The following is a 57,671-nucleotide window of genomic DNA, read 5'->3' as shown; positions in this document are numbered from 1 at the left end:
TTCGTTGAAAAGAGAATCGTTGAGGGCTTTGTACAACTGAAAATGGCGGATGGCCGAGAGGTAACTGCCCCGCGCCGAATCGACCCGGAACAGCATCCGGTGAATATCCCGCAGCGCCGACAGGGGTTCTTTCTGGGGCAGCGTGGTCAGGGCTTTCGTCAGGTAATCCCCCGCCTCTTTGTAGCGCTGCTGTCGGAGGTAGAAGGCCCCCAGTTCCTGCCTGACGCGCAGGGACCCTTCGAAGTCGAGCCTATTTTTTTCGTACCAGTACAGGGCTTCCAGATAAGACCGCTCGGCCAGCCGGTCGTTTTTCAAGGCTTCGTAACAGTAAGCCAGGTTCTGGGCCACGCAGCCTTTCTGGATAATGGTATTCGTCGGAATGTCCTGAATCAGCTGCTGGATGAACCGGAGCGCTTCGGTGGGTCTGCGCCGGGCAATCAGGTCTTTGGCAATGATGCCGGCGGCGTGGTAGAGCGCAAAGTTCGGCAGCCGCTCCCGGTGCCAGGCGGCGTACGATTTCCGGACCCATTCCATCCGCTGCGGGTGATTCCCGGCCGCTTCGTAGACCTGCGCCAGATCCCCGTAGAAAGCGGCGGCCGAGGCCGTATCCGCGGTTTTGTGCATGCTGTCGATGCACAGCAGCGCGTACTTCAAGCCCCCGTTCAGATCGCCTTTTACGCGGCAGATGGACGACAGCAGGTTGTAAGTGTAGTGCACGTTGGGATAGCCGATGGCTTTGTACCGCTTCAGAACGGCGAGCAGTTCCGTTTCGGCCAGGGCTAGTTTTCCTTCGTAAAAATGCGTCACCGCAATGTCTTTCAGGGCATGGATTTCGTCGGCCGGTTTGTGGAGGGATTGGTAAAGGGCGGCGGCCCGGCGAAAGTGGCCGATCACCTGCGCGGAGTCCGGGGCGTAGTTTCGCAGCCAGACGGCGAACCGGACGCGCGCAATGGCTTCGCCCTCCCGGTCGCCCGAACGCTGGCAGCGCCGGATCAGGTCCGCAAACCGGGCGCGCCCGCTGGCTCTTTGGCCGCCTTCCAGATCGGCCGCGATCAGCAAACTCTCCGTCTCGTGCCGACGGGTCCGCAAGCCCAGTGAGTCGCTGAGCTGTCTGGCCCGGCGAAAGTAGGTCCGGCTGCTGTCCAGATCCGCTTTTGACTCCCCCGGTTTGTAGAGGTGAAACCGGCCCAGTTCGAGCAAAATAGCAATCCGGTGGTCGTCGGGGCGGCTTTTGGGCAACTCGGCGAGCAGGCTGTTCACCCGCGGCCGGTTGATGCTCTGCCCGCTCGCGGCCAGCCCGCACAGCAGCCCCGCAACCAGCAGGGCCGTCCGTCCGAAAGCGAAAAAAAGCATCCGCAGGGCGGGCCGTCTGGCCGGACCCGGCTGCCTGGTGTTGGGGTTTATGGGGCGCATCCGGCAATCAGAACAGGTGAGCAGGCCTGCCAATCAGGACATGACCCCACAAATATACGCCGATCCCGGCCAGGGTGCATCCGTCCGTCAGGATTCATACAGCCAGCGGGCCACCAGCCGCACGTACCGCGGCATAATCACAAACGTCATCAGGCCAACCAGAAGCAGACTGGTGACGAACGCCCGGACCAGCGGAACGGCCAGAAAAGGCAGAACGGTCAGAACCGGGCCGAGGAGCTTCGGAATCAGCATCGACAGGGGAAAAATGGCGGACAGGGTGATCAGAAACTGTTTATAAGCCGGAACGACCGGATGGCTGGGGGGCGTAAACCAGAATTCGAGCCCGGTCCGGATGTCGATCCGTTCGTCTTCGTTCAGCAGCGGCCGCACCTCGTCAAGGAGTCGTTTGCGCATGTCGGAGGCCAGCCAGTCGCGCAGGGAGGCTTCCGACTCAAAATGCAGCACAATGGTGTATTCGTCGCTCCGGCCGTGCGGTCGGATGACATTTACGCCCCGGTGCCCCGGTGCCGTCTGGGCCAGCGGAATGATTCTGCTTAACCAGTCTTCGTAAGCCCGGACGTTCTGCCGGTAAGGCCGCTGCACGATGATGGTCGTCACGGCACTGTTGGAATTGATCGAAATACCCGTTGCCATTGGATTGCGCCTCCTGGGCCCCTGTCTGGAGTTATGTCCGGAAACAAAACGTGTAGCCTGCACCCGCCGGGTCCGGAGGCCCATCCGTTCGGCACCGGACTCGGCGGGCAGTTTTTCAGGGGTTTACCCGGTGATTTAGCCAGTTGAGAATGTCGCCCATGACCCGTTCCCGGTCTGTATCGTTCAGCAAATCGTGATAATGGCCTTCGTACAGTTTCAGCGTTTTGTCGGCCGACGAAGCCTGTTCATAAAAATACCGGCTGCCGCTCGGTTTCGTGGCTTTGTCGGCCGTACCGTGCAGAATGAGCAGGGGCAGTTGGATGGCCGCCATTTCGGCCTTCAGTCGTTCGTCGGCAAGCGCCAGCTGCTGCACGGTTTTGGTAGGCTGCACTTCATCGGCGATCAGCGGGTCCTGATTCATGAAATTCACCACGGCCGGATCGCGGGAGAAATCTTCGTTTTTCAGCCGCAGCACGTGTGCGTGCGGAAAGAGGTGACTCAGCCCTTTCAACACCGCCACGGCAAAATCGGGGGCCGGAACCTGAAAAGCGAAACTTTCGCAAACAAACCCACTGAGCTTGTCCTGGTGCTCCAGCGCATAAACCGCCGACAAAACACCTCCCGCGCTATGGCCCAGCAGGAAGGTTGGCAGACCCGGATGGGCCGCCTGGGCCAGGTCCACCAGCTTGTCAAGCGCCTTCACAAACTGCCCGTAGTCGGCAATGTAATACCGTTCTCCGTCCGAGTTTCCCCGGCCCGGAAAGTCGATTCCGTACACTTCGTACTCCTGAGCCGTCAGCTGTTCGGCCGCCCATTGAAAATAGCCGCTATGCGAGTTGAATCCGTGCGCGAGAATCACAAGGGCGCGGGGCGCATGGGCGGCCTGCCAGTTTTTGTAGGACACCTTCAGCCCTTGTTCCGAAACGAACGAATGGGTCTGGGGTTGCGTAAGGGTCTGCATGGGATGTGTATGGGTTGGGTTCAACATTCAAACGAATTCCCTGATAGGCACCCGGTGGCCGTCCGCCCGGTCAGCGGACCCGCAGCACCGGCAGCGCCTTTTCGATTCGGTCCCGGGAGGCCGTGTACTGTTTAGGCAGTTTGAGGTGGGTGCCCAGTTCGGCCAGCGGCTCATCGACCGTGAAGCCCGGATGGTCGGTGGCGATCTCGAACAAAACGCCCCCCGGTTCGCGGAAGTAGAGCGAAAAAAAGTAGTCGCGGTCAATCTGGGGCGTGATCTGCAGCCCACGGGACAGGATTTTTTCCCGGAATTCCATCTGCACCCGGTCGTCGGCAACCCGGAAGGCGACGTGGTGATTGGTTCCGGCGGCGTTGCGGCCCAGCTGCCGGTCCGGCTCTTCGAGCAGGTCAACGATGGCGGCTTCGGCCACGCTGTCGGTTCGGAATCGGTAGCGGTTGCCCTCCTGCCCCTGGAGCCGATACCCGAAAATATCGGTCAGAATCGTCGCCGTAGCGTCTATTTTCTGCAATGTCAGCGTAATGCCGTGAAACCCGCGGGTGGCGATGTCCTGCCCGACCGCGCTGGTTACCCAGGCGCTCCGGCTGTCGGGCTGTTGCGGGACGATCAGGGTCAGGGCCAGCCCGTCGGGGTCCGTAAAAGGCAAGTACCGTTCCCCGAAGCGTTCGGCCGGTTCGCCCGTCGAGACGCCCGCCGCCCGGAACCGCTCGGCCCAGTTTTCGAGGCTGTCGGCCGGAACCGAATAGCCTATTTCGGTCGCCATGCCGACCCCGTTGCGGCCGGGGCCGATTCCTTCCCAGGGGAAGAACGTCAGGATGGTTCCGGGCGACCCCTGCTCGTTGCCATAGTAAAAATGGTAGGTCGTGGGGTCGTCGAAATTAACCGTCTTCTTGACCATGCGCAGCCCCAGAACCTGCGTGTAGAAATCGTAGTTACGCTGGGCGTTGTTGGCGATGGCCGTGATGTGGTGAAGGCCCAAAATGGAATCGTTCATGGGAAAAGAATGGAATTTGACCCGGAGTTTCGGTGGATGCCCGCATCCGGTGAATCCGCCGCGCGCCCGCCGAAACCCCCGGGTCAGCCTGGGAAATGTGTCCGTTTACGTTCCGGAAAGAGCCTTACGATTCCGACTGCACAAAGGCCAGCAGGTCGGCGTTGATCGTGGCGGCCTCCGTGGTTGGCATGCCGTGCGGAAAACCTGGGTACGTAATCAGACGGCCCTTCTGCAGGAGCTTTATGGCTTTGTGGGCGGTCGTCTGGATCGGCACGATCTGATCATCTTCGCCGTGCAGGACCAGAACCGGCACGTCGATGCTTTTGAGGTCTTCCGTAAAATCCGTTTCCGAAAACGCCTTGATACCGTAATAATGGGCATTGATGCCTCCCATCATTCCCTGACGCCACCAGTTGTCCCGAACGCCCTGCAGAGGCGTGGCGTCCGACCGGTTGTAGCCATAAAAAGGCAGGGTAAACTCGTGGAAATACTGCGGCCGCCGGGTCGCCGTGTTTTCCCGAATCTCATCGAACACCGCCATCGGCACCCCGTCGGGATTGGCCTCGGTTTGCACCATCAAAGGCGTGACGGCACTGATGAGCACCGCTTTGGCGACCCGCCCCTTTCCGTGTCTGGCCACGTACCGGGCCACGACCCCGCCGCCCGTGGAGTGGCCGATGTGAATGGCGTCTTTCAGGTTCAGAAACTCGACCAGTTCGGCGGCATCGGCGGCATAGGTGTCGATGTCGTGTCCGGAGGCCGATTGGGTGGACCGTCCGTGGCCCCGCCGGTCGTGGGCCACGACCCGATACCCGTGCGTCAGAAAAAACATCAGCTGGGCGTCCCAGTCATCGGAGGACAACGGCCATCCGTGGTGGAACACGACGGGCTGACCCGTTCCCCAGTCCTTGTAAAAAATTTCCGTACCGTCCTTTACTTTCAGCGTAGGCATGGTCTTTACCAGTTAGTGGTTGGTGAATTGCGAGAGGAGTAAAACGCTTCGATTGACGGAAACAAAGTTGGCAGGAGGCGATTTAGGAACCGCGGTATGATTCCCGGGAAATGCGGTACTTTCTGCGGTTCTTCCGTCCGGGCCGGGCAACGGAAGCCGCCCGAAGCCCGCCGGGGCCTCTTCTTCAAGCCGGACGACCCGGAGTCAACCACCGGGAAACCCGGACGCGTACCGGAATAACCCCGCTTTCCGGAAAATTGACCCGACGGACCAAACGTTTACGGCATCCCCCGAGTTTAGAGCTTATTGTCCGGGTTTTTGTACCCAACCGACCTGCCGTTTTCCAGAAACAGTGACGAACGGGTAAGCCCGACTTACCCCTAAAGCAGAGGCGAATGAAACGTAGAAAGTCCGGCACCCGGCAGGAGATTACGTCCGAAACCCGACGGGATTTTTTGAAACAATCGTCGCTGCTGACGGCCCTTGTCCTGACGCCCGCCCCCTTTGATGGAGCGGCAGCTTCGGGCGAAGATTCGGCAACCGCCCACCCGCCGCAGACGGTCACCCTGACCATCAATGGCCGGTCGCATTCGCAGCCGATCGAACCGCGGGTAACGCTGCTGGATCTGCTGCGCGAACAACTGGACCTGACGGGGACCAAGAAAGGCTGCGATTACGGGCAGTGCGGCGCCTGTACGGTTCATGTCAACGGCCAGCGCGTTCTGGCCTGCCTCACCCTGGCGGTGATGGCAAACGGCAAAGACATCCGGACGATTGAAGGACTTACCCGCGAAGGGGCCACCCCGGCAGGGGCTACCCCGGCTGGGGCCGACCCGGCCGCCACTGATCCGGCCGCGCGTCTGCATCCCGTCCAGGCCGCTTTCCTCGAACACGACGGTTTTCAGTGCGGGTACTGTACGCCCGGTCAGATCATGTCGGCGGTGGGCTGTCTTCGGGAAGGGCACGCCAACTCCAAAGCCGAAATAAGCGAATACATGAGCGGGAACATCTGCCGGTGCGGCGCCTACGCCAACATCGTGGAGGCCATTTGGGCGGTTAAACAGGGAGGGCAACGGGTATGATCAACTTCCAGTACGTACAGCCGACCACGCCCCAGGCCGCTATCGAAGCCCTGACGGCCACCCCAACGGCGCAGTTTATCGCGGGGGGCACCAACCTTGTCGATCTGATGAAACGCGAGGTGATGAACCCCGAAAAGCTGGTGGACCTCAACGCCCTGCCCTACCGGGCCATCGAAAAAGCCGGGTCCGGCCTCCGGATCGGCGCTCTGGCCCTGAACAGCGCCGTTGCCGACCATCCTCTCATCCGGCAATACCAGCCTCTGCTTTCGCAGGCCCTCAATGCCGGGGCCTCGGCGCAAATCCGCAACATGGCGACCGTCGGGGGCAACATGATGCAGCGCACCCGGTGCTATTATTTCTACGATCCGGCCATGCCCTGCAACAAGCGCGAACCCGGCTCGGGCTGCGGGGCCCTGAACGGCTTCAACCGCATTCACGCCATCTTCGGCACCCGCGATGGGCAGTCCGGTTCGCCGTCCTGCATCGCCGTGCATCCCAGCGACATGTGCGTAGCCCTGACGGCCCTTGACGCCACGGTTCAGGTGACCGGCCCGAAGGGAGACCGGACCATTCCGTTCCCCGACTTTCACCGCCTGCCGGGAAGCACTCCCCAGCGGGATACGAACCTGGAACGGGGCGAACTCATTGTGGCGGTGCAGATTCCGGAGAACCGGTTTGCCCGGAACGTGCATTACCTGAAAGTCCGCGACCGGAACTCCTACGCCTTTGCCCTGGTGTCGGTCGCCGCGGCCCTCGACCTCGACGGCCAAACCATTCGGGCGGCCCGGCTGGCGATGGGTGGAGTCGCCCACAAACCCTGGCGCCTGCTGGCAGCCGAACAGGCGCTCCAGGGCAAAACGGCCTCCGAAGCCACCTTTCAACAGGCCGCTGCGGTTGCCATGCGGGAGGCGAAGGCGTATGAGCACAATGCGTTCAAACTCAAAATGGCACCCGCGGCGATGGTTGAAGCCCTGAAGGTAGCGGCCGGTTTAGCTTAAGATATTCCCATGAACAAGAACGAACCCACTTTCCGCAAGGCCCGGATCGGTGATCCGCTGAGCCGGGTTGACGGACTTTTAAAGGTAACGGGGGGTGCCAGATACGCCGCAGAATACAACCTGACCGGCATCACCTACGGCGTCATGGTGACGAGCACCATTGCCCGGGGGCGCATCAAACGGATCGATACGCGGGCGGCCGAAAAAGCGCCGGGCGTGCTGGCCATTATGACCTATAAAAATGCGCCCAAAGTGCCGGGTTACCAGCAGCAGACCTCGCCGCAGGAAAAAAGGGTAGCCGGTCAGGAGCTGCGGGTTTTCCACGACGATCAGATTCATTTCAACAACCAGCCGGTTGCCCTGGCCATTGCCGACACCTTCGAACGGGCCACCTACGCGGCTTCGCTGGTCCGGGTGCAGTACCAGGAAGAGCCGCACCAGACCAACCTCAAAACCAACACCGCCCGGGGTTACAAACCCGAACGACCGGAGGACTACTCGCGGGGCGATGCTGCGGCGTTCGGCAGTGCCCCTGTACGGATCGAACAGGAATACCATACGCCCATCCACGTCCACAACCCGATGGAACCCCACGCCGCCACGGCCGTCTGGGAAGGCAGCGACCAGGTGACGGTCTACAACAAATCGCAGGGCGTGAAACTGGCGCAGAAAGACATCATGAAAGCCTTCAATCTGAAGGAAGAAAATGTACAGATTCATTCGCCCTTCGTGGGCGGGGCCTTTGGCAGTTCGTCCCGAATCTGGCCCCAGGAGATGGCCGCCATTCTGGGAGCCAAAAAGGTAGGCCGCCCCGTGAAGGTAGTGCTGAAGCGCGAGCAAACCTTCAACATGGTAGGCTACCGCCCGCAGTCGGTGCAGAAAGTAAGGCTGGGAGCTGCTTCGGATGGTTCCCTGCTGACGACCACCCACGAGGTGGCCGGACTCACCTCCCAATACGAACAGTTTACGGAGCGGACGCTGCACCCGACCAAGTCCCTGTACCGCTGCCCCAACCTCAACGCCGTGTACCGGCTGGTGTCCCTCGACGTCAGTACGCCCTGCTGGACGCGCGGCCCCGGCGAGACGAGCGGTTCGTTCGCGCTCGAATCGGCGATGGATGAGCTGGCCTACGCCCTGACGATGGACCCGATGAGGCTGCGGCTGCAAAACTACGCCGAAGTGGACCCGGAAAACGGCAAACAGTGGTCGAGTAATTTTCTGAAAGACTGTTACCAACAGGGCGCCGAACGGTTCGGCTGGAGCCGCCGCAACCCGACACCCCGTTCCATGCGGGCGGACGGCATGCTGGTCGGGCTGGGCATGAGTGCCGGTATTTACAAATCGGAGCGGACCACGGCTTCGGCCCGGGCCGTGCTTTCGGCGGACGGCACCCTGACAATTCAGACCGCCGCCGCCGATGTGGGGCCGGGCACTTACACCATCATGACCCAGATTGCGGCCGACGTCACCGGAATCGACGTGGATAAGATACGGTTCGAACTGGGCAACTCCCTGTTTCCCCCGGCACCGCCGCAATACGGCTCCCACACCACGGCTTCGGTAGGTTCTGCCGTGTACGAGGTGTGTCAGGCGTTAACGCAGCGGCTCCGGGAACTGGCCGTTCAAAAGGAAGGAAGCCCGCTGCACAACGCCCGGCCCGAGGATTTGCTCGTCGAAAATGCCGCCATCAAGCGCAAAGGTCGGGCGGAGAGCCTGTCGTACGGGGATATTCTCAAAGGCAATAACCTGCCGAAACTGGAAGTGAACAAAGAATTCAAGGCCGGGCCGGAGCAGCAGGCCGTCTCCCGCAAGTCGTTCTGCGCCAATTTTGTCGAGGTGCACGTCCATCCGGCGACCGGTATGGTGCGGGTAGCGAGGGTTGTTTCGGCGATTGATGCCGGTACGGTCATCAATCAGAAAACGGCCCGCAGCCAGGTGCTGGGTTCGGTGATGTGGGGCATCGGCATGGCCCTGATGGAAGAAGGCATTATCGATCACCGCTACGGCCGGTACGTCAACAAAGACCTGGCCGAGTACCACGTGCCGGTCTTTGCCGACACGCCCGACATCGACGTTATTTTCATCGGCAAAAGCGACCCGGTGATCAACCCGATGGGTGCCAAAGGACTGGGCGAAATCGGGATGGTCGGCTTTGCGGCGGCCATCGCCAACGCGGTTTACCATGCCACCGGCAAACGCATCCGGGAACTGCCGATTACCCCCGATAAGCTGATTGGCTAACGTTGCCGGCACTTTCGGATTACGCTCAATAACGTCTCATCCCCCTGTTCAACTCAACGTCGTACTCATTTTCGAAAACTCATGTGGATTCTTTTTTCATTGCTGGCGGCTTTAGCCTCCGCCCTGGTGGTTACTCTTTCCAAGGCCGGAATCAAGAACGTGGATTCCAACGTAGCCTTTGCGATTCAGGCGGTTCTGATCCTGCTGGTTTCCTGGGGAGTGGTTATTGGTCAGGGGCGCCTGGCGGACCTGGGCCGGATCGACCGGCGGGTCTGGCTGTACCTGATTCTGGCGGGCATCATCACCTGCGTTTCGTCGCTGCTTTCCTTTCGGGCTCTGAAGTTGGGCGATGCGGCCCGGGCCTCCTCGCTGGATAAGGTTTCCCTCGTTTTTTCCATTACGCTGGCCGTCTTTTTCCTGAAAGAAAAAATCAACTGGCAGGTGATTACGGGCGCGGCGCTGATGGCCATTGGGGCCGTCCTGATTGCCCTGGCCCGAAAATAAGGAAGTCGGCAAAAAACTGAACCGGCTCGCGGCCATGTCGCTTTTTGAAGACCGTCATCACAAACGGACAAAAAAAGACGCGGCCGCGAGCCGGTTCAGGGCGTTTTTGCGGAAGAGCGGAAAACGGCCGGGCCGTTACTGGTCGGTATTCATCGCCTTGACCTTGTTCAGATGCTGTTGCAGGGTGGGCAGCGTCTTGGAAGCGAAGGCTTTCAGTTCGGCATCTTCCTCCTCCTGGGCCGCTTCGCTAAACAGCTTGACGTCCTGCTCGTGGTCATCTTCCATGAGGTCAATGTATTTTTTGTCAAATTCGGCACCCGACAGGCTGGCCAGTTCATCGACGTGTTTCTGCTCGTCTTCGCCCAGGGTGGTCGGCAGGGTTATGTTTTTCCGGGCCGCCAGCGCTTTCAGTTCGTCATTGGCCTTCGTGTGGTCTTCGATCATCATCTGACCAAACGCCTTCACCTGCGGACTTTGCCCTTTCTCCTGGGCCATCTGCCCGAGAGTCACCTCCAACAGGCCACCCGCCGCGGCCTTGACCGCAAAATCATTGGTGTCGTCGGTCTGCCCGCTGCCGTTCTGTTCTTTCAGATCATTGGCATCATGGGCGTTTTCAACGCTGTCCTCGCTGTTTTTCTTGTTTTCGTTGCAGGACTGACTCAGCAGCATATTGCCCGCAATGGCCAGTAAAACCAGAATCTTTTTCATAACGTATGGTGTCGTTTTAAACCTGCCTTATACAACAAGTAGCCGGTGTCCATAGTTAAAGAAAAACCAGTTCAAAAGCGAAAAGCTCGGCAGCGGGCAGAATACCGCAGGAATTTGGACCGGGTTACATTCTGTCAGTCACACTTTTAACTCCGCAGACCTGCGGAAGTCAATCACTCAACGTTCGGATACAACCATGAATCAAGAAAATCAACTGAGCAGACGCCAGGCTATTGGCGGGCTGGGTAGCACCCTGGCGGCTACCGTTATTGCGACGCCGGTGCTGGCCGCTTCGCCCGGGCCGGTTTTTACTTCGGCCGCGCCGCCGCTTGTAGACCCCACGACCAAGTACCCAAAGCCGCCCTTTAATACACCCATGCAACCCTGGCCGGGACTGGCCAGCAAGATGGTGCCCCGTCCCGACCACGGCGAAAGCAGCTACAAGGGCTCGGGACGTTTGCAGGGCCGGAAAGCCCTGATTACCGGCGGCGATTCGGGAATGGGCCGGGCGGCAGCCATTGCCTACGCCCGCGAAGGGGCCGATGTGGCCATCAACTACCTCCCCGCCGAAGAACCTGACGCGAAAGAGGTCATCGAGCTGATCCGGAAAGAAGGCCGGAAAGCCGTGGCCATTCCCGGAGATATTCGTGAGGAAGCGTTCTGCAAGCGGCTGGTCGACGAAGCGGTCAAAGGGCTGGGCGGGCTGGACATTCTGGTCAGCAACGCGGCCCGGCAACAGACCCGGGAATCGATTCTGGACGTATCCTCGGAAGACTTCGATGCGACCATGAAAACCAACATCTACGCCCCGTTCTGGATCATCAAAGCGGCCCTGCCGCACATGCCTCCCGGCTCGGTCATTATCGGCACGACCTCCGAGCAGGCGTATGACCCATCGGGCAACCTGTATGATTACGCCCAGACCAAGGCCGCCACGACGAATTTTGTCAAATCCCTCGCCAAACAACTGGGTCCCAAAGGCATCCGGGTGAACGGGGTCGCCCCCGGCCCCATCTGGACGCCCTTGCAGCCCAGCGGCGGGGCCACGAAGGAGAAGCTCAAAACCTTCGGCGGAGACACCCCGATGGGACGGCCGGGGCAGCCGGTCGAACTGGCTTCCATCTACGTGCAGCTGGCCGCCAGTGACGGCAGTTACGCCACTGGTCAGGTCTACGGAGCTGCCGGTGGCGGTGGACAGCCCTGACGAAAAGCAGGGAATTCGGGCAAGTTCCGGATTCCCGCCCCGAAACGCCAACCGGTCCAACGGGTTCCCCTCCAGACGAAGGGAACCCGTTGGGCCGGCGCGTAAACGGCATAAACAGAACGCCCCTCCCCTTCACGCCCCGACCATTATCCTGAAAACGTCAGAAAACAATCCGCTGAGTAACGGCCGATTGCGGACATTTCCTGAAAAGATTGGCTAAGAATAAGCTTCGAAATACGCCTCCCGGGGGCGGTCCGGCACCCATCGTTCCAGCAGCGGAGCCACCACGGGAGTCAGCGGGGCCGCCAGAAGTACGCCCAGCAGGTTGAACAATACGTGCGCGTTGGCGAGTTGCCTCGACAGGGGCATGCCCCCCGATACCCAGCTGACCAGCTCGGTGAACGGATGAATCAGCAGCAGCCCCGCCAGAATCGACACCATGTTGAAAAGGAGGTGAAACAGCCCCGTCCGCAGGGCGGCCCGGCTGCGGCCTGCCGAAGCGACCACCGTATCGGCGCAGGTTCCCAGCTCCGCCCCCATCATCAGGGCGATGCCCGCTGGCAGCGTCAGCAGACCCTGGCCCGCCAGCACCACGGCCATGCCCACCGTCGCCGAGGAGGACTGCAACAGCACCGTTACCCCGGCCCCGGTCAGGGCGCCGCGCACCGGGTGGGACAAGCCTTTCATCCACTCGACCACCACGGGAAGATGTTTGAGCGGCTCGACGGCTTCTTCCATCAGGTACAGGCCCAGAAACAGCATCCCGAACGCCAGTAGCACCCCGCCCCACTGGGCTACCAGCGCCCGTTTAGTGGCCACCATCAGCCCAAAGCCCACGGCCATCGGCAGGCCCGCCCACTGCCCGATGTCGAAGGCGATCAACTGGCTGGAAAAGGTCGTGCCGATGTTGGCCCCCAACACGATTCCCAGCGCCTGGCGAAAGGTCAAAGCCCCGCTATTGACCAGCGCAATCGCCATGATGATGACCGCCGAGGAAGAATCCAGCAGCGTAGTCACGACGATTCCCGTCAGGATGCCCGTGAAGACATTGTGCGTAAAGCGCGCCAGTCCTTTGCGGAGCTTCTTCCCGGAGAGGGCTTTTAGGCCATCGGAGAGGTTGTTCAGGGCAAACAGAAAAAGGACCAGTCCGGCCAGCACTAACAGACCAATTTTGAGGGCATCCATGACCACCAGGCGTTTATTTACCGGAAGGTAGCGCGCGTCGGCCTGTCCCTCACCCCGCCGGTCATTATGTTTTTGTTAAACAAAGCAGTTGGAGCGCGTGGACTCGGAAGAATGTGGGGTAAATAGAAAGGGAGTTTGGGGGTTGGGGATGGGGTGAGGGGTTGGTTAAGTTGATTGAAGAAAAGTCAAAGAAGAAAAAATGGCCTTAAAGCGAGAAATTAAAAGAGTCTGCTCGTGTTGAAAGTCTACTGGAATATTAGAAAAAAAAGCATAAAGACAAGTTTACCTAAGACAAACCGCTTTCCTTTCATGGAAATGGGCTTTATTCTTTCCATCAAGGAAAGAAATTAATGTAAGCTGATAGCAATTTAAGCAAAGAATATTCATAGAACTGTTCAAGGCTTAAAAGACCAGTGCAACTTTTCAAAGCTAACAAACCGGCTTAGCTCTAAGGCGTAAACGTATATCAATAAGTAACCTTCTACAAATAGTAAGTTACATATAAATTTTTATAATCTAATTTAGATTCGTTCTTACGAATATAATTTTTTATAGTTTGAGATATATATGAAAAACGACTTAAGTGTTTATGTATAGTCGAATGATTAGTTAAATTTAACCATTCAATATTTATAGAATTTACATCGAACAAGCTTGGATTTATATAAAATTTCATGAAGTCTTCCAACTCCCCTAAGATATCAATATCAGATTCATCCAAGACAATCTCAAGTTTATACATCATTATTATTAACGTAAAAAACTCACTATAACTAAATCCATTATGTTTCTCATATTTTTCATATGAATTGTTCATTTTTTGAACATAGGAAAGGTACTCTTTAAAAAACATTTTATAATTAATAATATTTAAATGCGATGATTTTACATATATATTCTCATCAAAGTCACTTGATAGCTTATCTATTATTTTACCTCTAACTACATCTCTATATTCATCACAAACTATTTTCCATAAATTAATTATATAATCACCGTGAATATATACATTATTTGTATTTCCATCATGCACAATATGCATCATTCTTTCAAAATGAAGTTTATTTGATAGCCTATAAATACTTTGTTTATTATAATATATTTTACTTATTTCCATTACAAAGTCGCCAAGTGTTGCCTCATCTTTCTGAGTAAAAACATCAAATAACTTTTCAAAATAATTACCATCAATTATCATTTCGTACTTTATAAGTATCGCATAAAAATAGGTAAAATGTTTCCAATAAAAGAATTCAGATGTTTCTATTAGCTTAAGCAAGTTTTTTAATGTGATTTTTATTCTTTCCTGCTCAATGTTCGTTAAGCTAAGAAGGAAAAGCAAATTTTCGACAATTTTAAGATAATTGTCGTTAAATACTTTTTTTGCTATATGCGAATGAACTAAATTATTTTTGTCTAATCTTGAGGAATAAATATTTTCATTAAATAATGAAGTAGCATAATTGTTGATTAAATCTAACAAATAACTTACAGAATCTTCATCAAGCTTTATTTCTTCAATTGAATAAGTAATAAAAAATTCTTTGTAATCCTCTAAAGTAGCATAATGTACAAAATTGTGACAAAACCCATAATTCAATTGTGTATTATTATAAGGATAGTTATTTGAAAACTTATAGCAAATTAATAAGCCTTTCAAAGCTTTGTTTACACAATCCTTGTAATTACCAAAAGCATCATATACAATACAATTAATCGAATAAAAATTTGTTAAAGAAGTAAGATGAAACAATATCTGATTAAAGTAATCTGGCCCTGAGTAATATATTATACCTCTATTAAGTTTATCATAAGTCACAACTATTTTCTCATATAATTCATCAATACTATATTTACAATATTGCAAAACTTTTCCGTCCCTTATATATTTAATCAACTCTAAATGTTCTTCAGGCAAAAATCTAAGCTGATTCATTATTTGCTCAAGGTTGATTCTTTCACCTTTTTCCTGAATCAATTTAATTGTATCTTTTGGTATATTTTTATACTCTTTATATTCAATAAAATGTGTTAAAGTTTTAAAGCTGTATTTTGCTATGTAATAAATTATATAATTAGAGCTTTCCCACGCCTTTAATGCTAACTCTTCATATAGCAAACAAGATGCATAAATATTGCCAACTTTATAATTAGTATAAGCCAAAGTTAGGTCATTTACAATATTAGAAGTATCTGTTATATGATGGGCAGTTAAATTAATAAATAACGTATTAAATTTAAGCTTTTCATACAAGCACTTAAGGCAATCGCATTCTTTATCGATGCCTGTAAATAATTCTACAGGCTTATGCTCTTTTGACCTATTTCTAGCATCATGGCTTAAGTCAAGCTGATATATTCCACTTGAATTTAACTTTTCTATAATATAATTCAACTTGTCTTTTTTACTTGATGCTTCATAATTACTAAGCAATCCTATATACGTTTCTGTAAAAGAAGTAAATCCATGTTCATTGTGAGTATTATCGTTAAAAAAATCTACAATGAACGAGTTTCTTATCTTTAAGGAATATTGCGAATGAATATTATACCCTACTTGCTTTTTGACATTATTAAATGGAAAAATACTAGCAATAAAAAAATATGGCAATGATCTTAATTCATTGTATTTAAGTAATGACAGATACATTTGATCTAGCACTTCTTTCCTATTCAGTTTTTCTTCCTCTCTATCATAATATTTTATAAATTTTACCAATTTGTATAAATATAATCCTGGAATTTTCAAGGATATGTTGTCATCGATATATATATTTTTTTTAAAGTTTGCCCCTTTTATATAGCTATCTATTGCATCTTGATTATCTTCAAAACTAATTACAGTAATTCCTTTATTTTTCAAATACTCATGTTTATACTCTGAAAAGTGAGAATGTGTAAGCAGGAATGAATTTTGATAATCCTTCCCCAAGATATTTCTAACTTTGTGGAGTATAATTTTAAGGTTAGGATCTGAATATCCATAGCCAATAAACAAAACGACCTTTGTTGAGAATATTGACTTGATAAAAGCATCGAACAATGGGTGCTCATCCTGATACGATAAGTAATCGTCTTCTTTCAATACAAAATTATCATTATCAAGGTCTCCGTGAATTTTAACTAATAAATTGCTATTTTTTGAATACGGAAAATCTTTATCTTCTTTAATTATTGAGAAAGGTAAAGCTCTTTTTCTAATTACTTGTTCAAGAAAATTATCATAATTTGTAGTGATTACATGTTCAGGATTTAAGTCAAAAATTACATCATGAAGTTCGTTATATACGCCTCTTTTATGAAATAACAGGTTCCTAACCTTTTCAATGTATTCTTTATGACCTTTTTGATTATAATAAATTTGCGCTACTTGTAAAGGATCTGTTGTGTCATTGTCATCTATTCCAATACCATATTTTAATTGCTTAACTAATTCATTCCAACTCGGAAGGCCTGAATTCATTGAGACGCCAGCGCCTACAAATACAACTAGCTTCTTTGATTCAATTGCCTTTTGTATATTTTCTATATCTGATAAAAACTTTTCGCTCGTCATTTTATAGTAAATATTTAGAAGTAGAAGTATGGCAATATAATTATTTTTAGTTGTATCGTGTCAAAAGCGCAGTCCAAATGAGAGGCGTAAACGCAAAAAGCCCGTCTCCAACTTGGAAACGAGCTTTTTAGCAGAGGGAGAGGGATTCGAACCCCCGGACCTGTTACAGTCAACGGTTTTCAAGACCGCCGCATTCGACCGCTCTGCCATCCCTCTAGAGGCGACATCGCCGATTTGATGACACAAAGGTAGGGCGATTTTCCGGTCTTGTCAATAGCGGGCCCGCAAGATTTTTTTACAAAAAAGGCCATCTGCGCCGTTTTTACCGACAAATCAGCCACTTACCCGCAAAACTTAGCTCAAAAAAAACAGCCCGCCGGTAAAGCCAGCGGGCTGTAACGAATATTCTATCGACATCTCAATTGTCCGGCTATCAACGCTTCCTTCGCTCCGAACGAGCCAGACAATCAGGTCCCAAAGGTAAAAATTTTGCCCTATAAACCGGAAACAATTTATCATTAGGTCCGAAACACTTCTTCACTAATTTTATTCCCCACAAACCAACCCCCATCCATACCCATGTGGCAGGAAACCGATCACAAACTCGTGCGCCATTTCCAGTTCGCCGACTTCTCCGAAGCCTTCGCCTTCATGACCCGCGTGGCGCTGCTGGCCGAAAAAATGGACCACCACCCCTACTGGACCAACGTTTACAACAAAATCACCATCGAACTCACCACCCACGACGCCGGCAACACCGTTACCCAAAAAGACCGGGAACTGGCGGGAGCGATTGACAGAATTTTGAATGATTGAATGACTGAATGACTGATGGGCGGTCCGCCGCGGTGGTTGATCAGGCTTCGCTTGGGTGAGCCTATCGGAGCTATGCACCGTGGCACACCGCCTATCGGTCATTCAATCATTCGAAATTCTGTCAATCACTCCTTTCTGCCGTTCAATCAATCCCGGGCCGTTCAATCATTCTTGTGTAACCCACGGGTGGGACCTCCGGTTTGCAACTTGACTTTCCGAAGGTCGGGAAGCAGAAACCCTATCTCACACGTTATGAGTAAAATGTTTAGTACTTCGGCTGAGGCCCGGAAAACGGAACTTCGTCTGGAGCCGGTGGGCCGTCGCCTGTTTCTACGCATGGCCGGGGCCGCCGCCGCTACCACGTCGCTGATGGTGGCCGGCTGCAGCAAAGACTCCATCACGGAGGAAATTTCGGCCCGCGGTGGCGCCCGTATCGCCGCCGGGGTGGATTTGGGCTCCGGGGAAATCGGCATTCTCAACTATGCCTACGCCCTGGAACAACTGGAAGCCGCTTTTTACGACATGGTCGTCAACATGCCCTACGGCGGCATGAACGATGAGGAACGGATGATTCTGAAAGCCATCCGCGACCACGAGGTAGTGCACCGCGAATTCTTCAAAAAACTGCTCGGCGGATACGCTATCCCGGAGCTGGAAGTAGACTTCAGCGCGGTGAATTTCAAGGACCGCATCAGCGTCCTGACCACCGCCCGGACATTCGAGGATCTGGGTGTGGGTGCTTACAACGGGGCCGGCAAGTACCTGTCGCTGCCCAAAAACCTGGTTGCCGCCGGGAAAATCGTGTCGGTGGAAGCCCGCCATGCCGCGACCATCCGTTATCTGCTGGCTCCCAAAACGGGCCATTTTGCCGGATACGATGTCGTCAACGATGGAACGGGTCTCGATCTGGCGCTGGAGCCTACGGAGGTGCTGCCCAAAGCACAGGCATTCATCAAAACTCCCATCATGGCAAAAGATTTTCCAACGGCTTAACCACACTCCTCTATGTTACTCCAAAATTTATTTAAAGACCTCGAAGAGCTGGATCCCGAGGTGTACGAGCGTCTGAACTCCCGTCGCTCGATGTTCCGCCTGGGTGCCAAAGTAGCCGCAGCTGCCGTACCCGTGGCCCTGGGTTCCGCCCTTAATAAAGCCTATGCCCAAACCTCCGACGTCGCCAAGATTATCGACATTCTGAACTTCGCACTCCTGGCCGAGTATACCGACTCCACGTTCTACAACCTGGGGCTGGACGCCTGGAACGTCATCCCGGCGGAAGACCGGCTGGTGTGGGAAGAGCTGCGGAACAACGAAAACCACCACGTTTCGTTTGTCCGGAAAACCATCATCGCACTCGGCGGCCGACCCATCGAACGGCCGCAGTTCGACTACACGGCGAAAGGCAAATACCCGGACCCGTCCCGCAACTATGAAGTCTACAAAGCACTGGCCCAGGCATTTGAGGACACCGGCGTACGCGCCTACAAAGGACAGGCCCCCAACCTGATCGATAACGACGCGATTCTGCAGGCCGCCCTTCAGATTCACTCGGTGGAGGCCCGCCACGCGGCGGTTGTCCGGAAACTCCGGAACGTACCGCCCTGGATCGAGTTTGCCGATCCGGAAGGGTCCGAGCCGCTGGTGTACGTTGGCGAAGACAACAAGTTTCAGAACGACCCGGCCTTTATCATCAACGTAGCCGCCATCTCGGCTCCGTTCGGTGTCGGAGAAAAAGAAGCGACCGAGGCGTTCGACGAGCCGCTGAGCCGCGAGCAGGTGACGGCCATTATCGCCCCGTTCATCGTCAGTATGTAATTCAGACCACAGCAGCCAGCGGGCGGGAAGAATCTTCCCGCCCGCTTTTTTTGTCCCGTTCCCTCAGGAAGCAACCATCTTTATAAAAATTTAGTCGTCAAAAAATCCATAATCAAACCCTGCTCGTAGGTCTGTGTACTTTCCAACGGACGGGAAGGCTTAACTATCTAACACACCTTATGAGCAAATTTTTCAGTAATTCGGCTGGAGATGCCCGCAAGACCGAACTGCGGCTCGAACCGGTAGGCCGCCGCCTGTTTCTGCGCATGGCCGGAGCCGCCGCCGCTACTACTTCGCTGATGGTGGCCGGTTGCAGCAAGGATCCAATCACAGGAGATGACATGACCGCCCGCGGCGGTGCGCGTATAGCTGCCGGGGTCGACCTGGGATCGGGTGACGTAGGCATTCTGAACTACGCCTACGCCCTGGAGCAACTGGAAGCCGCTTTCTACGACATGGTCGTGAAAATGCCGTACAACGGCATCAACGCCGACGAGCGCCAGATTCTGAAAGACATTCGCGACCACGAAATTACGCACCGCGAATTCTTCAAACGCGCCCTGGGCAGCGCCGCCATCGGAGACCTGGAAGTGGATTTCAGCGCAGTCAACTTCAAGGACCGCAACAGCGTGCTGACCACGGCCCGGGCATTCGAAGACCTCGGTGTTTCGGCGTACAACGGGGCGGGTAAGTACCTGATGACGCCTGATTACCTGCTGCTGGCGGGCAAAATCGTGTCGGTGGAGGCACGCCACGCCTCGGTGATCCGCTCGCTGCTGGCTCCCAAAACGGGCCACTATGCCGGAGTAGATGTCGTGAACGGAGAAGGGCTCGAAAAATCCCGCGAGCCGAAAGACGTACTGGCCATCGCCAGCCCGTTTGTCAAAACGATGATTACCGGTCCCAATCTCCCCAACATGTAATCCCTCCACACGATGAAATTGCAAAACATTCTTTCCGATATCGAGCAGGTTGATCCTGAAGTATACGAGCGCCTGAATTCGCGCCGCGGCCTGCTGAACCTGGGCGGCAAACTGGCCGCCGCGGCCCTGCCGCTGGCTTTCGGGTCGTCGCTGAAAAAAGCGTATGCCCAGACGAGCACCAACAACAAGATCGTCGATGTCCTGAATTTCGCCCTGACGCTGGAGTACCTGGAAGCAGAATTCTACAACATCGGTATGGGTACACCGGGCCTGATTCCGGCGGAAGACCGGCTGATTTTCGCGGAAGTGCAGATGCACGAAAACGCCCACGTCGCATTCCTGCGCAAGGTGCTGCAGTCGCTGGGTGCCCGTCCGGTGGAAAAACCCCGGTTCGACTTTACGGCGAAAGGGACGTTCCCGACGGTGTTCAGCAGCTACACGACCTACAAACTGCTGGCGCAGGCGTTCGAAGATACGGGCGTACGGGCGTACAAGGGACAGGCCGGTAACCTCGTCGGTACGGGAGCGGTGCTGGAAGCGGCCCTCAACATCCACTCGGTGGAAGCCCGCCACGCGGCCTACATCCGTCGCCTGAACGGCAACAAAGGCTGGGTTACGTTTGCCGACAGCACCGGTCTGCCCGCCGCCATCTACGCGGGTGAAGACCAGCAGATCCAGAACGAGCGCCTCGGCCCCATCAACGCGCACTCCGGACCCGTTCTGTTCGGCATCGACACCATGGCCGTGACCGAATCCTTCGACGAGCCGCTGACCAAAGAGCAGGTACTGGCCATCGCCATGCCGTTTATTGTCGGCTAATCGGTTTATGGTTTAGAGTTTATGGTTTATGGTTTAGAGTTAGGGAAGCCGTCCGGGAACGCCTACCTTTGAACCATAAACTATAAACTTTAAACCATAAACTTCTTTAATGAAGCTTTACCTCGTTCCCACGCCGATCGGCAACCTGGAGGACATTACGCTGCGGGCGATCAACGTGCTGAAAAGCGTGGATGCCATTCTGGCGGAAGATACCCGTACCTCGGGAGTGCTGCTCCGGCACCTCGCCATCAGCAAGCCGCTTCACAGCTACCATATATTTAATGAGCACCAGACGGTGCAGCGGATCATCGCCCAGCTGAAGTCGGGCAAGACCATCGCCCTCATCTCCGACGCCGGTACGCCGGCCATCTCCGACCCCGGTTTTCTGCTCGTCCGCGAGTGCATCAAGGCCGACGTTCCGGTGGAATGCCTGCCCGGTGCCACGGCCTTTGTTCCGGCGCTGGTGGCTTCCGGCCTGCCCGCCGACCGTTTTACCTTCGAAGGATTTCTGCCCCACAAAAAAGGCCGCCAGACCCGCCTTACCGAGCTTTCCGGCGAAGAACGGACGATGATTTTCTACGAATCGCCCCACCGCCTGCTCAAAACCCTCGAACAGTTCAGCCAGACCTTCGGCCCCGACCGACCGGCGAGCGTCAGCCGGGAACTGACAAAACTGTACGAAGAAACCGTACGGGGAACTCTGCAGGAAATAATTGCGTATTTTGCCGAAAAAGCGATCAAAGGTGAACTTGTTATCTGTGTTCAGGGAAAATAACGGGCAGTGGTCAGTGAACAGCAGTCGGCGGAGAATGCGCTGGCTGACGGCCCTGTTCATTCTTCATTCTTCATTTTTCATTCTTCATTCGGCCAAAGCCCAGACCCTCTCACCCCAGACCCAGGTGAGCCTCATTACCGTGGGGCCGGGCGACGACGACATTTCGTCGGCCTTCGGGCATACCGAAATCCGGATTTTTGATCCGGCCCTCGGCTTCGACCAGAACTACAGCTACGGCGGTTTCGATTACGATGCCGATTCGTTCGTGCTGAAATTTTTGCGGGGAACGCTGCCGTACACGCTTTCCGTCCACAATCTTTATCAGGTAACCGCCTATTACCAGCGCGTGAACCGGAGCATGACCGAGCAGGTGCTGAATTTGTCGCAGAGCCAGAAACAACAGCTTTTCGACGCACTGGCGAAGAATTACCTGCCCGAAAACCGGCTCTACCGCTATAAATTTTATCACGACAACTGCTCGACCCGTCCGCGCGACATGATCGTGCAGGCCGCGGGCGACAGCATCCGGTTCGACCCCACGGCCCTCGACTCCACGCGTTCGTTCCGTGCCTGGATGAACGACTACCTCGGCGACTGGCACTGGGCCCGCTTCGGAATGAACATGGCCGTCGGTCGCCCGGCCGACGAACGCAACAGTGCCTGGGTGGCCATGTGGCTGCCGCAGAACGTTTTCATCCAGTTTCAGAAGGCCACGATTTTGCAGCCCAACGGGCAGCGGCTGCCGCTGGTGAGCGAAAACCGCCCGCTGGTGGTGGCGCAGCCCGAGCAGCCTGGTATTCTGTCCACGATCCTTTCCCCGTTCATCGTCTTTACGGCCGCGTTCCTGCTGGTCGTGCTCCTGACCCGGCGCCAGCGGCGGCTGGGCCAGCGCGGTACGCGGTTTGACCGGTTCTTTTTCGGCTTTCTGGGCTTCTGGGGCTGGTTTCTGTTCCTGCTCTGGGTGGCTACCGACCACGGCGTAACGGCCTGGAATCCGGCCCTGCTGCTGATGATGCCGCTGCACCTGCCGCTCATTTTCTGGGCCACCCGCGCCAGCGCCCCGGAACGGACCCGCCGGTATTTCGCCATTACTTCCGTGCTGGCGCTGCTTTTTTACGCCTATGCGCTCCTGCACGGATACAGCTACGAATCCCTGCCGCTGGTGTTGATCATCCTGACCCGGACGCTGTTTCATTTTGGCCGCCGGGAAAACGAAGTACAGCCCGCCACCCGCGCTACGGCCTAAGACAAGAATCCACTGACCATTGACCCATTTTTCATGAGCCACGATTTAAAAGCGCTTACGCAACAGCTTGTCGGCATTACCAGAGAAGCCGGAGCGTTCATTCATCAGGAAGCCCGGGCTTTCGACCGGGGCCGGATTGAGTACAAGGACCTCAACAACCTTGTTTCGTACGTCGATAAAGAAGCCGAAAAACGGCTGGTCGAACGGCTGAGCCAGCTGCTGCCGGAAGCCGGTTTCATCACCGAAGAAGGCACGACCGGCGAGCAGTCGGACCCCAACGGCCTGAACTGGATCATCGACCCGCTCGACGGCACGACCAATTTCATTCACCAGCTGCCCATCTTCTGCGTCAGCGTGGGACTGACGCAGCACGGCAAACCCATCGCGGGCGTCATCTTCGACGGCAACCGCAACGAGGTGTTCAGCGCCTGGGAAGGCGGCGGGGCTTACTGCAACGACGAACAGATTCGGGTTTCGCCCGCCCAGAAACTCGCCGACAGCCTCATCGCGACCGGTTTTCCGTACTACCGCTTCGAGGGGATGAACAAATACCTCGACATTCTGCAGTCGCTGATGCAGAAAACCCACGGCCTGCGGCGGCTCGGCTCGGCGGCCATCGACCTGGCGTATGTCGCCTGCGGCCGTTTCGAGGCGTTTTACGAATACAACCTGAACTCCTGGGACATGGCCGCGGGCGTCGTTCTGGTCCGGGAAGCGGGCGGAATTGTGACCGATTTTTACGGTGGCGACGAGTTTCTTTTTCGCGGGGACGTCATCGCCGGATGCGCCATGCAGCCGGAACTGGTGGCGGCCATCCGGGATTACTGGGACCGATAAGCCCCGGTCTCAACCGGGGTCCACGGCGGTTAGCTGCCTTCCTGCCGGTTAACCGTTTCAACGGTTTCGGGGTGTCAAAACCGTTGAAACGGTTAGCACACCCGGATTCGTCCGTTTTTTCCCGCCGTTCAATCGGCGGGTTGTTTTTGTTCATCCTCCAAACACCGACCTTATGCAAAACCACGACCTCGAACTCCTCCGCTACCCAATCGGTAAATTTGAGTACGGCCAGCCGTATTCGATGGAAACCATCAAGGAACAACTCGCCTCCATCGCCATCCTGCCGCACAACCTGACCGAACTGGTCGGCAAGTGGGGCGACGAACGGCTCGACACCCCGTACCGGCCCGGCGGCTGGACCGTCCGGCAGGTTGTGCACCACCTCGTCGACAGCCACATGAACGCCTACATCCGGACCAAACTGGCCGTGACCGAAGAGAACCCGCAGGTCAAAGGCTACGACGAAGCGGCCTGGGCCGAGCTGCCGGACTACCGCCTCAGCATCGCCCCGTCGCTGGTGATTCTGAGCAATCTGCACCAGCGCTGGGTCACCGTCCTCGACAAGCTGACCGACGAACAGTTCCGGCGTACCTACTACCATCCGGGCTACCAGCGGACGTATGTCCTGGCCGAAGTGGCGGGTCTGTACGCCTGGCATGGCGAGCACCATTATCAGCATGTCCGCAAACTAGCGGAACGGAACAATTGGCTGCGCAGCGTCGTTTAGGAAATACGAGCGCCCCGACATAGGACGCTTCGTCAACCCGATACAGCGCATGATCGAACAACTCATTATCGGCCTACTCTTTCTGGGAGCCCTGTTGTACATCGGGCGGCGCGTGTATCGGACCGTATTTGCAAAAAAAACGGGCTGTGCCAAAGGATGTGGCTGCGGAGAGGAGAAAACGGCACTTACCGGTAAAACAAACAAGGCTACGACCGTCTGAGGCGTAGTCTTTTTTTTGTCTTTCAACGATGAAAAACCGGACGATGTGTCCGGCGGGCAGTTGGTGGCTGTTGCTGGGCCTGCTCGTCGGCATAAGTGTGATTTCCTGCAAACGCGTAAAGCCCCAGCCGCCCGATGCCACTGCGTTCGACGACACGCTGGCCATTGGTCCCTCCTACCTCAGCGCGCCCGTCCTCTTCGAGGTCCGGGAACTGGAGGAAAAGGTGAACCAGTCGCTGGGAGAAGTCCTCGTCGATCAGGAAAGCCTGCCCAAAACCAAAGGAACGGTGCTCCGGCTGCGGGTTCTCCGCTCGGGCCGGGTCCGGATGAGCTTCGACGGAAAACGGCTGTCGTTTGGCGCGCCCATCACCATCTGGATCGACAATCCGCTGGACCTGAACCACAAGCGGCAACAGCTGGGCTCGCTGGACGTGGAGTTCAACAGTCCGGTGGCCGTAACGCCCAACTGGCGGATTCTGACCCGCGTCACCCTGAAGCGGTACCGCTGGACGGTCGAACCCAAAGTCAAACTGCTGGGCATCCGGTTCAACGTCAAGCGCCGCGTTGACAGAATTCTCCAGAAACGCCGGCCCGAAATCGAACAGGCCATCAGTGCCGCCATCTACCAGGAACTCCGGCTGGACCGGGAAATCGGAAAAATCTGGCGGAGCCTCCATCGGCCGCTGCGCATCAACCGCAATTACGAAAACATCTGGCTGGTGCCCCATCCGTACGCGATTTCGGCCAGCAAGGTCTATGGCAATCGGAAGACGATCGTGGTGCCGCTGCGGGTGGAACTGCGGCTCGAAACCCACTTTGGGGATCGTCCCGACAGCCTCCGTCCGGCCGCGCTGCCGCCCCTGCGCCGGGCCGATACCCTGCCGCCGGTGACGGAACTGAACCTGCTGAGCCGGGTTTCCTACGACCGCCTGAACCTGGCGCTGAAACGAACCCTGAAAAACAAAAAACTCGAAGTGGCAGCCCAGTCCATTTCCATCCAGGAAGCGATGGTCTACGGCGGGGGCAATACCCTCATTTTGGAGACAAAGGTGAAAGGCGCCATCAACGGCACGCTGTTTTTCCGGGGCCGACCGGCCTTTGATACGCTGCGGCAGACGGCCGCCGTCCGCAATTTTGAGTACGACATTCACACGGAGGATGTGCTGCCCCATACGGCCGATTACTTCCTGCACGACATGCTGAAAGACTCGCTGCAACAGGCCCTGTCGTTGCCGCTGCATCGGTATTTTTCTACCATTCCGGTCAAGATTGAGACGGCCTTCGAACGGGGCCGTCCGGGCCGGAAAGCAGACCTGGATATTCAGACCTTTCGTTTCATTCCCAGACAAATAGCCATTCGTCCGGAAGCCATCCACGTCCACCTCAGAGTACGAACCAGTTTCCGCATCAAGATAACCGATGTCTGATTATCAAATGGAATAACAGGGCCATAACCGCGTAATCAGAAGATTATTAGCTTATCTTTAATAAATTTAAATAGTACCATACTTACTATTTTTTTCTGCTTATTGTTGCTTAGTATAATTTACTTATCTACTTTTGCATGTCCTTTTATCGGACAATCTTCTCTGAACGATCACTGACTGAAAACGACCGCTACGCCCAACGGGTATAGCCGGAGGTTTACGTTTCCCCTACCTGAATACCAGCCCGGTATTTCATTGTTTCCCATATTATCAGATTACATCTGTACTTAACCAAATCGGGCCAGGGTGCGGCCCTCTTGAGCACTTTCGTTTTATGACCAGACCAGTACGTTTAAAAGCCGCCATCGGTACCATGATGGTTGGCGCGGTTCTGACGCTTGGCGGCTGTCAGAAACCAGACGGTATCTCGACGCCGACTGACCCGACGCTCCCGGTATTGAGCAAAATTCCGGACAATTTCTCATTTGCTTCTGACCAGGATGTGGCGTTCCGCATCACGGCCCTGACCAACCGGAACAACCCGATGGTCGGCGTTCCGTTCTCGGTCTACAGCCTGCCGGACAACCAGTTGCTTTTCAGCGGCGTGACTTCGGCAAACGGGGTTTTTGAAATGAAGCACCGGCTGGCCAACCACCTCGGACAGGTGGAAATCCGGACGACTTATCCCGGTATCCCCAGCAGCCAGGTGATTACCCTGAGCAGCAACCAGGTGGTAGCCACGTTCGGCGGTTCCAACCCCGGCGGCCGTATTTCGGCAGAAGCCAGCGTAACGGCCAGCATCAGCAACACGCGGATTCCGAACATCAAGACCCTCGGTTCCTGGAACAACAACGGCCTGCCGAACTACCTCGTTTCCAACACGCCGGACGCCATCGAACAGGCGTTCTACGACCGCATCACGGCTTCTCTGCCGGAAAGCAAGCCGCTGTCGACGACGCACCCGGAGTACATCGCCAACAACGCGCCGACCACGCTCGACATCACCGAACTGGCCGACGTATGGGTTACGTTCGTTACCGAAGGCGCGGGCTGGAAAAACTCGCTCGGCTTCTATACGTACGACAAAAGCGCGACCATCACCAGCGTAAACCAGCTCCAGAACCCGACGATCATCTTCCCGAACGTGTCGATGGTGGGCAGCAACGGCTCGCTGGTATCGGGTCACCGGGTGCACATCGGTCGTTTCCCGGCCGGTACGAGCATCGGTTTCTTCATGCTGGCCGACGCCTACAACACCTCCAACGGAGACATTGCTCAGGGTAACTACGCTCACTTCAGCCACTCGGCCCTGAACTCGGAATCCGATCCGAACAAGCGCCGCCACTTCGTCGTGCTGAATGACGTCGCTACGGACCGGGTGCTGCTCGCCGTCGAAGACGTGAGCCTGATGAACACGCCGATCGTCTGCGATAACGACTACAACGACGCTGTTTTCTACATCACTTCCAACCCGGTCACGGCCGTTGACAAAACGCCGCTGCCGACCACGGACAAGCCGACGGACACCGACGGCGACGAAATTCCGGACCCGCGCGACGAGTACCCGACCGACAAGGACCGCGCGTTCAACGTCTACACGCCGGCTAAAGATGTATACGGTACGCTGGCTTACGAAGACCTGTGGCCGAGCAAGGGCGACTACGACTTCAATGACCTGGTGATGAGCTACAACTTCCAGGAAGTGCTGAACGCCAAAAACGAGATCGTTGACGTCAAGACCAAGCTGAAAGTACGGGCCATCGGGGCCTCGTTCAAGAACGGCTGGGGTATCCAGATGCCGGTTGCCGCGTCCAACATCAAAACGGCCAAGTCGACCGACACCCGCACGAACACGACCAAAACGCTAACCTCGGAAGCGGGCCAGACCAACATTACGCTGATTCCGTTCCAGAACGCCTACGACATGATTTCGGCCCCGGCGACGAGCCTGTTCGTGAATACGGAATCGGGCAAGACCACGTACGAAGGCAAAATCTTCACGGTTGACCTGACGTTCAACACGCCGGTGACGCGGGCGGCGCTGGGTACGGCTCCGTACAATACTTTCCTGATCGCCCGCAACGAGCGCGGCCGGGAAATCCACCTGGCCAACCACCAGCCGACGACCAAAGCGAACGTAGCCTACTTCGGTACGGGTAACGACAAGACCAACCCCGGCCTGAACAAGTTCTACAAGGACGACAGCAACATGCCGTGGGCGCTGAACATTCCGGTAGAGTTTGACTATCCGTTCGAGCGCACGTCCATCCTGAACACGCACCTGAACTTCTTCCAGTGGGCGGCTACGGGTGGCGCGCAGTATAAAGACTGGTACATGAACAAGACGAACTACCGCAAGACGGAAAACATCTTCAAGAAGTAATCCTCCTTCGGTTGCATTTCCTAAGACTCCCGCCCCATCGGCGGGAGTTTTTTTATATTTGGGCATGGACCCTCAGAAACGCGATACGCAGCAGTACGTCAACCTCGGCCACAGCAAGCTCGAAAATCACCTGAAGACGCAGGTGGCCTTGTACGAGAAAAAAACGAAGTATACAGGCACCACCACCAACCTCCTCAGCGCCTTCTTCTGGAGTAACCTCATGGGCTTCGCCTTTCATTACGCCAAAAGCCGGTTTGGCCCGAAAGTCCCCTACCAGTTCTACCCCCGCAACGGCGATGACGGCCTCTACCCGCTGGAAGTGACCGACGGAAAAACCACCCTGGCGCTCCTCTCCGACTGGGCCAGCGACACGGTCGAATCCGACCAGATCGGCCACCTCGTTTCAACCTATCAGCCGGATTATACGATTCATCTGGGAGACATTTATTACGTGGGGACGCCGCAGGAGGTGGAGGACAACTTTCTGGCCCCGCATTCGTCGTGGCACTACGGCAGCCACGGCAGTCTGGCGCTTTCGGGCAACCACGAGATGTACAGCAACGGGCGCGCCTATTTCGAAAAGCTGCTTCCGGCCATGAAAATCCGCAAAAACGGCGCGGTGGCCACCCAGCAGGCCGGTTTTTTCTGCCTCGAACACGAACATTGGCGGATTATCGGCCTCGACACGGGCTACACCTCCACCAACCGGCCGTTTCTGGAAGTGCTCTTCAAACCCGATTGCCAGCTGCGCGAGGAACAGGTGGCCTGGCTCAAAAACATCGTAAAGCTCGGCGACCCCACCGACACCCGGGGCATTATCCTGCTCAGCCACCACCCTTATTATTCTTCGTTCCGGGACGACCACCCGATCGTCGGAAAGCAGTTGCGGGAAATTTTTGGCGAGGCCGACCGGCCCGTTGTCTGGATCTGGGGCCACGAGCACCGGCTCACGTTTTACGACCAGCACGGGTTGTCCGACGGCATCCGGGCCTGGGGGCGCTGCGTCGGCATCGGCGGTATGCCGGTCGAAATCGATGCGCCGGACCAGGGCCACGAAAACAAGCTGCGCCTGCACGACCAGCGCGTCCGCGAACGGCTGAAACGGCGGGATGTCGGCTACAACGGATTCGCGCTCATGACCATTCAGGGCAAAACCGTCAAACTGGATTACATCGACCAGAACAATCTCACGGTCGTGTCCGAAGCCTGGACCGTCAACCGGACCAACGGCGATCTGCGGCTGGAAACGCTGTTTGTCCACCCGGAAATCCGGCAATTCGCGGACACGAAGGTGTAATGACTGAATGATGAATGACTGAATGATTGAATGGCTTCGCACATTCCAGCTCTGCGAAGCTATTCAGTCATTCAGTCATTCAATCATTCCCCTTTCCACCGCCACAAATACCGGCACGCCAGCGTGCGGTGAGGGCGCCAGGCTTCGGCGATGTCGTGCAGCCGTTTGTAGAGCGGTCGGCCCGTTTCGGTCAGTTCGTAGGCGCGGACCATTTTCTGGCGGATGACCAGATCGTCCACCGGAAACACGTCCGGCCGGTCCAGCACGAACATCAGCATCATTTCGACCGTCCACCGCCCGACGCCTTTGATGGGAACCAGGTAGTTCACGATCTCGTCGTCACTAAGGCCGTTCAGAAAAGGCAGGTCCAGGCGGTTCTGCAGGGCAAACTCCGCGACGCTTTTGAGATAAATGACCTTCTGCCCCGACAGGCCCGCGCCCCGCAGCGTTTCGGTGGGCAGGCTGAGCAGCTGGTCGGGGTGCGGATACTGATCCGGAAAAAGTGCCCGGAAACGCGCAAAAATAGAGTCAGCGGCCTTGACCGAAATCTGCTGCGAAACGATGCTTTCGAGCAGAGCGAGGTACACCCGGTCGGGTACATTCTCCTCCATCGTCACCTTCGGAGCGGGTGTTGTGTCAATAATACGGGCCAGAACGGGGTCCTGCAGCAATATCGGGGGAATTGTATTCTCCATGCAGTGTAGCCAGCGGCGCGGTTGATGGAACGCCACGGATTGAAAATAAGGTATTCAGGAAAGAAACGGGGCCTCTGCGGACATCTGTTTTTCGGCGGGCTGCGTCCGGGCGGCCTCCCAGCCGAGCATGGCCGTTTTTCGCAGGCTCCCCCAGCGGTACTGCCCAAAAATCCCCGTTTTCCGGATAACCCGGTGGCAGGGAATCAGATACCCCACCGGGTTGGCCCCCACCGCCGTCCCAACCGCCCGCGAAGCCGTCGGCATGCCCACCGCAGCGGCCAGCTGGTCGTAACTGACCACGCGCCCTTCGGGAATTTTCAGCAGCGCCTCCCACACTTTCACCTGAAAGTCCGAGCCGCGCACCAGCAGCCGAAGCGGACGGGCGGGAGTGGCCGTGAAGATGGAATCGGCCAGCGGCTGCAGGCCCACCGGATCCGCCACCAGCGTAGCGGCGGGCCAGTAAGCGGCCATGCGTTCGGTGATGGTTTCGCCAATATCGCCTTCTTCCAGAAAATCCAGTCTGGCAATTTTATCGCCAAACGCCCCCAGCGCATACGGCCCGAACGGACTGTCGAAGACGCCGTACCGCAGCGCCAGCCCCGCCCCGCCCTGCCGCGCCTGGCCGGGCGTGAGCCCTTCCAGCGTTACAAACAGATCGTGCAGGCGGCCCGTCCCGGAAAGCCCGGCCTGCTCGGCCACCTCGGCCACGGTCAGGCCGTGCCGGAGCTGATCGCGGGCGTGCGTCAGGGTCAGATACTGCAGAAATTTCTTCGGGCTCACGCCCGCCCAGTCGGTGAACAGCCGCTGAAAATGGTATTCGCTCAGACTGGCGGTTTCGGCGGCCTCAAACAGGGAAGGCTGCTGCTGATAATTCGCCATCAGGTATTCGATGGCCCGGGCAATCTGTTGGTAGGTCGGACTGGTTTCCAGCATGGCCGTAGTTGATCTTTGTTCAAAGATACCGCGCCCCCGGCGGTCTCCCAACCCGAATCTTGCGGACTTTCAGTGATCGCGGTACATGTACCGGAGTTTCCGGCTGACCGATGAAGCCATCGAGGAACTGAGGTTGCTGTAGAGTTGCCAGGTGCTGGGCACCAGGAGTGATCTGGTCTTCAAACTTTTACCATTGAGGGCGCGCTGGTCGCCGCTGAACGTTTCCCACTCGTCGGCCCACTCCTCAACCTCGGTCAGTTCGTCTTCCCAGGCCACCCGTTCCGCGCCGGGGTCGAGCGCCCGGATGCGCAGGTCGAGCCGGGCCACTACGGTAATGCGGTGGGTGGTAAGGGTTCCTTTGACGGTTTCCATCACATCCACCACCGTCGAGTCGTTGATTTTCTTCGTTCCCACTTTGTATTTCTGCGAACTCTCTACGGTAGCCGACGCCGAGGTGATGCTCTCCCGGCGGGATACGTAATTGGCGACAAAGCTCTGGATGACGTGATTCGGCATTCGGCCGGGTTCGGGGGTGACGCCCGGCATGTAGTAGCGCACAAATTGCGAAGGCGGCCCGCTCTGGTCCAGGTTCCGGAAGATGTCCCGCTGGAGTTCGTCGTATTCCGAGCTGGAAATTTCCACGGAAGGCCGCATGGGTTCAATGACCAGCCGGAAGGCCGCGAAGTACAGCGCATCCGCCGCCCGGCCGTCGGCATCCCGGTAGTTCGGCACCCATTGGCTCGCCTTCTGAAACTGCAGCACGGCCTCGCGGGCGGCCTGCCGGTCCGTTTCGCGGTAGGCGAAGGCCTCCTCCGCCGCCCGGTAGCGGTCCGCGGCGGCCAGCTCCCGGACCTCGCCCAGTCGGTCCCGGAAATCCAGCGGGAAGCCGGACACCCGTTCCGGGCAGGTCGGGCAGGCGTTGATGGCATCGCCCAGCTTCTGCAGTTTCTGGTACTCCGGCAGGACCCGTTCCCAGCGAAAAGGCTCTGCCGACCGGCTGAGACGAAGAATCGCATTTTGCCGCTGCTCATACGCCGCCCGAAAAGCCTGGCTTAGCACTTTCTGCGCCGTGGCATGCTCCGGTTTCTGCCGCAGTCTGCCGACCGCCGACAGAACAGCCGAATCGTAATTCCCGTTTTTAAGGGCGCTTTCTCCGGCCGAACAACCGCTCAGCCAGAGCAGCAGCCCAAAAAACCAGACAGACGAGTGGGAGGACAGTTGTTTCATACCCTACTGATTCCAAAAAGCGGCCAGAGGTTTATTACCGATAAATCAAAATGTTTACTCCGTCCAGAAAGAGTTTATCCGGTGTGCATCCAGCCACGAATCACCTTTCCCGACAGGGGCAGCCAGGCGTTAGCCGACAAACGAATTTAACGCCCGCATCAGCACATCCACGTCGGCGGTCGTGGATTTGTAATTCGTCACGCAGAAACGGAAGGCTTTTTCACCCCGAAGCGTGACGGACGAAATCCACAAATCGCCCCCGGCATACACTTTTTCAAGGATGGTTTCGACGGAAACGGCCCCCGAGCGAATCGCCGGATGTGTGAAATTAACCACCGGCAGCGGTGTCTCGTTGACAACAATCCAGCCGTTATCAGACAGGCACTTTCGGCAATAATGCCCCAGTTCGGCCTGGTGGTCGAGCATCGCCGCCACGGCTTCGTCGCCCAGTTCGGCCAGCGTCATAAACAGTTTTAGTCCGGTAAAGCGCCGGGACCATTGCAGGGTGGTCAGGTACGGCACGGCCACATCCGCTTCGCTGGCGGGCATGTAATCCGCCCGGACGTTGAACGCGGCCCGAACGCTTTCCTGATGCGGCGTAAAGAACATGCCCGCCCCCATCGTCAGGTTGAACCACTTGTGCGCGTCGACCGTCACGGAGTCGGCGCTTTCGATGCCCCGCAGGGCCGGTTTCAACGTTTCGGAGAACGCCGCGGCTCCGGCCCAAGCCGCATCGACGTGGAACCACAGCCCGTTGGTCCGGCAGATTTCCGCCAGTTCCGGCAGCGGGTCGATGGTGCCCGTCGAGGTGACACCCGCCGTACCGACGACCAGAAACGGCTCTAATCCCGCCTGTTCGTCGGCTTTCAGAAGGGTTTTCAGCGCCGCCACGTCCATCCGCAGCGAGGCATCGACGGGCACCGGCCGCAGGGCACCCAGCCCCAACCCGACGTGCTTGACGATTTTGTCGAACGAGTTGTGCGCCAGTTCCGAGACGTACACAGCGGGGCGTTTGCTCAGGGCAAACAGGCCGTCTTCGAGCGTTTGCGGAAAATGGTGCGCCAGCGCCACCAGCACGGCGGTATGATTGGCTTCGGAGCCGCCCGACGTAAAATTCGCGGCCACCGTTTCCGTCGGAAGGCCCAGTTTCCGGGCGACGTGGTGCAGCGTATGCCGCTCGATTTCGTTGGCGGCCGGGGCGTGCGACCAGGCGGCCATCTGCGGGTTGTAGACGGCCGTGAGGGCATCGGCCACGATGGCGGGCCGGGTCGGGGCCGGGTTGAACAGGCCAAAATAGCGGGGATGCGAAATCTGCACGTTCCAGGCCCGCATCATCTGCCGGACTTCGTCGAACACGGTTTCCGCCTCCAGCGGCTGGTCGAAGGTAAAGCGGCTCAGGTGTTGCCGGAGTTCGGCGGCGGTGACGGTGGGCGATACAGAGGTCGGATTGTCAAAAAAATCCTGAATTTCGTGGCTCAGTTTGTCGAGAAGGGCGGCAGAGGTTGCGGGCTCCATAATTGCGGTTTTGATGGGCGGTCAAGGTACAAAAAATCGGGCGGGCGGCGCAACGGTTTTGCTTTATCCGCTTACTCAAAACGGGGCAATCTGCCTGTATTAACGGACGAATAATCTTACATTTGACTCATGAAAAAAGCTACCTTTCTCGCCTTTCTGCTCTCCGCGTTCACGGCCTCGGCCCAGGTTTCCGTGACCGTATCGCCCCTCGACCTGGAACTGGTTTCCCGGGTTACGGACGCCGGTCAGCCGTTGAAGCCTTCCAGCGACAAGGTCAGCAGCGGCAGCGCGGCCTTCTCGCCTTCGGTGCAGGTTTTGTTTCCAATTTCTTCCAAATGGGCGTTTTCGGCGGGATTAGGGCATTCGCGGCGCTACACGAACACAGGTTTTAACTCGGAAATAGCGGTGGTCAAACAGGCGGTCAACTCCAGCGCGCCGATTCCCGAGCGGGGAGTCCTGACCGACGTGACCACCCGCGATTATTACCTCTCCGTTCCGCTGGGACTGTATTACCGGCCGGTTTTTTCCCGGAAAGCGCGGGCCATTATCGGACTTCAAATTCGCTCCGACATCCGGACGGCGGGCCGGCAGACGGCCGATTTCCTGCCCGAACGGTTTTCCTCCGCCGAATTGAATCTGCCCGAACTGAAACGCGACGTCGAGGCATATTTTGCCGAACGGGCCACGCCCGTCCTCTTCTCGCTGGCTCCCACACTGGGCTTCGATGCCCCGCTGACCCCGCGCCTTGCGCTCGTCATGACCGGCCGGGCCATTTGGTTTGCCAACGGCCCCGACCGCGTCACGGGCGGTTTCGGCTGGGGACTCGGCGGCCAGGCAGGTCTGCGCTACCAGTTCACCCGGTAAAAAAGGGCGTTGGCTCAGTTTATGGGGAAAATGTTGAACGTTTAACGTTTAACGTTTAACGCGGTCCGCCGCTGCGGTGGCTTCGCCTCAACGCAGATTTTCACGAGGGGCAGAGCGCGTTAAACGTTAAACCTTAAACGCTACCCCCATGCGCAACATTCTCTTTCCGACCGACCTTACTGACGCGGCGCACCCGGCTCTGGACTGGGTCCGGCTGCTGGCCCGGCAATTCAAAGCGACCATCACGGTCCTGCACATCTACCAGCCGATGGTGGCCGACACCTCGCTGCCCAGCCTCAACGGCCCCGGCGTCGGAGTAGCCGCTTCGCAGGATGTGGTGGACATCAGCCGACAGACGCTCGAAACGTTTGTCAACCAGTTGCTGGCCGAGGGGCTCGTAGCGACGGGTGACTGGCGGACCGGCTCCGTCGAAAAGGAAATTCTGGACGCCGCCGCCGAGCACAATGCCGACCTGATCATCACCTCCCGCGACAACGTCAGCACCTTTTTTGACCGCCTGGCCGGGTCGGCGGCGATGGACGTGGCCCGCGACGCCGTGACCCCCGTGCTGTATGTGCCTGCGTCGGACGACAACAGAGCCGCCCGCCCCGCGCAGGTCAGCACCATCGCGTATCTGATGCAGCAGGATTCGACCCAGGCGGAGGCCTCCCGGCAGACGTCCGACATCGTGGAAGCGTTTCCGGATGCCAGCCTCCATTTTCTGACGCTCGAACAGATTGAAAGCCAGCGGCCCGATCTGGTGGTGGTGATGGATTACAAACGCGGCGGTCTGTTTTCAACGGACCCGGTGCAGCGGCTGCTTTCCCGTTCCGAAGTGCCGGTGCTGATCTATCATCCGCAGCCGAAAAACGCATAGTTCCGAATTTCGTTGTTTCTTTGCGACCTGACTAAAAACGCCCGTTTGTCACAGAATGGGCACTTTTTACGTATGACCTCGCCACAACCTGCCCGCTTATTCGACTGCCTCCGCTTCCAGGCCGAAAATCATCCGCTGCCCGACATGCTGGCGGCCAAAGACGGAGGCGGCCAGTGGAAAACCTACGCCACTTCGGACGTGCAGACGCTGACCCGGCAGTTGAGCGCCGGCCTGCTGCGGACGGGCGTTTCCTACGGCGACGGGACGCTGGAAGGACGAAGCAAAGTCGGCATCCTGAGTCGTAACCGGCCCGAATGGGTCATCGTGGACCTGGCCGTACAGCAGGCGGGCGGGGTGCTTGTGCCCATTTATCCGACGATCAATGCGGCTGAATTACAATTCGTGCTGCAGGATGCGGCCGTGACAACCGTTTTTGTGGACGATGAAGTCATGTTCCGGAAAGTGGCCGGCTTGCGCGATAAACTGCCGGAGCTGAAAGATATCTTTTCGTTTGCTCCCATCGCCGGGGCGCGGTCCTGGAACGAACTGCTCATTGACCCCACCCCCGAACTGGCCTCGCAGCTGGACGGGCTGAACCGGCTCATTCAGACCGACGAGTTGGCCACGATTCTGTACACGTCCGGCACCACCGGCACGCCGAAGGGTGTCATGCTCTCGCACCGGAACATTCTGAGCAACGTTTTCAGCAGTTTCGAACTATTCGAGGAAATCGGCATTCAGGGCAGGCGGGCCTTGAGTTTTCTCCCGCTCAACCACGCCTTCGAACGAACCGCGACGTATTGTTATATCTACTCCGGCGCTTCGATTTATTATGCCGAAAGCATGGATACCATCGGCGAAAACCTGCGGGAAGTAAAACCAACGGTGTTCACGACCGTTCCGCGGCTGCTGGAGAAGGTGTACGAAGGTATTCTGGCGAAAGGCAACAGTCTGCCGCCGGTTCAGAAAAAGCTGTTTTTCTGGGCGCTGGGCCTGGCTACGCGTTTCGAGATAAACCAGACGCAGCCCCTCGCCTACCGCCTGCAACTGGCACTGGCCGACCGCCTAATCTTCAGCAAGTGGCGGGAAGCGCTGGGCGGCAATGTCCGGGCGGTGATCACCGGCGCGGCGGCCTGTCAGGTGCGGCTGCTGCGGATTTTTGCGGCGGCTAAAGTTATCGTCATGGAAGGCTACGGCCTGACGGAAACCTCGCCGGTCATCAGCGGCAACCGCTTCGTCGAATCCGGGCGGCTGTTCGGCTCGGTCGGACCGCTGCTAAAAGACGTGGACGTGCGTTTTGCCGAAGACGGCGAAATTATGGTCAAAGGGCCGAACGTGATGATGGGCTATTACAAACGCCCCGACCTGACGGCCGAGGTCATGACGCCCGACGGCTGGCTCCGGACGGGTGACATCGGCATGATGGTCGATGCTAAATTCCTGAAAATTACCGACCGTAAAAAAGAACTCTTCAAGACGAGCGGCGGCAAGTACGTGGCCCCGCAGCCCATCGAAAACAAGATGGTGGAAAGCCGCTGGATTGAGCAGATGATGGTCGTGGGCGAAGGCCAGAAGTTCGTTTCGGCCCTGATCGTGCCTTCGTTTGCGGCCATCCGGCAGTGGTTTTCGGAGGAGAACCGGCCTTATCCCGGCGATACGGAAGTCATTAACGACGAAAGCGTTTTCAAAAAGATCAAGGAGGCCGTTCAGCAGTACAACCAGCATTTCAACCCCGTCGAGCAGATCAAAAAATTCCGGCTGCTGCCGAAGGAATGGACCATCGAAGGCGGCGAACTGACGCCCACGCTAAAGCTCAAACGCCGGGTGATTCTGGAGCGCTACGGGTCGCTGGTAGCGGGGATGTACGCCTGAGAGGACCGGTGGCACGACTGTCTCGGGGCTGCCCGGCGGTCGTGCCACCGGATGGGTTAACCGGCCTGAGGAAGTTGCCGCAGCCCGTTTATTTGCAGGACAGCCATCAAAGCCACCCAGCCAGCTACTGCGGCAATGAGCGCATAGCCCAGAAATGACAGGTTAAAAAGCTGAGGGAAAACAATAATCAGGCTTTCGACCACCCAGATCATATCGAGCGCAATGATAAACTTCACCCACCCTTTACGCAGCGGATTTCGTCTGGACTGGCTAAAAACCAACAGCGCAAAAACCAGAAGAAACATACCGACCGCCACAAAAGGCATTTGCGTCGAAGTGCCGAACAGCCCAGCTATGTAGCCCGGCAGAAAAATCAAAAGAAGGCCCGTTGCTCCTGAACTCAGCGCGTTGATTAACAGAACATTTCGTAAAGTTGCCATGGTGTTTTGTTTTAGTACTGTGCAAAACTAGACCCGACTTTCCGGACGAAATTGATAGTTTGCGACAAAATGAACGTACTGGCCTCCCATCTCAAAAATTTCACCGAATACGCGCAGGTAAGAGGCGTGGCGGTGAATCCGTTGCTAAAATCCATCGACGGACTACCGCCCGATCCCGGGAGCGATACGGCCCTGATCCGTACAAATGATTTTTACGCTGTTCTGGAAACGGTCCACGAAAAACTCGGCGATCCGCTCTGGGGAATTAAGGCGGGCAACTTTATTTCCATGAAGTTGCTCGGGTTGATTTACCAGATTTCGCTCCAGACGACCACCCTTTCTGAGGCACTGCATTATCTGGGTTCTTACCTCGCGGCCACCCTGCCCCTTGTCAGCGCGTCCATGCAGCTCACGCCCGAACGGGCGACGGTGACCCTGGAAATCCTCGATGGCAAGGCCGCCCTTAACCGCGTCATTCTGGAAAACGTTTGTACCATCATCGCCCGGGAAATCCGGATGATGTCGGAGCAGGACCCAAAGCTTTGTCTGGGCTCGCCGTTCCACGATGCCCATTATCCAACAGGCTGGTCTAAGAGCGAAGCGTTTGCCGTTTCGTTCGAGCCCGGCGTGCTGAAGGCCGGAATGCGGAGTCACGCGCGGTTGCATCTGGAGTTGCTCGTCCCACAGTATCTGAAAATGATCGAAGAGGTTAAGCCGGACAGCAGCTTCGCCAACCGCGTAAAAGTCACGATGCTCGCCCTGTCGGACCCGAAGTTACCGGACATTCGGCGGCTTTGTGAGACCCTGTGCATGACGCCCCGGACCCTGCAAAGGAGGCTGGAGGCCGAAAACGTCACGTTCCGGGAGGTGCTGGAAGTTTTGAAAAAAGATCTTTGTTCGTTTCTGCTCCGGCACGAGCAATACAGTATTGCCTCGATTTCCTATATTCTGGGCTATTCCGAACCCGCCGCCTTCCTCCACGCGTTTAAAAAATGGTTTGGCACCACCCCGGAAAGGATGCGGCATCGGTTTCGAAGCCAACCGGAGGAGCCTTTGAAAGAACTGGCGATGTAGCTCACAGACTTAAAGCCGTGGCACCGGAACGCAGGGGCGTCCCACCAGCGGATTCTTACCGAAGAATCAATCTCCTGCAAATCAAGGACTCTTTTTGCCTATCTTTAGGAATTCTTTTACGCCAGCCTTCAAGGTTGACCACTTTGGTACATGACAATACCCCGCTGTTTCTTTTTCTTCATTGCGTTACTTTTTTCCAGCGAAGGGTTTAGTCAGAAAGACACCTCCGTAACCAACGCTTCCTATACTTCGTACTTCTTTCAACCCAGCGCCCTGACGCCGCCCAAAGGCACTTTCGTTTATAACAACCATTACATTCTGGTAAACGGAATTCAATATAGTGTGACGAACCGTCTGTTGCTGGCGGGCGGCCTGTCCCTTATTCCGCTTAAACGTCCGCCTTTTTACCTGAGGGCTCAATACAGCCTTCCCCTGTCTGAAAAGCTGGCGATAGCGGCCTCTGTGACTTACTCCCAGCTTGGTTATGGGCGACGGGACAACAAGGGGTATCTATTCTTTCCTCAATTGCTGCTCACGCATGGGAACCCCAACAGCCATCTGACCCTGGGCGTCGGCACGGTGCGGGGCAAGTACCTGCTTGGCGATTTCGACACCAACTGGACCATCAATTTACCCGATCAGGTCAAGAGTACGGCGAGTGTTAGTTATAGCCGAAAAATAGTCAGAGGCTTTCATTTTATCACGCAGAATCAATACGCGGAAACGAATTCGGCAAAAAAGAATTTTTCGCAGATCATCCTGTTTACTGCGGGCGGACGGGTCGAGTTAGGGAGAAGCTCTATCAAACTTGGGCTTGCTAAATTCTTTTACCCCAAGGCCGAGCGGGTGCGGCTTTCGATCACGTATGCGTATGTTGGTTACAGTTTGACGTTTTAAGGCTAACCGGCGAGGCTCGTACCACGACTGAGGCAGGGCCACGAGTGAGTACTATTTCCGAAAGCCAGACGTCCTAAACGCGCAACGCCTCCGCCACCCGCAGGGCGCAGTAAGCAATGGCTAGTCTGGAAACGGTTGAATCAATTCCAGATGTCATTCTTTTCGGTCAGAATGATGGGCTTCCCGTCCGTCACGACAATCGTATGTTCGTGTTGTGCCATAAAGCCGCCTTTGTTGCCCACCAGTGTCCAGCCGTCGTTCAGGGTTTCGGCGTAGGTGGACGTGGTGGCGATAAAGGTTTCAATGGCCACGACGGAGTTTTTCCGGAATCTGGTCGTATTGGAACGGTCCCTGTAATTCGCGATTTCGCCCGGTTCTTCGTGCAGGCTTCGTCCGATTCCGTGGCCGGTGAGGTTTTTAATGACCTTGTAGCCCCGTTTTTTGGCTTCGGTTTCCATCAGATGCCCAATGTCCGAGATGCGCACCCCGCCTTTGATGTTGGCGATGGCTTTCTGCAAAATCTGCCGGGAAGCGTCTACGAGTTTCTGGTGCCGGTTGACGTCTTCCCCGAGGACAAACGAGCCGCCATTGTCCGACCAGAACCCATCGAGTTCGGCCGAAACATCGATATTCACCAGATCGCCCTCTTTCAGGATTCGGTTGTCGGACGGAATTCCGTGGCAAAACTCATGATTGACGCTGATGCAGGTCCAGCCCGGAAAGCCGTAGGTTACATACGGAGCGGATTTGGCACCAAAGTCCGAAAGGATGGCGGCCCCGTAACTGTCCAGCTCTTTAGTCGTCATGCCGGGCCGGGCATACTTTCGCATTTCCTTCAGGGTGTAGGCAACCGCTTCGCTGGCTTTCTGCATCCCAATCAGTTCCGCTTCTCTGGTTATTGACATAGTCGTTTATTCGTTAATGCTCATTCCCTAACGGCCCTATTGCCTGATTCGTTCTGCCCGGCGTTTGCGGCAGTCGTGGCATTCGGCGGGCTTCCATCCCGAAAGGCTGTTGGCGATCAGCAGTTATTGCGGCAAACTCTAGTTATCCGGCGTTTCCTAATCGTACCACAACGTTTGCCCGAAGGTTGTATTGACCGGTTAGATACCAGGTCAACAGGTCACCGAATGTTATGTCTGTTGTTTGCCGCTGCCAATCAGGAATTAAATTGGCTTTGTTTAGGTCAACCTTTCCACGCGTTAACCCCTTAATCAACCGAAACGTAATTACAAAAGGCAACGCCAAAAGTGTCAAAAGTGCCGCCCCAGAACCAAAAAGTTCGCCTTCTGAAAGAAAGTGTTTTGAATATTTAAACCCAGTAGCGTCCAATTTATATTTAGCGACGAACTTTTCAAGGAGTTCATAATTATCGTCCCCTGCACAGCCTAAATCATCTTCAATTTTAGTGTTCAACGAAGACACCTCGTCGCCAGCTTCTTTTTCAATAAACGACTTTACCTCGATGTAGGCTGATCGTAAGGTTTTAAAGTCGGTGTAAAATATGGTTTGTGTCATAAAGATCATATCACGAACAGAATATTGGCGTTGTTTAGAAGATTAAGGAACCTCCCGGTCGGTGAAAATTTTCGTTTTTGTAACCAAGACAAGGTCAAGGTCGGAGAATTAGTCAAGTTCGTTGGTCAGCCAGGAGCCAGCCACGGACAGGCCGATAACCGTTGGGTCTTCCGCCAAAACCCGTCTGGCCCGCTCTGCGAATTGGTGGTGAATCATGGTAGAGCGAGGGCTGGCTTACCAAAGAAAGTTTATTTGTGAATTGCTATATCATGGGCTTATTGTTTTTTTCACTATCTGAAAATAAATAACAGATAGCCAATTTAATATTATGTCATTTAATAAAACAAAACACTGATCAATTTCGGCTAATTCACCAGAGCTAAAGTTGTCGTTAAAATCTCCCGTCAATAAATGAAAGTATCTATTCCTTAAATCAATTATAAGACTAGTTAAGCCTTTTCTTGATATTACAATTTCTATGTTTGGTGTTGCAGACTTAACGTCAATATTCGAATTGGCATCGCATAACCTTTTTAGTGCATCGAAGTACTGTTTTTGTAGCTCGGGCTTAGGAGCTGTAATTTTTATTGGTAAAGTCTGGTCTAGTCGTAAATCGCTTGCAAATAAATGATCATGTACAAATTTTTTAAAAAAAGGTCTCTCCCCATCAGCCTTTGAAAAATATTCTTTTAAGCTTATAAACGTCTTTTCATAACTTGTAGACTTAGATGCATAAAATAAAGGAAAACAGTAAGAGATTAACTCAAATGAACGGTATAAGTGCAAGAATGCAGTCGCATGAGATTTCTTTTGAGTTTGATAAAAATAATTACTCAGTTCAAGTAATAAGTTTTTAAATAGATTACGATTCCCAAACTTGAAACACTCTTTATAGTAGTTGAAAACTTTTGCTTCACTAATTCCATCTATTGAGAATACATTAAGTATTACCGTTGCGGATATTCTTTGATTTGGCCTAAAGTCAAATAATGTGTAGTTGTTCCTTTGATTTATTAATATACCTGTTGTATTATTTTTAAGGTCTAATGTACCTGAGAGTAAACGTAAAAGTAAAACTTCGGAATTCTGCTTCGGCTTAACATGTAAAATTGGTGACAATGCGGAATGAGACCTTGGCGGCAAGCACTCCTTGAACGAAAAGGGTTCGAATGCTGTCATATCAATCGACTTGCGATAAAATGTCAACTAAATCTAAAACATCAGTATTACTAAGTTCACCATAATTCTTTATAAAATAGCTTACTAAGTTCCTACGAATTCTGCCAACTTTTATTTTCGAAAAATTGAAAGATTCAAAAGCCTGCTCGAATAGACGAACGGAGTCATTAAACGACTCTGTTTTAGTTGAATTTATGACTTGATAATTTGACTTTATCCCTACACAGAACCCAATAAAATTATTTGCGTTTTTGAACCACTTGAACAATCTATCATTTGTACTAAATCTATTAATAATACCAACTATATCTGAGAATTCAAGTTCATCTTCGGTAATATTTGAATCAAGAATTTTATCAGCAATTAGCTCATCCAGCTTTTCCTCAATGATTTTTTGGTTTTCTATGTTTGTTGAGTTGGCTAAAAATCCTAAATATCCTTTTATAAAATCACTTTTATTAAATGCCACTTTTATTTTTAACCTTTTAGCTTCACGTTCTGTAAATATTGGCATTTCCGAGCCTTCAAATTCAAATAAATTAGCTGTCAATATTTCAATTTGATGACGTGCAGACATTGGTTTTTGGCCATTATTAAGCGTAATCATTCGATAAAGCAAATTGTCCATTGAAGAACATATTACTATATTCAAATAAAGGTTTCTGTTTAAATCCAATTCGCCATCATATTTTTTAAAGGTTCGCTGCAATGTGTTTAGCCTTTGGATACCATCAAGTATAAATCCTTCCTTTATATTCTCTTCGAAATATATCGAAAAGGCCTTACTATCCTCAATGTTTATGGCATTCTGGTCGATAAAAGCAAGTGTTAAAGGCGGCATAATGCAACCTTTCACCAAGTCCCTTTCAAGTCGGCTATAGAATTTGCTATCCTGGATATTTCTTTGAATATCCAGACGGTCTATTAATGGGACGAGATAATTTAGTGCATATCTATAATTTGTTACCGCAGTAACATACCTGCTTTTAATTACTTTGTCGTAGTCAATTGTATGTATGTACATAATTCTGAAATGTTTTTTACTTGCTGCAACTCATAAATAGCCGAAAGTTTTGACAAAATAACAACTACCCGGCCAAAAGTAAAATCAGCTTCTGTTAAAGCCGCCGAATTTTAATTAATATCCTATAAATCAATAAATTAAGATAAACCACAAACCCTTCAACGGCTTTTATCAACCCAAACATGCCCCAACCTCTTCCCCAATAAAAACGCCGGACAACGGCCCGGCGCTTTTACCAATCAAAACCCAAAATAGAGTGTCTTATGCCTTCACCTCGACCAGCGCACCGGCCTTGATTTCCTCCACCACCGCCGGGTCGAGCAGCGTTGTGGTGTCGCCGAGGTTGGAGGTGTCGCCTTCGGCGATTTTGCGGAGAATGCGGCGCATGATCTTGCCCGAACGGGTCTTCGGCAGACCACTGACGAACTGAATCTTGTCCGGCTTGGCAATCGGCCCGATGATGCGGCTGACGGTCGCCAGAATGTCGCGGCGCACCAGATCTACGTCGTGGTCAGTATCGTTTTCGGCAATGACGTAGGCGTAGATGCCCTGCCCCTTGATGTCGTGCGGGTAGCCCACCACGGCGCTTTCGATCACGCCCGTGTGCATGTTGATGGCGTTTTCGACCTCCGCCGTACCGATGCGGTGGCCGGATACGTTCAGCACGTCGTCCACGCGGCCGGTGATGCGGTAGTAGCCGTCCTCGTCGCGCAGACAGCCGTCGCCGGTGAAATACAGGCCCGGATAGGCGCTGAAATACGTCTGGCGGCAGCGTTCGTGGTCGCCGTAGGTCGTGCGCAGAATGCCCGGCCAGGGGAATTTCATGCAGAGGTTGCCGCTGACGCCATTGCCCTCGATTTCTTTCCCGGCCTCGTCCACCAGCAGCGGCTGCACGCCCGGCAGCGGCAGGGTCGCGTAGCCCGGTTTGGTTTTGGTGATACCCGCAATCGGCGTGATGAGCATGCCGCCGGTCTCGGTCTGCCACCAGGTATCGACAATCGGGCAGCGGTTTTTGCCGATGTTGTCGTCGTACCAGTGCCAGGCTTCTTCGTTGATCGGTTCGCCAACGGAGCCTAATATACGCAGGCTGCTCAGGTCGTGGCCTTTCACGTAATCCAGCCCAAAGCCCATCAGCGAACGGATGGCCGTGGGGGCCGTGTAGAGAATATTGACTTTATGCTTGTCGACAATGTCCCAGAACCGCCCGGCATCCGGCCAGGTCGGAACGCCCTCGAACATCAGCGAAGTGGCTCCCGACGCCAGCGGGCCGTAGAGGATGTAGCTGTGACCGGTAATCCAGCCGATGTCGGCCGTGCAGAAATGCACGTCGCCCGGTTCGTACTGGAACACGTTCTGGAAGGTATAGGCCGTATAGACCATGTAGCCGCCGCAGGTATGCACCACGCCCTTTGGTTTGCCCGTCGAGCCGGAGGTGTAGAGGATGAACAGCATGTCTTCGGCGTCCATTTCCTCCGCCTCGCATTCGGCGGTCACCTGCTTCATTTCGGTTTCCCACCACACGTCGCGGCCTTTCAGCATGGCCACGGCGGTACGGGTATGGGTCAGCACGATGACCTTCTTCACCGACGGACAACCGATCAGGGCGTCATCGACGGTGTCTTTCATCGGAATCTGCTTGTTGCCGCGGTTGGCCCCGTCGGAGGTGATGACCACCGAACACTGCGCGTCGTTGATGCGGTCGGCAATCGACTGGGCCGAGAAACCGCCAAAGACCACCGAGTGAATGGCACCAATCCGGGCGCAGGCCAGCACGGCGACGGCCAGTTCGGGCACCATCGGCATATAGATGCAAACCCGGTCGCCTTTCTTCACCCCGTTGCGTTTGAGCACGTTGGCAAAGCGGCAGACCTGGTCGTACAGCATCCGGTAGGTCAGCGTGACGGTCGGCTCGGTGGGGTCGTTGGGTTCCCAGATAATGGCGGGCTGGTCGGCTTTGTCTTTCAGGTGACGATCGAGGCAGTTTTCGGTGATGTTCAGTTTTCCGCCGATGAACCATTTTACGTTCGGTTCCTCGAAATTCCACTGAAGAACGCGCTTCCAGGGTTTCCGCCACTGAAATTCCTGCGCTATTTCGGCCCAAAAGCCTTCAGGATCTTCTACGCTGTGACGGTAGGCTTCCTGATACTGGTCAAAGGTTCGGATTCTCATAATTCAACACGGTAAAGGAATAATGATAAACGGATGGTTAAAGGTAGAAAGGTTTTAGGGAAAAGTAGGGATATACGCAGAAAACTTTGCTAAAATGATATAGTTTCTTCGAAGAAGAACAAGGCTTCTATGCTTGAGTGCGCAAAAAACAAAAACCGCCGTCTTCTCAATGGAAATACGGCGGTTCCGAATTATCAACAATCCACTAAAGTGGGCTCTTAAAGCTTATTTGATCAGCACCAGCCGCTGGACAAGTCGGTGGGTCTGCGTCTGCCACTGCACCAGGTAAACACCGGCGGGGGCCTGGCTCAGATCGGGCGTATACTCGTTCTCCCCGACCTGCGACGACACCATCTGGCTGTAGACCGGCACACCGGCCTGATCGACAATGCTCAGCCTCGCCTCCCCGCCTTCGCTGGCAACGACCCGGATGCGCACCGGGCCGTTACTCGGGTTCGGGCTGACGGTCATCCGGCTCCCCCCGGGCAGTTCCGCCGAAGCCGAGGCTATCCGCGCCCCGCTGTTGGGCGTTTCGAAGCGGACGTTATCGAGGTGGATCAGGTTGGCCCCGGAAGCCCCCGACTGCACGACCAGCCGTTTGATTTTAGCCGGATTGCCCAGCTGCGGCATCGTAATGACGACCTCCTGCCAGGTGTTCGGCGTCGGGACGAAGGAAACCGTCCGGCTCATCTGGCTTTCGTTTTCGGCATAAGTCATCACGTTGAGGGTCTTGTTGGTGGTGGCGTACAGCCAGAACCGAACCGTGGTCTGCGGCGTCGGCGTGAAGTGGCTGTTGCGAATGATCGACCAGCCGCCCCAGCCGCCGCTGTAACTCAGCGCCAGCGCCTTCTGCCCCGCTTTAACCGGGTTGGTGCTGTTGTAATTGGCACTCAGCGACCACGACCACTCCTGCCAGCCGGTATTGAAGGCATCGTCGTAAATCATTTCGACCGCCGAGGAATTCGGGCAGGCGGTGGTCGTGGCGCTCAGGGGCACACTCTGCACAGTCCGGGTGCCGGTCGCTTCCTTCGCTATCACGTTAAAAGCGTAAGCCGTTCCGCAGGTCAGGCCCGTCACGTCCAGCGAAGTTCCGGTGACGTTCCCGTTTAGCAGCGTTCCGTTGCGGTACACGTCGTAGCTGGCCGCGCTGATTTCCGCCGGAGCCGTCCAGTTCAGGCGCAGGCCCGTGGCCGTGACGTTGCTGGCCGATACGCCGAAAGACGGTTCGAGGCGCAGGTTATCGAGATAAATCTGGTTGGTTCCGGACGCCTGCGACTGCACGGTGATGCGCCTGATCCGGGCCGGATTGCCCAGTTGTGCCATCGTAATGACCACTTCCTGCCAGGTGTTCGGCGTGGGCACGAAGGAGACCGCCGGGCTCTGCTGGCTTTCGTTTTCGGCATTGGTGTACACCCCAATCGTTTTATTGGTCGTGGCATAAATCCAGAACCGAACGACCGTCTGCGGTGTCGTGACGAAGTGCGTGTTGCGGATCACCGACCAGCCGCCCCAGCCGTCGGTATAAGTGATCGCCAGCGCGTGCTGCCCCGCTTTGACCGGATTTGTGGCCGAATAATTCCGCTCTACCGACCACGACCATTCCTGCCAGCCGGTATTCAGCGCCTCGTCGTACACCAGGTCCGTGCCGGTGGGCGGGCATCCGGCGGTGGTGGCGCTCGCCGCCGCACTCTGGGCCGATTTGTTGCCCGCCGCGTCTCTGGCCAGTACGGTGAACGTGTAGGCCGTCCCGCAGGTCAGGTTGCCGATGTTCAACGTGGTGCCGGTGACATTGCCGTTCAGCAGCGTGCCGTTCCCGTACACTTCGTAGGCGGTCACGCCCACGTTGTCCGTCGAAGCCGTCCAGTTCAGGGTCAGGCCGTTGGCCGTGACGTTGCTCGCCGCAAGGTTCGTCGGTACGGTCGGAGCCTCGTTATCCACGCAGGTCAGCGTGGTGACGCTCAGGCCCATACTGGCAGGAGACACGTTTCCGGCGGCATCTTTGGCTTTTACGGTAAAAGTATAGGCCGTATTACAACTTAGCCCTGAAAGGTAAAGCGACGTTCCGTTGACCGTGCCGTTGACCAGCGTTGTCCCCTGATACACCTCGTAGGCCGTCACGCCAACGTTATCGCCTGAAGCCGTCCAGCTCAGAGTTAGGCCGCTGGCGGTGACATTGGTCGCCGTCAGGTTCGTCGGAACGCTTGGGGCCTGCGTATCATTGGTCGGACAGTAAGGCGTCGTAACGTAAATAGCGGGCGTATTCGGCGACCCGTTTCCGGCGGCGTCTTTGGCCCGAACCGCAAAATTATAGGTCGTCGTGCAGGTGAGGCCCGTCACGTCCAGCGAAGTGCCCGTCACGTTACCGTTTAACAGGGTGCCGTTGCGGTAAACTTCATAAGCCGCCACGCCGATGTTGTCTGTCGAAGCCGTCCAGGAGAGTTTCAGGCTGTTGCCGGTCACGTCGGAGGCCATTAGGTTTCCGGGCGTGGTCGGGGCCTGGGTGTCGGGGGTGCTGGCTCCGGCGATCAGACGCAGGTCGTCGATCACGAAGCTCTGCGGACCGCCCGAGCCATCCATGATGTTGATCCGCTGAATCTGCGACGGACTACCCCACTCGCTCCACGGAATCCGGACCAGCGTCCAGGTGTTCGGCTCGGCCGAAATCCGGTAGGAGTTCGACGGTTCGGCCGTTTCGGTGGTGTTCACCGTGACGCGCACGGCCTTTTCCGAACCGTAAAACCAGAACTGCACACCGCCGGGATAATTGGCCGTTTGCAGAATCTCGCTGTTACGCAGACTCAGCGCCCCCCAGGCGGCGGTCACGTCCACTTTCAGGGACTTTTCGCCCATCTTCACGGGGTCGGTGTTCGCGGTGTTGCTGGTGCTGCCCCACGACCAGTTTTGCAGCGTGTGCCGCAGCGCATCGCCGTAAAGAATATAATCGTTCGGACTGGGCGCGGGCGTGCTGACGTTCACGGCATTGCTCGCCGCCGAGCGGTTGGCCGAGAAGTCGATGGCTTTTACCGTAAAGACGTAATCCGTGCCCGGTGCCAGTGTCTCGATGCTGATGAACGTCTGCGGCGTTTCGGCCGCTTTTGTGCCGTCGCGGTAGATTTCGTAGGCGGTCACCGCCCGGTTGTCCACCGAAGCGTTCCAGCTCAGTTTCACCGAATAGGGTGAAAGGTCCGAAGCCACCAGATTCGACGGGGCCGTGGGCGCCTCGGTATCGGTCGGGTCGGTGGTCGGCGTCATCAGTCGGCTCAGCAGGGCGATGTACGGAGCCTGGTTGTAGATGGCGACTTCGGTGAAAATCCACGAATTTTCCGGAAAACCGGTGTTCCAGTCGCGGTAACGCTTCTGCAACGGCTCGTTTCGGATGTCGCCGACCGTTCCGTCGTACTGGTCCATGTGGTTGGGGCCGCCCGTGAGGTAGCCGGGGGCCGGACCGCGGGGCGAGGTCAGGGCGTTGTCCCATTCGGTGCCGTGGGCAAACCAGGTGTGGTAGATTTCGTTCTGCGAATTATCGGCCCCAAAGGCGTACATGTTCGACAGCATCACCTTCCCCTGGGCGTTCACGCCGTGGAACCAGTGCAGGTATTCGGCCGCTACTTCTTTGTACAGCGCCTTGTTCGACGGGTTGATGTTGAAATCCGCAAAGTCCATGTTCAGCATCCCGGCATTTCCGCGGACCTGGTTGCTGCCCCAGTGGTATTGCGCGTCGGCCATGTAAGCCCGGTAGAGGTCGTTGCGGGCGTTGTAATCGTTGATCGACAGCACGCCGTTGTTCTGGGCTTTCCGACTGCGAATCAGCGAGGCGACAGAAGGCGTAGCGGCCGGGTTGGCGGCGTAACGCAGCAGCGCCGTGTGAACGTGCATCAGGTACGGTCCCCACCACTCGTTGGCAATGGGGTCGATGCGGCTGTGGTAGTCATCCACAAACGTCCGGTACTCGGCCTTGCCCGTCGCCTCGAACAGGTAAATCGCCGCCACCACCGCCGACTGCAACTGGATGCTGGCGGGTTTGTCCGAATCGCCGGATTTGATGTCGCCGTCGTCGCAGGCTGTCTGGAAGGTCGTGAACCCGTTCGTCGTTTCGCGGCCACGGGCAAAAGCGCGTTCGGCGCGGGCGATGAGGTCCTGGGCGTAGGCATTCAGGGCCGGAATATTCCGGTACACCGCTCCGCCGACGGCAAACATGGCCGCGCCAGAGAGCGTCGAGGAAGTGCATTCGGGCAGGTAGTAGCGGGGCCGCCGGTCGGCGCTGGGCGGGTTGGTTTCGTTGTAATTGTCCACCCCGACTTTCAGGAACAGTCCGCCCGTGCCGGTGGCGTCCTGCATGCGCTTCATGAAGTCGAGTTCCCATTTCACCTCGTCCAGAATGTCGGGAATACCGTTTCCGGATTCGGGAATGTTGAAATTATCCGTAAAAACGGACGGGTTCAGGCGGTACGATTCGAGCAGAATGACGACGGGCTCCTCGGCAAACGTCACGTATTTGTTCATGTCACCGGCATCCATCCAGCCGCCGTGCAGGTCTTTGGCCGTGCGGGGGTCGGTCTTGGCAAAGCGGCTCCGGGCTGCGCGGTCCTGCTCCGGGCCTTCGTGCGTGGCGGCGTCGGCCCATTTGGGGTCGGTGAACGGCGGCTGCTTGGCAAAATTAATCCGCTGGTAGAAATACGTCCGGACGGCGGCTTTCAGCACTTCGTTGTAAACAGCATCGCCAATCTCGAAACGGTAGGAACCGACGTTGTTACCCACATCAAAAATGTAGTACGAACCGGGCGTGTTAACCGTCGAAAAGTCGAACCACCAGCCCTTGTCGCCCGACTGGGTCTGCGTGACGCCGTCTTTCCACGCCTGGATCGTCCCGCTGAACACCACCGCATCGTCGGTCCAGCGGCGGACCTGGTACTGGTTGGCACCCGTACTCGCCTGAAACGGCCGGTTGGCGTTGGAACCGACCTGCGGGTTGATGATGACCGCCACTTTCCGGGCGTTCTGCAAATACCCGAACTGGTCGATCCGGATGGCTTCCGTGGTGGTGGGTGGGGCGGCCAGGCTTCTGAACGCCATCAGCAGCCAGACCAGAGTCCATAGAATTTGTTGTTTCATAAAAAATAAAATCCCCCGCTCCCCTCCGGGGTGTTTACAGGGTACAGCACGCTTTTCGGGGAATAAAAGACGCCGCAAGCTACCGCTCACCCGCACGGATGAGTACGCATTCATGCATGAACCGATAGAAAGCAGGGGCGAATTGGCGGAAAAACGGGCTGAATCGGTGGAGCGAAAAAGTTGGTTGCTCGTGGATTTTTCGTTTTGTTTCTCGCAGATTTACGCTGATTTTGGACGCAGATTTACGGTTCGCCGCTGCGACGTAGAAAAAATGAAATCAGCGAAAATCTGCGAGAAATATACCCATGACACACCCTAAAGTCTCTGTCTTTATCGGCCTGAGCCAGGATGGCTTCATTGCCCGCCCGAACGGCGAAATCGACTGGCTGACGGACGAACGCTACGCTCTGCCCGGAGAGGATTTTGGCTATCAGACCTTTTATGATTCCATCGACACGCTGGTGACCGGGCGGATGACGTTCGAGAAAGTGCTGACGTTCGACGCCTGGCCCTACGAAGGCAAGCGGGTGATCGTTCTGAGCAGCACGGGCATCGAGCCCCCGGAAGCGTTGCGGGAAAAGGTAACGGTGCTGGCTATGCCCCCGGCCGAGCTATTGAAGACCGTCGCCGAACAGGGCGGTCGGCATATCTATATCGACGGCGGAGTGACCATCCAGCGGTTTCTGCGCGATGGTCTGGTCGATTCGCTGACGCTCACCCGGCTGCCGGTCCTGCTGGGCGAAGGGCTGCCGCTGTTTGGTCCGCTGGGGTCGGACGTGCATCTGCGGCATACCGAAACCAGAACCTTCGCCAACGGGATGGTGCAGAGCCGCTACGAAGTGCTGCGGGGCTAACGAAAGCCTGAAAGCTACGCCTGTGCGCTCATTTCCGCCACTTTGGCCACCAGTTCGCGGGTGGAGAAAGGTTTGGGGAGGTAGAGGTCCGCGCCCGCTTCGTAGCCTTTTTTCAGGTCGGCCTCTTTGCTTTTGGCACTGAGGAAAATCACCTTCATGTGCCGGAAGCCTTCCGTGTTTTTGACAAAACGGCACAGTTCGTACCCGTCCATGCCGGGCATCATGATGTCGAGCAGCAGCAGATCGGGCATTTCCTGCTGAATCAGGTCGTACGCTTCCTTCCCGTCGCGGGCGATAAAAACCCGGTATCCTTCCTTTTTCATCAAAAACTCCAGCGACAGCAGGATATTCGGTTCATCGTCAGCAATGAGGACTTTCATAGGGAATGATTGAATGACTAAATGGTTGAATGACTGAATGGTTGAATGACTGCACCAACTTTGGCGCTGCGAAGCGTTCAGTCATTCGGTCATTCAGTCATTCAGCCACGGGAAGTTCAAACGTAAACGTCGATCCCTGGCCCGGCCTACTTTCCACGGTCAGGTTTCCATGGTGCAATTCTATGATTTTTTTCGAAATAGCCAGTCCCAGGCCGCTGCCTTTTGGCTTCCGGACGGCTTTGTCGTGAGCCTGGTAGAACTTTTCAAAAATCAGTTTCTGGTAAGCGGGGTCGATGCCCTGCCCATTGTCGGCCACGCTGACAAGGCAGTGGCCGTTCCGGAGTTCCGTCCGGACGGCAATTTCGCCGGTTTCGGCGGGACTGAACTTGATGGCGTTGGAAAGCAGGTTGATCAGGACCTGCTGCATCCGGTCGCGGTCGGCCTCCACCGTCAGCGGCTGGTCGGTCGGGCGGTAGTGGAGCCGGATGTGTTTTTCGGCGGCCAGCTGGGCGACGGCTTCGACCGAATCCTGGATGATCTCCGGCAGGGAAACGGGCTCGCGCACCAGTTTGTGCCGCCCCGACTCGATCCGCTCCAGGTCAAGCACCTGGTTGATCAGCCGCGTGAGCCGCTCGGATTCCTTGATGATGGTTTCCAGAAAATGCTGCCGGGTCGCGAGGTCCATGTCCGGCGTATCGTGCAGGATTTCGGAGAGCGCCCGGACGCTGGTGATGGGCGTCCGGATTTCGTGCGTGACCGTCGACAGGAAATCGTCTTTCTGCTGGTCGGCCCGTTTCAGGCGTTCGTTCGCTTCGCTGAGCTGCTGGGTGAGTTGTTCCAGTTCCGCCGACTTGCGCTTCAGCTCTTTGTTGACCGCCAGCAGTTCCTGCGAATTTTTCAGAATCCGGATGACCTCTTCCACCGAAATCGGCTCTTCTTTAGCCACCGAGGCCACCAGGATGCGGGCTGAGGCCGTGCCGATGGCACCCGCCAGCAGCTTTTCGGTATAGGTCACCAGCCGCGGGTCCGCATAGGGCTGAACGACGTTGAGGCCGTTACGGCGGACGTAGCGCTCGATGAGCCGGTTGGACCGGTCGTCGCCGAAAAAACGGGCCAGCAGCGCCCGCAGGTCCGTCACCAGCGCCTTGCCTTTCCAGACCACCGACGATTCGACGGCCGAGCGGTACCGGAAGACATCCACAAAAAGAACCGCCTGGTTATGATCCAGCGAACTCTGCGCCCGGTGGAGCGACCCCCAGACGTAGAGCGCCGTATTGATGAACAGCGACCAGAAAACCGCGTGGGAAATCGGACTGAGGGAATCCAGGCCGAAGAGAGCCTGTGGCCTCAAAGCCCAGATGCCGAACGGTCCTTCGGTCATGAGGGAAGCGGGCAGAAAACCCACCGGCACCAGCGTCGGCACAATGAGCGTGTAAAACCAGATGAGCATCCCGGCTACCAGTCCGGTGATGGCGCCGAACTGGGCGCCGCGTTTCCAGTAAATGCCGCCGATGATGGCCGGAGCAAACTGCGCCACCGCCGCAAACGAAATCATTCCGACCGATACCAGCGAAAAATAATCCGCCACTTCGCGGTAGTAAAAATAAGCCAGCAGCAGCAGGACCATGATCGCCAGCCGCCGCGTGTTGATGACAAAAACGCTCGACCCGGGTCCGAACCACCGTTGCAGTCCGGGCAGACTGACCAGCAGGGGCATCACCACGTTGTTGGAAATCATGACGCTCAGGGCCGTCGCCTCGACGATGATCATGCTGGTGGCCGCCGAAAATCCGCCGATGTAGGCCAGCAGCACCAGCCCTTTCTGGCCCGCCATCAGGGGCAGACTCAGCACGTAGGTATCCGCATTGACCCCGGCCGCCAGCAGCAGTTTTCCGCCAAAAGCGAGGGGCAGCACAAACAGATTGATGAGAAACAGGTAGAGCGGAAAGAGCCACATGGCTTTGTTCAGATGGGCCTCGTTGACGTTTTCGACCACCGCCACCTGAAACTGACGCGGCAGAAAAAGCACCGCCACCGCCGACAGCAGGCAGTACCAGAACCAGTCGCCGGAGGAATAACCGGGGCCCTGCGTAAAGCGTTCGCGGAGTTCGGGAAGCTGGCTGGCGCGCTCAAAAATCTCGCCCGGCCCGTTGAAAAGGCCGAAGGTGACAAAGGCCCCCACGCTCAGGAAAGCCACCAGTTTGACGAGCGATTCGAAGGCGATGGCCGTCACCAGTCCTTCGTGGCGTTCGGTGGCTTCCAGTTTGCGGGCCCCGAACAGAATCGTAAAGACCGCCAGAAAGAGCGTAATCAGCAGCGACTGGTCGTGCCGAAGCCCGGTCTGCCCGCCGGCTTCGCCCGAAAGCACCGCCACGCTGCCCGAAACGGCCTTCAACTGAATGGAAATGTAGGGAATGATGCCCATCACCGACAGCACCGTCACCAGCACGCCGAGCGTCCGGTTCTTGCCGTATCGGGCGGAGACAAAGTCGGCGATGCTGGTAATCCGCTGGGCTTTGCAGATGCGAATCGTCTTGCGCAGCACGATCCACCAGAGCGGGGCCGTGATGGTCGGTCCCACGTAAACGGCCAGAAACTGAATGCCTTCCGACGTGGCCCGCCCGACGCTGCCGTAAAACGTCCAGGCGGTGCAGTACACGGCCAGCGACAGGGCATAGATGTACGGATTGTTGACCAGACTGCGCCCCTGCCGACTCCGCTGTTCGGCGCGGTAGGCGATCCAGAACAGCAGACTCAGGTACAGCAGGGCACTTACCAGCAGCGTCAGGTTACTCATCTACGGTCGCTTCTTCGGTGGCCTCCGATTGATACAGCGCGTAGGCGATGGCGCCAATCAGCACCAGCCACAGCACCAGAACATACAGGTACAAAAGCGGAATTCCCGCCACCAGTTCCGCCCGGTTGACAATCGACAGCACCGGCTCGTTGAACAGCAGCAGGAAAAGCACGAATAGAAAAAAGAGGCGGTACGATTTCATAAACCAGTGGGCGGTAAACAGTCGGAAGTGGTCAGTGCTGTAGTGGCTGGTGCTCCGCTCACCCGGGTAACGGCGGAACCCCTGATCACTACAGTACTGACCACTAACCCGTACAACACGGCGATATTACGATTCTAGATCATATTCCCCTTGTAAGGAATACATTCCGAACGTCAGCAGGCCGCCTACGATGATGGGCATCAGGATAAACAGGATGATAATTCCGAAAACGAGGTCTTCCTGTTTGCCGGAAGCCAGTTTGGGCAGGCCGAATTCCACGACCCCAAAGTAGCCAGCCGCCGCCGCAATCGCCAGCCAGAGAATTCCAAATATGCGTTTGATCTTGTTCATGTCTTTGAATTAGTTTATGGTTTATAGTTTAGGGTTTTTAGTTGTTGCATGCAGGTTTCGGCTGATTGATCAACCATAAACTGTAAACTATAAACCCTGAACCACTTGGCTTAATCATCAATCTCCATATCCCGCCCGTTGATGTAGAGCAGGCCGATGACGAAGCAGACGGAGGCAACGATGATCGGGTACCAGAGTCCTTCCAGATACGGCGCGGCGTTGGGCAGGGCCGCCCCGGCTTTCTCGGCGACCGCATTGGCATCTTTGGCCTTCGTCGCCAGGTACGTGGCTACTGCGGGCAGCAGACCGCCGAACACCCCGTTACCGATATGGTACGGCAGCGACATCGACGTGTAGCGAATCTTGGTCGGGAACATTTCGACCAGGAAGGCGGCAATCGGGCCGTACACCATCGTCACGTACAGCACCTGGATGAAGACGAGGAAAATCAGCATCCATTTGTCCGAATCGTTCAGCGTCAGGGTCTTTTTCACTTCGGGAGCGCCCGAGGCTTTGGTCTTGGTCACTTCCAAGAGCTGCGTCCCATCGGTGTATTCTCTGGTTACGGTCAGCGTCGTGATGGTGCCGCCCGCTTCTTTCGGGTCGGGGGCCGTCTGGGTGCGGGAAGTCGTCTTTTCGGTGATTTCCGTTTTATTCTTCAGATTGGTGGTCTGGTACATCTTCTCGTAGATCGGGCGGTAGGTCAGCACGGCGATCAGCATACCCGCCAGCATAATGCCCTTCCGGCCGATTTTGTCCGACAGCCAGCCGAAGACCACAAAGAACGGCGTACCCATCAGCAGCGCAATCGTCATCAGACCATCCGACTGCATTTTATCGACGTTACAGACCTTTTCGATAAAGCTCATGGCGTAGAACTGCCCGGTGTACCAGACCACGCCCTGCCCCATCGTGGCCCCAAACAGCGCCAGCAGCACGAACTTGAAGTTCAGTTTGTTGCCGAAGCTTTCCTTCAGCGGGTTGGTCGAAGCTTTGCCTTCGGCCTTTACCTTGGCAAACAGCGGCGATTCGTGCATGTTCCGGCGGATGATGTAGGACACCCCGACCATGATGATCGACGCCCAGAACGGCACGCGCCAGCCCCAGTCGTCGAAGGCTTCTTTCGAGACCGACATGCGCGTCAGCATAATCACCAGCAGTGAGACAAACAGGCCGACGGTGGCGGTCGTCTGAATCCACGACGTCCAGAAACCGCGTTCCTTATCGGGGGAGTGCTCGGCCACGTAGGTAGCGGCCCCGCCGTATTCGCCGCCCAGCGCAAGGCCCTGGAGCAACCGCAGAATCAGCACCAGCGCCGGGGCCAGAAAGCCGATGGTTTCGTAGCTCGGCACCAGACCGATGGCAAACGTGGCTCCGCCCATCAGCAGCAGCGTCACCATGAAGGTATATTTCCGGCCGATCAGGTCGCCCAGCCGCCCGAAGAACAGCGCCCCGAACGGACGGACCACAAAGCCCGCCGCAAAGGTTGCCAGCGTCGACAGAAACGCCGCCGTGGGGTTGCCTTCCGGGAAAAACTTGGTGGAAAGCACGGTCGCCAGCGAACCGAAGATGTAAAAATCGTACCACTCAATGAGCGTCCCCACCGACGAGGCCGAGATCACGCTGAACAGCGTTTTGCGGCTGTCGACCGGGTGCGTGGTTTGGGGTTTCGAATCTGTAATCATAGGAAAAGATAAGGGTTAAGAATTTAGTGGTCAGTGAATAGCGGTTAGCGGTCAGTGAATAGCGATTAGTAATTTCGTCCGGAAACGGCGGAGCCACTGACCACTATCCATTTTCTACGGTTACAAATAAATCTGCGCCTGCAGGATAAACTCCCCTTTTGAGCCGCTGATGGTGTTGGCATCCAGATACACGGGCCGGGTCGAGTACTGCGGCGTGATCTTGGCGTGGTGGCCGTCGATATAGAAATTACA

Annotated in this window: 49 protein-coding genes and 1 tRNA gene (2 of these 50 cut by a window edge); 24 read left to right on the top strand and 26 right to left on the bottom strand. The window is 55.7% G+C overall.

Annotation, left to right across the window (positions count from 1 at the left end):
• From ORG26_RS21260 to ORG26_RS21240, 5 genes are all read right to left on the bottom strand, one after another.
• Positions 1 to 1,413, bottom strand: the 5' portion of a protein-coding gene (locus ORG26_RS21260) for a histidine kinase dimerization/phosphoacceptor domain -containing protein (RefSeq protein WP_266365414.1). It extends 924 nt beyond the left edge of the window; 1,413 of the gene's 2,337 nt are visible here — the first part of the coding sequence; its start codon is at positions 1,411 to 1,413; the stop codon falls past the left edge of the window.
• 87 nt (positions 1,414 to 1,500) lie between these two features.
• Positions 1,501 to 2,067: an antibiotic biosynthesis monooxygenase gene (locus ORG26_RS21255; protein ID WP_266365412.1), complete on the bottom strand. Its 567-nt coding sequence runs from the start codon at positions 2,065 to 2,067 to the stop codon at positions 1,501 to 1,503.
• Between the two features lie 115 nt (positions 2,068 to 2,182).
• Positions 2,183 to 3,028, bottom strand: a complete 846-nt coding sequence (locus ORG26_RS21250; RefSeq protein ID WP_266365410.1) for an alpha/beta hydrolase — start codon at positions 3,026 to 3,028, stop codon at positions 2,183 to 2,185.
• A gap of 70 nt (positions 3,029 to 3,098) precedes the next feature.
• Complete coding sequence (locus ORG26_RS21245) at positions 3,099 to 4,040, bottom strand: ring-cleaving dioxygenase (RefSeq protein ID WP_266365408.1); 942 nt, start codon at positions 4,038 to 4,040, stop codon at positions 3,099 to 3,101.
• Positions 4,041 to 4,164: 124 nt separating this feature from the next.
• Positions 4,165 to 4,992 (bottom strand): alpha/beta fold hydrolase, encoded by an 828-nt coding sequence (locus ORG26_RS21240; RefSeq protein WP_266365406.1) that lies wholly within the window; start codon positions 4,990 to 4,992, stop codon positions 4,165 to 4,167.
• Between the two features lie 395 nt (positions 4,993 to 5,387).
• On the opposite strand from ORG26_RS21240, the gene ORG26_RS21235 reads away from it, so the two are divergent.
• The 4 genes from ORG26_RS21235 (at position 5,388) to ORG26_RS21220 (ending at position 9,817) form a co-directional block, all read left to right on the top strand.
• A complete protein-coding gene (locus tag ORG26_RS21235) occupies positions 5,388 to 6,074 on the top strand; it encodes a (2Fe-2S)-binding protein (protein WP_266365405.1) in 687 nt (228 codons plus the stop codon).
• Positions 6,071 to 7,072 carry an FAD binding domain-containing protein gene (locus ORG26_RS21230; RefSeq protein WP_266365403.1) on the top strand — a complete coding sequence of 334 codons (1,002 nt, stop codon included), beginning with the start codon at positions 6,071 to 6,073 and terminating at the stop codon, positions 7,070 to 7,072. The genes ORG26_RS21235 and ORG26_RS21230 overlap by 4 nt, the downstream gene beginning before the upstream one ends.
• 9 nt (positions 7,073 to 7,081) lie before the next feature.
• Complete coding sequence (locus ORG26_RS21225; protein ID WP_266365401.1) at positions 7,082 to 9,313, top strand: xanthine dehydrogenase family protein molybdopterin-binding subunit; 2,232 nt, start codon at positions 7,082 to 7,084, stop codon at positions 9,311 to 9,313.
• A gap of 81 nt (positions 9,314 to 9,394) precedes the next feature.
• Entirely contained in the window at positions 9,395 to 9,817 is a 423-nt protein-coding gene (locus tag ORG26_RS21220) for an EamA family transporter (RefSeq protein ID WP_266365399.1), read from the top strand.
• A gap of 135 nt (positions 9,818 to 9,952) precedes the next feature.
• Here the strand turns inward: ORG26_RS21220 and ORG26_RS21215 are convergent, their stop codons facing one another.
• A complete protein-coding gene (locus ORG26_RS21215; protein ID WP_266365397.1) occupies positions 9,953 to 10,525 on the bottom strand; it encodes a DUF4142 domain-containing protein in 573 nt (190 codons plus the stop codon).
• A gap of 196 nt (positions 10,526 to 10,721) precedes the next feature.
• Between ORG26_RS21215 and ORG26_RS21210 the strand changes: the two genes are divergently transcribed.
• On the top strand, positions 10,722 to 11,729 hold the full coding sequence (locus ORG26_RS21210; RefSeq protein WP_323134308.1) for an SDR family oxidoreductase: 1,008 nt from the start codon (positions 10,722 to 10,724) through the stop codon (positions 11,727 to 11,729).
• A 216-nt stretch (positions 11,730 to 11,945) separates the two neighbouring features.
• Here ORG26_RS21210 and ORG26_RS21205 read toward each other — a convergent pair whose 3' ends face one another.
• From ORG26_RS21205 to ORG26_RS21195, 3 genes are all read right to left on the bottom strand, one after another.
• The gene (locus ORG26_RS21205) at positions 11,946 to 12,914 is read right to left on the bottom strand and encodes a Na/Pi cotransporter family protein (protein WP_266365395.1); all 969 of its coding nucleotides are present in this window, start codon (positions 12,912 to 12,914) and stop codon (positions 11,946 to 11,948) included.
• A gap of 481 nt (positions 12,915 to 13,395) precedes the next feature.
• Positions 13,396 to 16,470, bottom strand: coding sequence for an SIR2 family protein (locus ORG26_RS21200; protein WP_266365393.1), 3,075 nt, complete (start codon positions 16,468 to 16,470; stop codon positions 13,396 to 13,398).
• A gap of 131 nt (positions 16,471 to 16,601) precedes the next feature.
• A tRNA-Ser gene (locus tag ORG26_RS21195) sits at positions 16,602 to 16,686 on the bottom strand.
• Positions 16,687 to 17,049: 363 nt separating this feature from the next.
• Here ORG26_RS21195 and ORG26_RS21190 point away from each other — a divergent pair.
• The 13 genes from ORG26_RS21190 to ORG26_RS21130 all read left to right on the top strand — a co-directional run bounded on the left by ORG26_RS21190 (position 17,050) and on the right by ORG26_RS21130 (position 29,754).
• On the top strand, positions 17,050 to 17,286 hold the full coding sequence (locus ORG26_RS21190) for a 4a-hydroxytetrahydrobiopterin dehydratase (protein WP_266365392.1): 237 nt from the start codon (positions 17,050 to 17,052) through the stop codon (positions 17,284 to 17,286).
• 252 nt (positions 17,287 to 17,538) lie between these two features.
• Positions 17,539 to 18,279 carry a ferritin-like domain-containing protein gene (locus ORG26_RS21185; protein ID WP_266365390.1) on the top strand — a complete coding sequence of 247 codons (741 nt, stop codon included), beginning with the start codon at positions 17,539 to 17,541 and terminating at the stop codon, positions 18,277 to 18,279.
• Positions 18,280 to 18,291: 12 nt separating this feature from the next.
• The gene (locus ORG26_RS21180; RefSeq protein WP_266365388.1) at positions 18,292 to 19,101 is read left to right on the top strand and encodes a ferritin-like domain-containing protein; all 810 of its coding nucleotides are present in this window, start codon (positions 18,292 to 18,294) and stop codon (positions 19,099 to 19,101) included.
• Between the two features lie 179 nt (positions 19,102 to 19,280).
• Complete coding sequence (locus tag ORG26_RS21175; protein WP_266365386.1) at positions 19,281 to 20,024, top strand: ferritin-like domain-containing protein; 744 nt, start codon at positions 19,281 to 19,283, stop codon at positions 20,022 to 20,024.
• A 12-nt stretch (positions 20,025 to 20,036) separates the two neighbouring features.
• Positions 20,037 to 20,843: a ferritin-like domain-containing protein gene (locus ORG26_RS21170; RefSeq protein ID WP_266365384.1), complete on the top strand. Its 807-nt coding sequence runs from the start codon at positions 20,037 to 20,039 to the stop codon at positions 20,841 to 20,843.
• A gap of 109 nt (positions 20,844 to 20,952) precedes the next feature.
• Positions 20,953 to 21,618: a 16S rRNA (cytidine(1402)-2'-O)-methyltransferase gene (rsmI, locus tag ORG26_RS21165; RefSeq protein ID WP_266365382.1), complete on the top strand. Its 666-nt coding sequence runs from the start codon at positions 20,953 to 20,955 to the stop codon at positions 21,616 to 21,618.
• A 34-nt stretch (positions 21,619 to 21,652) separates the two neighbouring features.
• Positions 21,653 to 22,864 carry a lipoprotein N-acyltransferase Lnb domain-containing protein gene (locus tag ORG26_RS21160; RefSeq protein WP_266365380.1) on the top strand — a complete coding sequence of 404 codons (1,212 nt, stop codon included), beginning with the start codon at positions 21,653 to 21,655 and terminating at the stop codon, positions 22,862 to 22,864.
• 33 nt (positions 22,865 to 22,897) lie between these two features.
• Entirely contained in the window at positions 22,898 to 23,701 is an 804-nt protein-coding gene (locus tag ORG26_RS21155; protein ID WP_266365378.1) for an inositol monophosphatase family protein, read from the top strand.
• Between the two features lie 172 nt (positions 23,702 to 23,873).
• Positions 23,874 to 24,428, top strand: coding sequence for a YfiT family bacillithiol transferase (locus ORG26_RS21150; RefSeq protein ID WP_266365376.1), 555 nt, complete (start codon positions 23,874 to 23,876; stop codon positions 24,426 to 24,428).
• A 49-nt stretch (positions 24,429 to 24,477) separates the two neighbouring features.
• Positions 24,478 to 24,648 (top strand): FeoB-associated Cys-rich membrane protein, encoded by a 171-nt coding sequence (locus tag ORG26_RS23615; RefSeq protein WP_266365374.1) that lies wholly within the window; start codon positions 24,478 to 24,480, stop codon positions 24,646 to 24,648.
• 28 nt (positions 24,649 to 24,676) lie between these two features.
• Positions 24,677 to 26,074, top strand: a complete 1,398-nt coding sequence (locus tag ORG26_RS21140; RefSeq protein WP_266365373.1) for a DUF4403 family protein — start codon at positions 24,677 to 24,679, stop codon at positions 26,072 to 26,074.
• A gap of 334 nt (positions 26,075 to 26,408) precedes the next feature.
• Complete coding sequence (locus tag ORG26_RS21135; protein WP_266365371.1) at positions 26,409 to 28,457, top strand: LruC domain-containing protein; 2,049 nt, start codon at positions 26,409 to 26,411, stop codon at positions 28,455 to 28,457.
• Between the two features lie 64 nt (positions 28,458 to 28,521).
• Entirely contained in the window at positions 28,522 to 29,754 is a 1,233-nt protein-coding gene (locus ORG26_RS21130; protein ID WP_266365369.1) for a metallophosphoesterase family protein, read from the top strand.
• Between the two features lie 83 nt (positions 29,755 to 29,837).
• On the opposite strand, the gene ORG26_RS21125 is transcribed toward ORG26_RS21130, so the two are convergent.
• The 4 genes from ORG26_RS21125 to ORG26_RS21110 all read right to left on the bottom strand — a co-directional run bounded on the left by ORG26_RS21125 (position 29,838) and on the right by ORG26_RS21110 (position 34,124).
• Positions 29,838 to 30,449 carry a DNA-3-methyladenine glycosylase family protein gene (locus tag ORG26_RS21125; RefSeq protein ID WP_266365367.1) on the bottom strand — a complete coding sequence of 204 codons (612 nt, stop codon included), beginning with the start codon at positions 30,447 to 30,449 and terminating at the stop codon, positions 29,838 to 29,840.
• A 54-nt stretch (positions 30,450 to 30,503) separates the two neighbouring features.
• On the bottom strand, positions 30,504 to 31,382 hold the full coding sequence (locus tag ORG26_RS21120; RefSeq protein WP_266365365.1) for a methylated-DNA--[protein]-cysteine S-methyltransferase: 879 nt from the start codon (positions 31,380 to 31,382) through the stop codon (positions 30,504 to 30,506).
• 69 nt (positions 31,383 to 31,451) lie between these two features.
• Entirely contained in the window at positions 31,452 to 32,609 is a 1,158-nt protein-coding gene (locus ORG26_RS21115) for a hypothetical protein (protein WP_266365363.1), read from the bottom strand.
• A gap of 129 nt (positions 32,610 to 32,738) precedes the next feature.
• Positions 32,739 to 34,124 (bottom strand): pyridoxal phosphate-dependent decarboxylase family protein, encoded by a 1,386-nt coding sequence (locus ORG26_RS21110; RefSeq protein ID WP_266365361.1) that lies wholly within the window; start codon positions 34,122 to 34,124, stop codon positions 32,739 to 32,741.
• A 129-nt stretch (positions 34,125 to 34,253) separates the two neighbouring features.
• On the opposite strand from ORG26_RS21110, the gene ORG26_RS21105 reads away from it, so the two are divergent.
• The 3 genes from ORG26_RS21105 (at position 34,254) to ORG26_RS21095 (ending at position 37,737) form a co-directional block, all read left to right on the top strand.
• Positions 34,254 to 34,988 carry a porin family protein gene (locus tag ORG26_RS21105; protein ID WP_266365359.1) on the top strand — a complete coding sequence of 245 codons (735 nt, stop codon included), beginning with the start codon at positions 34,254 to 34,256 and terminating at the stop codon, positions 34,986 to 34,988.
• 148 nt (positions 34,989 to 35,136) lie between these two features.
• A complete protein-coding gene (locus ORG26_RS21100; protein WP_266365357.1) occupies positions 35,137 to 35,865 on the top strand; it encodes a universal stress protein in 729 nt (242 codons plus the stop codon).
• A 72-nt stretch (positions 35,866 to 35,937) separates the two neighbouring features.
• Complete coding sequence (locus ORG26_RS21095; protein ID WP_266365355.1) at positions 35,938 to 37,737, top strand: AMP-dependent synthetase/ligase; 1,800 nt, start codon at positions 35,938 to 35,940, stop codon at positions 37,735 to 37,737.
• 56 nt (positions 37,738 to 37,793) lie between these two features.
• Here the strand turns inward: ORG26_RS21095 and ORG26_RS21090 are convergent, their stop codons facing one another.
• Entirely contained in the window at positions 37,794 to 38,177 is a 384-nt protein-coding gene (locus tag ORG26_RS21090) for a hypothetical protein (protein ID WP_266365353.1), read from the bottom strand.
• Between the two features lie 69 nt (positions 38,178 to 38,246).
• On the opposite strand from ORG26_RS21090, the gene ORG26_RS21085 reads away from it, so the two are divergent.
• Together ORG26_RS21085 and ORG26_RS21080 are read left to right on the top strand one after the other, a co-directional pair.
• Positions 38,247 to 39,251, top strand: a complete 1,005-nt coding sequence (locus ORG26_RS21085; protein ID WP_266365351.1) for an AraC family transcriptional regulator — start codon at positions 38,247 to 38,249, stop codon at positions 39,249 to 39,251.
• 150 nt (positions 39,252 to 39,401) lie between these two features.
• The gene (locus tag ORG26_RS21080) at positions 39,402 to 40,148 is read left to right on the top strand and encodes a hypothetical protein (RefSeq protein WP_266365349.1); all 747 of its coding nucleotides are present in this window, start codon (positions 39,402 to 39,404) and stop codon (positions 40,146 to 40,148) included.
• A gap of 140 nt (positions 40,149 to 40,288) precedes the next feature.
• Here ORG26_RS21080 and map read toward each other — a convergent pair whose 3' ends face one another.
• From map to ORG26_RS23560, 6 genes are all read right to left on the bottom strand, one after another.
• Positions 40,289 to 41,053, bottom strand: coding sequence for a type I methionyl aminopeptidase (gene map, locus ORG26_RS21075; protein WP_266365347.1), 765 nt, complete (start codon positions 41,051 to 41,053; stop codon positions 40,289 to 40,291).
• A 142-nt stretch (positions 41,054 to 41,195) separates the two neighbouring features.
• A complete protein-coding gene (locus ORG26_RS21070; RefSeq protein WP_266365345.1) occupies positions 41,196 to 41,666 on the bottom strand; it encodes a DUF1493 family protein in 471 nt (156 codons plus the stop codon).
• 267 nt (positions 41,667 to 41,933) lie between these two features.
• Positions 41,934 to 42,845 carry a hypothetical protein gene (locus ORG26_RS21065; RefSeq protein WP_266365343.1) on the bottom strand — a complete coding sequence of 304 codons (912 nt, stop codon included), beginning with the start codon at positions 42,843 to 42,845 and terminating at the stop codon, positions 41,934 to 41,936.
• 1 nt (position 42,846) lies between these two features.
• Positions 42,847 to 43,869 carry a hypothetical protein gene (locus tag ORG26_RS21060; RefSeq protein ID WP_266365341.1) on the bottom strand — a complete coding sequence of 341 codons (1,023 nt, stop codon included), beginning with the start codon at positions 43,867 to 43,869 and terminating at the stop codon, positions 42,847 to 42,849.
• 261 nt (positions 43,870 to 44,130) lie between these two features.
• A complete protein-coding gene (gene acs, locus ORG26_RS21055; RefSeq protein ID WP_266365339.1) occupies positions 44,131 to 46,038 on the bottom strand; it encodes an acetate--CoA ligase in 1,908 nt (635 codons plus the stop codon).
• A 225-nt stretch (positions 46,039 to 46,263) separates the two neighbouring features.
• Positions 46,264 to 51,150, bottom strand: coding sequence for a fibronectin type III domain-containing protein (locus ORG26_RS23560; protein ID WP_323134307.1), 4,887 nt, complete (start codon positions 51,148 to 51,150; stop codon positions 46,264 to 46,266).
• Positions 51,151 to 51,455: 305 nt separating this feature from the next.
• Here ORG26_RS23560 and ORG26_RS21035 point away from each other — a divergent pair, with 305 nt between their 5' ends.
• A complete protein-coding gene (locus ORG26_RS21035; protein WP_266365337.1) occupies positions 51,456 to 52,004 on the top strand; it encodes a dihydrofolate reductase family protein in 549 nt (182 codons plus the stop codon).
• 14 nt (positions 52,005 to 52,018) lie between these two features.
• On the opposite strand, the gene ORG26_RS21030 is transcribed toward ORG26_RS21035, so the two are convergent.
• From ORG26_RS21030 to ORG26_RS21005, 6 genes are all read right to left on the bottom strand, one after another.
• Positions 52,019 to 52,384: a response regulator transcription factor gene (locus ORG26_RS21030; RefSeq protein WP_266365335.1), complete on the bottom strand. Its 366-nt coding sequence runs from the start codon at positions 52,382 to 52,384 to the stop codon at positions 52,019 to 52,021.
• A gap of 97 nt (positions 52,385 to 52,481) precedes the next feature.
• Positions 52,482 to 55,181, bottom strand: coding sequence for a sensor histidine kinase (locus ORG26_RS21025; RefSeq protein ID WP_266365333.1), 2,700 nt, complete (start codon positions 55,179 to 55,181; stop codon positions 52,482 to 52,484).
• On the bottom strand, positions 55,174 to 55,383 hold the full coding sequence (locus tag ORG26_RS21020; RefSeq protein WP_266365331.1) for a hypothetical protein: 210 nt from the start codon (positions 55,381 to 55,383) through the stop codon (positions 55,174 to 55,176). Before ORG26_RS21020 ends, ORG26_RS21025 begins: the two co-directional genes overlap by 8 nt.
• A gap of 126 nt (positions 55,384 to 55,509) precedes the next feature.
• Positions 55,510 to 55,734 (bottom strand): DUF6814 family protein, encoded by a 225-nt coding sequence (locus ORG26_RS21015; RefSeq protein WP_266365329.1) that lies wholly within the window; start codon positions 55,732 to 55,734, stop codon positions 55,510 to 55,512.
• 110 nt (positions 55,735 to 55,844) lie between these two features.
• Positions 55,845 to 57,419, bottom strand: a complete 1,575-nt coding sequence (locus ORG26_RS21010) for an MFS transporter (RefSeq protein WP_266365327.1) — start codon at positions 57,417 to 57,419, stop codon at positions 55,845 to 55,847.
• Between the two features lie 120 nt (positions 57,420 to 57,539).
• A protein-coding gene (locus ORG26_RS21005) for a porin (RefSeq protein WP_266365325.1) crosses the window boundary here: on the bottom strand, positions 57,540 to 57,671 show its 3' end. Its footprint extends 1,281 nt past the window's final position; only the last 132 of its 1,413 coding nucleotides appear in the window; its start codon lies off the right edge, out of view; it ends in the stop codon at positions 57,540 to 57,542.

Source organism: Tellurirhabdus rosea (assembly GCF_026278345.1).
Taxonomy (GTDB): Bacteria; Bacteroidota; Bacteroidia; order Cytophagales; family Spirosomataceae; genus Tellurirhabdus; species Tellurirhabdus rosea.
This window is presented reverse-complemented; position numbering and strand designations above follow the sequence as displayed.

Coding starts and splice junctions, on each gene's coding strand:
- ORG26_RS21255 (WP_266365412.1), bottom strand. CDS start 2,067: ATGGCAACGGGTATTTCGATCAATTCCAACAGTGCCGTGACGACCATC.
- ORG26_RS21250 (WP_266365410.1), bottom strand. CDS start 3,028: ATGCAGACCCTTACGCAACCCCAGACCCATTCGTTCGTTTCGGAACAA.
- ORG26_RS21245 (WP_266365408.1), bottom strand. CDS start 4,040: ATGAACGATTCCATTTTGGGCCTTCACCACATCACGGCCATCGCCAAC.
- ORG26_RS21240 (WP_266365406.1), bottom strand. CDS start 4,992: ATGCCTACGCTGAAAGTAAAGGACGGTACGGAAATTTTTTACAAGGAC.
- ORG26_RS21235 (WP_266365405.1), top strand. CDS start 5,388: ATGAAACGTAGAAAGTCCGGCACCCGGCAGGAGATTACGTCCGAAACC.
- ORG26_RS21230 (WP_266365403.1), top strand. CDS start 6,071: ATGATCAACTTCCAGTACGTACAGCCGACCACGCCCCAGGCCGCTATC.
- ORG26_RS21225 (WP_266365401.1), top strand. CDS start 7,082: ATGAACAAGAACGAACCCACTTTCCGCAAGGCCCGGATCGGTGATCCG.
- ORG26_RS21220 (WP_266365399.1), top strand. CDS start 9,395: ATGTGGATTCTTTTTTCATTGCTGGCGGCTTTAGCCTCCGCCCTGGTG.
- ORG26_RS21215 (WP_266365397.1), bottom strand. CDS start 10,525: ATGAAAAAGATTCTGGTTTTACTGGCCATTGCGGGCAATATGCTGCTG.
- ORG26_RS21210 (WP_323134308.1), top strand. CDS start 10,722: ATGAATCAAGAAAATCAACTGAGCAGACGCCAGGCTATTGGCGGGCTG.
- ORG26_RS21205 (WP_266365395.1), bottom strand. CDS start 12,914: ATGGATGCCCTCAAAATTGGTCTGTTAGTGCTGGCCGGACTGGTCCTT.
- ORG26_RS21200 (WP_266365393.1), bottom strand. CDS start 16,470: ATGACGAGCGAAAAGTTTTTATCAGATATAGAAAATATACAAAAGGCA.
- ORG26_RS21190 (WP_266365392.1), top strand. CDS start 17,050: ATGTGGCAGGAAACCGATCACAAACTCGTGCGCCATTTCCAGTTCGCC.
- ORG26_RS21185 (WP_266365390.1), top strand. CDS start 17,539: ATGAGTAAAATGTTTAGTACTTCGGCTGAGGCCCGGAAAACGGAACTT.
- ORG26_RS21180 (WP_266365388.1), top strand. CDS start 18,292: ATGTTACTCCAAAATTTATTTAAAGACCTCGAAGAGCTGGATCCCGAG.
- ORG26_RS21175 (WP_266365386.1), top strand. CDS start 19,281: ATGAGCAAATTTTTCAGTAATTCGGCTGGAGATGCCCGCAAGACCGAA.
- ORG26_RS21170 (WP_266365384.1), top strand. CDS start 20,037: ATGAAATTGCAAAACATTCTTTCCGATATCGAGCAGGTTGATCCTGAA.
- rsmI (WP_266365382.1), top strand. CDS start 20,953: ATGAAGCTTTACCTCGTTCCCACGCCGATCGGCAACCTGGAGGACATT.
- ORG26_RS21160 (WP_266365380.1), top strand. CDS start 21,653: ATGCGCTGGCTGACGGCCCTGTTCATTCTTCATTCTTCATTTTTCATT.
- ORG26_RS21155 (WP_266365378.1), top strand. CDS start 22,898: ATGAGCCACGATTTAAAAGCGCTTACGCAACAGCTTGTCGGCATTACC.
- ORG26_RS21150 (WP_266365376.1), top strand. CDS start 23,874: ATGCAAAACCACGACCTCGAACTCCTCCGCTACCCAATCGGTAAATTT.
- ORG26_RS23615 (WP_266365374.1), top strand. CDS start 24,478: ATGATCGAACAACTCATTATCGGCCTACTCTTTCTGGGAGCCCTGTTG.
- ORG26_RS21140 (WP_266365373.1), top strand. CDS start 24,677: ATGAAAAACCGGACGATGTGTCCGGCGGGCAGTTGGTGGCTGTTGCTG.
- ORG26_RS21135 (WP_266365371.1), top strand. CDS start 26,409: ATGACCAGACCAGTACGTTTAAAAGCCGCCATCGGTACCATGATGGTT.
- ORG26_RS21130 (WP_266365369.1), top strand. CDS start 28,522: ATGGACCCTCAGAAACGCGATACGCAGCAGTACGTCAACCTCGGCCAC.
- ORG26_RS21125 (WP_266365367.1), bottom strand. CDS start 30,449: ATGGAGAATACAATTCCCCCGATATTGCTGCAGGACCCCGTTCTGGCC.
- ORG26_RS21120 (WP_266365365.1), bottom strand. CDS start 31,382: ATGCTGGAAACCAGTCCGACCTACCAACAGATTGCCCGGGCCATCGAA.
- ORG26_RS21115 (WP_266365363.1), bottom strand. CDS start 32,609: ATGAAACAACTGTCCTCCCACTCGTCTGTCTGGTTTTTTGGGCTGCTG.
- ORG26_RS21110 (WP_266365361.1), bottom strand. CDS start 34,124: ATGGAGCCCGCAACCTCTGCCGCCCTTCTCGACAAACTGAGCCACGAA.
- ORG26_RS21105 (WP_266365359.1), top strand. CDS start 34,254: ATGAAAAAAGCTACCTTTCTCGCCTTTCTGCTCTCCGCGTTCACGGCC.
- ORG26_RS21100 (WP_266365357.1), top strand. CDS start 35,137: ATGCGCAACATTCTCTTTCCGACCGACCTTACTGACGCGGCGCACCCG.
- ORG26_RS21095 (WP_266365355.1), top strand. CDS start 35,938: ATGACCTCGCCACAACCTGCCCGCTTATTCGACTGCCTCCGCTTCCAG.
- ORG26_RS21090 (WP_266365353.1), bottom strand. CDS start 38,177: ATGGCAACTTTACGAAATGTTCTGTTAATCAACGCGCTGAGTTCAGGA.
- ORG26_RS21085 (WP_266365351.1), top strand. CDS start 38,247: ATGAACGTACTGGCCTCCCATCTCAAAAATTTCACCGAATACGCGCAG.
- ORG26_RS21080 (WP_266365349.1), top strand. CDS start 39,402: ATGACAATACCCCGCTGTTTCTTTTTCTTCATTGCGTTACTTTTTTCC.
- map (WP_266365347.1), bottom strand. CDS start 41,053: ATGTCAATAACCAGAGAAGCGGAACTGATTGGGATGCAGAAAGCCAGC.
- ORG26_RS21070 (WP_266365345.1), bottom strand. CDS start 41,666: ATGACACAAACCATATTTTACACCGACTTTAAAACCTTACGATCAGCC.
- ORG26_RS21065 (WP_266365343.1), bottom strand. CDS start 42,845: ATGACAGCATTCGAACCCTTTTCGTTCAAGGAGTGCTTGCCGCCAAGG.
- ORG26_RS21060 (WP_266365341.1), bottom strand. CDS start 43,869: ATGTACATACATACAATTGACTACGACAAAGTAATTAAAAGCAGGTAT.
- acs (WP_266365339.1), bottom strand. CDS start 46,038: ATGAGAATCCGAACCTTTGACCAGTATCAGGAAGCCTACCGTCACAGC.
- ORG26_RS23560 (WP_323134307.1), bottom strand. CDS start 51,150: ATGAAACAACAAATTCTATGGACTCTGGTCTGGCTGCTGATGGCGTTC.
- ORG26_RS21035 (WP_266365337.1), top strand. CDS start 51,456: ATGACACACCCTAAAGTCTCTGTCTTTATCGGCCTGAGCCAGGATGGC.
- ORG26_RS21030 (WP_266365335.1), bottom strand. CDS start 52,384: ATGAAAGTCCTCATTGCTGACGATGAACCGAATATCCTGCTGTCGCTG.
- ORG26_RS21025 (WP_266365333.1), bottom strand. CDS start 55,181: ATGAGTAACCTGACGCTGCTGGTAAGTGCCCTGCTGTACCTGAGTCTG.
- ORG26_RS21020 (WP_266365331.1), bottom strand. CDS start 55,383: ATGAAATCGTACCGCCTCTTTTTTCTATTCGTGCTTTTCCTGCTGCTG.
- ORG26_RS21015 (WP_266365329.1), bottom strand. CDS start 55,734: ATGAACAAGATCAAACGCATATTTGGAATTCTCTGGCTGGCGATTGCG.
- ORG26_RS21010 (WP_266365327.1), bottom strand. CDS start 57,419: ATGATTACAGATTCGAAACCCCAAACCACGCACCCGGTCGACAGCCGC.